The organism is Streptomyces antnestii, from assembly GCF_004005495.1.
GTDB lineage: Bacteria > Actinomycetota > Actinomycetes > Streptomycetales > Streptomycetaceae > Streptomyces > Streptomyces antnestii.
In genome coordinates, this window is sequence record NZ_RZYA01000021.1 from 114283 (window position 1) to 157698 (window position 43416).

33 protein-coding genes and 1 riboswitch (1 of these 34 only partly in view) are annotated in these 43416 nt (G+C 71.8%); of the genes, 10 read left to right on the forward strand and 23 right to left on the reverse strand.

Going from position 1 to position 43416, the window contains the following annotated elements:
• On the reverse strand, positions 1 to 537 hold the start of the coding sequence (gene pdxR, locus EOT10_RS32545) for a MocR-like pyridoxine biosynthesis transcription factor PdxR (RefSeq protein WP_127831981.1). The gene continues 888 nt to the left of window position 1, outside the view; 537 of the gene's 1425 nt are visible here — the first part of the coding sequence; it begins with the start codon at positions 535 to 537; its stop codon lies beyond the left edge, outside the window.
• Between the two features lie 47 nt (positions 538 to 584).
• Here pdxR and EOT10_RS32550 point away from each other — a divergent pair, with 47 nt between their 5' ends.
• Positions 585 to 1109 carry a carboxymuconolactone decarboxylase family protein gene (locus tag EOT10_RS32550; RefSeq protein ID WP_127831982.1) on the forward strand — a complete coding sequence of 175 codons (525 nt, stop codon included), beginning with the start codon at positions 585 to 587 and terminating at the stop codon, positions 1107 to 1109.
• 68 nt (positions 1110 to 1177) lie between these two features.
• Here EOT10_RS32550 and EOT10_RS32555 read toward each other — a convergent pair whose 3' ends face one another.
• From EOT10_RS32555 to EOT10_RS32595, 9 genes are all read right to left on the reverse strand, one after another.
• Positions 1178 to 2146 carry an ABC transporter substrate-binding protein gene (locus tag EOT10_RS32555; protein WP_127832015.1) on the reverse strand — a complete coding sequence of 323 codons (969 nt, stop codon included), beginning with the start codon at positions 2144 to 2146 and terminating at the stop codon, positions 1178 to 1180.
• Between the two features lie 20 nt (positions 2147 to 2166).
• Positions 2167 to 4140, reverse strand: coding sequence for an ABC transporter permease subunit (locus EOT10_RS32560; RefSeq protein WP_223281336.1), 1974 nt, complete (start codon positions 4138 to 4140; stop codon positions 2167 to 2169).
• Complete coding sequence (locus EOT10_RS32565; protein ID WP_189492363.1) at positions 4140 to 5369, reverse strand: quaternary amine ABC transporter ATP-binding protein; 1230 nt, start codon at positions 5367 to 5369, stop codon at positions 4140 to 4142. Before EOT10_RS32565 ends, EOT10_RS32560 begins: the two co-directional genes overlap by 1 nt.
• Positions 5369 to 6913, reverse strand: a complete 1545-nt coding sequence (locus tag EOT10_RS32570) for a GMC family oxidoreductase (RefSeq protein ID WP_127831983.1) — start codon at positions 6911 to 6913, stop codon at positions 5369 to 5371. The genes EOT10_RS32565 and EOT10_RS32570 overlap by 1 nt, the downstream gene beginning before the upstream one ends.
• A gap of 58 nt (positions 6914 to 6971) precedes the next feature.
• Complete coding sequence (locus EOT10_RS32575; protein WP_127831984.1) at positions 6972 to 8474, reverse strand: aldehyde dehydrogenase family protein; 1503 nt, start codon at positions 8472 to 8474, stop codon at positions 6972 to 6974.
• A gap of 284 nt (positions 8475 to 8758) precedes the next feature.
• Positions 8759 to 9751, reverse strand: coding sequence for a malate dehydrogenase (locus EOT10_RS32580; protein WP_127831985.1), 993 nt, complete (start codon positions 9749 to 9751; stop codon positions 8759 to 8761).
• 327 nt (positions 9752 to 10078) lie between these two features.
• Positions 10079 to 11068: a helix-turn-helix domain-containing protein gene (locus tag EOT10_RS32585; RefSeq protein WP_127831986.1), complete on the reverse strand. Its 990-nt coding sequence runs from the start codon at positions 11066 to 11068 to the stop codon at positions 10079 to 10081.
• A gap of 319 nt (positions 11069 to 11387) precedes the next feature.
• Entirely contained in the window at positions 11388 to 11807 is a 420-nt protein-coding gene (locus EOT10_RS32590) for a DUF3017 domain-containing protein (RefSeq protein ID WP_127832017.1), read from the reverse strand.
• Positions 11808 to 11850: 43 nt separating this feature from the next.
• Positions 11851 to 12714, reverse strand: a complete 864-nt coding sequence (locus EOT10_RS32595; RefSeq protein WP_127831987.1) for a bifunctional methylenetetrahydrofolate dehydrogenase/methenyltetrahydrofolate cyclohydrolase — start codon at positions 12712 to 12714, stop codon at positions 11851 to 11853.
• Positions 12715 to 12951: 237 nt separating this feature from the next.
• Between EOT10_RS32595 and EOT10_RS32600 the strand changes: the two genes are divergently transcribed.
• A complete protein-coding gene (locus EOT10_RS32600; protein ID WP_127831988.1) occupies positions 12952 to 13599 on the forward strand; it encodes a DUF3824 domain-containing protein in 648 nt (215 codons plus the stop codon).
• 98 nt (positions 13600 to 13697) lie between these two features.
• Here the strand turns inward: EOT10_RS32600 and purH are convergent, their stop codons facing one another.
• Both purH and purN read right to left on the reverse strand, forming a co-directional pair.
• Positions 13698 to 15260, reverse strand: coding sequence for a bifunctional phosphoribosylaminoimidazolecarboxamide formyltransferase/IMP cyclohydrolase (gene purH, locus EOT10_RS32605; protein WP_127831989.1), 1563 nt, complete (start codon positions 15258 to 15260; stop codon positions 13698 to 13700).
• A complete protein-coding gene (purN, locus tag EOT10_RS32610; RefSeq protein ID WP_127832018.1) occupies positions 15257 to 15877 on the reverse strand; it encodes a phosphoribosylglycinamide formyltransferase in 621 nt (206 codons plus the stop codon). Before purN ends, purH begins: the two co-directional genes overlap by 4 nt.
• A 258-nt stretch (positions 15878 to 16135) precedes the next feature.
• Here purN and EOT10_RS32615 point away from each other — a divergent pair, with 258 nt between their 5' ends.
• Entirely contained in the window at positions 16136 to 17005 is an 870-nt protein-coding gene (locus tag EOT10_RS32615) for a hypothetical protein (RefSeq protein WP_127831990.1), read from the forward strand.
• A 6-nt stretch (positions 17006 to 17011) separates the two neighbouring features.
• On the opposite strand, the gene EOT10_RS32620 is transcribed toward EOT10_RS32615, so the two are convergent.
• Positions 17012 to 18691, reverse strand: a complete 1680-nt coding sequence (locus EOT10_RS32620) for a cell division protein PerM (protein ID WP_223281337.1) — start codon at positions 18689 to 18691, stop codon at positions 17012 to 17014.
• Positions 18692 to 18813: 122 nt separating this feature from the next.
• Here EOT10_RS32620 and EOT10_RS32625 point away from each other — a divergent pair, with 122 nt between their 5' ends.
• On the forward strand, positions 18814 to 20004 hold the full coding sequence (locus EOT10_RS32625) for a helix-turn-helix domain-containing protein (protein ID WP_127831991.1): 1191 nt from the start codon (positions 18814 to 18816) through the stop codon (positions 20002 to 20004).
• A gap of 129 nt (positions 20005 to 20133) precedes the next feature.
• Here the strand turns inward: EOT10_RS32625 and sucD are convergent, their stop codons facing one another.
• The 7 genes from sucD to EOT10_RS32660 form a co-directional block, all read right to left on the reverse strand.
• Positions 20134 to 21018 (reverse strand): succinate--CoA ligase subunit alpha, encoded by an 885-nt coding sequence (sucD, locus tag EOT10_RS32630; protein ID WP_127831992.1) that lies wholly within the window; start codon positions 21016 to 21018, stop codon positions 20134 to 20136.
• A 21-nt stretch (positions 21019 to 21039) separates the two neighbouring features.
• A complete protein-coding gene (gene sucC / locus EOT10_RS32635; protein WP_127831993.1) occupies positions 21040 to 22218 on the reverse strand; it encodes an ADP-forming succinate--CoA ligase subunit beta in 1179 nt (392 codons plus the stop codon).
• 602 nt (positions 22219 to 22820) lie between these two features.
• Positions 22821 to 24242: a hypothetical protein gene (locus EOT10_RS32640; RefSeq protein ID WP_127831994.1), complete on the reverse strand. Its 1422-nt coding sequence runs from the start codon at positions 24240 to 24242 to the stop codon at positions 22821 to 22823.
• 149 nt (positions 24243 to 24391) lie between these two features.
• On the reverse strand, positions 24392 to 25489 hold the full coding sequence (locus EOT10_RS32645; RefSeq protein WP_189492346.1) for a hypothetical protein: 1098 nt from the start codon (positions 25487 to 25489) through the stop codon (positions 24392 to 24394).
• A gap of 151 nt (positions 25490 to 25640) precedes the next feature.
• Entirely contained in the window at positions 25641 to 26843 is a 1203-nt protein-coding gene (locus EOT10_RS32650) for a VWA domain-containing protein (protein ID WP_127831996.1), read from the reverse strand.
• Positions 26843 to 29230 carry a DUF5682 family protein gene (locus tag EOT10_RS32655; RefSeq protein ID WP_127831997.1) on the reverse strand — a complete coding sequence of 796 codons (2388 nt, stop codon included), beginning with the start codon at positions 29228 to 29230 and terminating at the stop codon, positions 26843 to 26845. The genes EOT10_RS32650 and EOT10_RS32655 overlap by 1 nt, the downstream gene beginning before the upstream one ends.
• Complete coding sequence (locus tag EOT10_RS32660; RefSeq protein WP_127831998.1) at positions 29227 to 30369, reverse strand: ATP-binding protein; 1143 nt, start codon at positions 30367 to 30369, stop codon at positions 29227 to 29229. Before EOT10_RS32660 ends, EOT10_RS32655 begins: the two co-directional genes overlap by 4 nt.
• 178 nt (positions 30370 to 30547) lie before the next feature.
• On the opposite strand from EOT10_RS32660, the gene EOT10_RS32665 reads away from it, so the two are divergent.
• Positions 30548 to 31915, forward strand: a complete 1368-nt coding sequence (locus tag EOT10_RS32665) for an SWIM zinc finger family protein (protein WP_127831999.1) — start codon at positions 30548 to 30550, stop codon at positions 31913 to 31915.
• Positions 31916 to 31977: 62 nt separating this feature from the next.
• Positions 31978 to 33645 carry a DUF5691 domain-containing protein gene (locus EOT10_RS32670; protein ID WP_223281338.1) on the forward strand — a complete coding sequence of 556 codons (1668 nt, stop codon included), beginning with the start codon at positions 31978 to 31980 and terminating at the stop codon, positions 33643 to 33645.
• Positions 33646 to 33749: 104 nt separating this feature from the next.
• On the opposite strand, the gene icmB is transcribed toward EOT10_RS32670, so the two are convergent.
• Positions 33750 to 34166 (reverse strand): coenzyme B12-dependent isobutyryl CoA mutase small subunit, encoded by a 417-nt coding sequence (gene icmB / locus EOT10_RS32675; protein WP_127832000.1) that lies wholly within the window; start codon positions 34164 to 34166, stop codon positions 33750 to 33752.
• Between the two features lie 441 nt (positions 34167 to 34607).
• Here icmB and EOT10_RS42230 point away from each other — a divergent pair, with 441 nt between their 5' ends.
• Positions 34608 to 35636, forward strand: coding sequence for a lipase family alpha/beta hydrolase (locus EOT10_RS42230; RefSeq protein ID WP_223281339.1), 1029 nt, complete (start codon positions 34608 to 34610; stop codon positions 35634 to 35636).
• Between the two features lie 243 nt (positions 35637 to 35879).
• The gene (locus EOT10_RS32690; protein ID WP_127832001.1) at positions 35880 to 37598 is read left to right on the forward strand and encodes a M23 family metallopeptidase; all 1719 of its coding nucleotides are present in this window, start codon (positions 35880 to 35882) and stop codon (positions 37596 to 37598) included.
• 33 nt (positions 37599 to 37631) lie between these two features.
• Here the strand turns inward: EOT10_RS32690 and pcrA are convergent, their stop codons facing one another.
• Positions 37632 to 40208, reverse strand: a complete 2577-nt coding sequence (pcrA, locus tag EOT10_RS32695) for a DNA helicase PcrA (RefSeq protein WP_127832002.1) — start codon at positions 40206 to 40208, stop codon at positions 37632 to 37634.
• A gap of 267 nt (positions 40209 to 40475) precedes the next feature.
• A riboswitch (cyclic di-AMP (ydaO/yuaA leader) is annotated at positions 40476 to 40626 on the forward strand.
• 7 nt (positions 40627 to 40633) lie between these two features.
• Between pcrA and EOT10_RS32700 the strand changes: the two genes are divergently transcribed.
• On the forward strand, positions 40634 to 41821 hold the full coding sequence (locus tag EOT10_RS32700) for a C40 family peptidase (RefSeq protein WP_127832003.1): 1188 nt from the start codon (positions 40634 to 40636) through the stop codon (positions 41819 to 41821).
• 26 nt (positions 41822 to 41847) lie between these two features.
• Positions 41848 to 42867 (forward strand): tellurite resistance/C4-dicarboxylate transporter family protein, encoded by a 1020-nt coding sequence (locus EOT10_RS32705; RefSeq protein ID WP_223281340.1) that lies wholly within the window; start codon positions 41848 to 41850, stop codon positions 42865 to 42867.
• Here the strand turns inward: EOT10_RS32705 and EOT10_RS32710 are convergent.
• Positions 42845 to 43198 (reverse strand): hypothetical protein, encoded by a 354-nt coding sequence (locus EOT10_RS32710; protein ID WP_127832005.1) that lies wholly within the window; start codon positions 43196 to 43198, stop codon positions 42845 to 42847. The two genes, EOT10_RS32705 and EOT10_RS32710, sit on opposite strands and share 23 nt — an antisense overlap.
• Positions 43199 to 43416: the final 218 nt, after the last annotated feature.

Below are 43416 nucleotides of genomic sequence, written 5' to 3' on the forward strand. Positions count from 1 at the left end.
GATGCGGTCGGGATCGGCGTGGACGCCGCGGGCGCGGGCCAGGTAGCCGGCGAGGGCGGTGCGCAGTTCGACGCGGCCGCGCGGATCCCCGTAGCCGAGGGCGTCGTTCGGGGCGGCGGTGAGGGCGCGGCGCGCCGCCTTGAGCCATTCGGCGCGCGGGAACGAGGACAGGTCGGGGGTGCCGGGGTGCAGGTCGTGGCGGAGTCCGGCCGGGGCGCGCCGACCGCGGGCCGGGCCAGGCTCGGGCGTCTCCACCGGCCGCTCCGCCACGCGGGTTCCCGAGCCCTGGCGCGCGGTGAGCCAGCCCTCGGCGACGAGGTCCGCGTAGGCGTCGGCGACGGTGTTGCGGGCGATGCCCAGATCGGCGGCGAGGGTGCGGGAGGACGGCAGCCGGATGCCGGGGGCGAGGCGTCCGCCGCGTACGGCGTCGCGGAGCGCGTCGGTCAGGCCTTTGCGCAGGCCGGAGCCGGTCGGCTCGATGTGCAGATCGATACCGAGCGCTTGACCGGAGGGCGAAGTGGCCCAGGATTCCACCATGGGAATGGACCATACCCGTGGGCTATTCCGCTCGTAGGGTCGAGAGCATGACGACGACGAACGACGAAACGACCAGCACCGAAGCCGCCGGCAAGGAGTACGTCCACGAGCACGCGCCGCGCCTGGCGTGGGCCAAGCACGCCCCGGACGTCTACAAGGCCATGATCCGGCTCGACGCCGAGTCCCGTAAGGGCGTCGACCCGGTGACGCTCGAACTGGTCAAGATCCGCGCCTCGCAGCTCAACCACTGTGCGTTCTGCCTCGACATGCACTCCAAGGACGCGCTCGCCGCGGGCGAGAGCGTCGAGCGGATCATCCAGCTCAGCGCGTGGGAGGAGTCGCGGCACTTCTACACGGCCCGGGAGATCGCGGCGATCGAGCTGACCGAGGCGATCACCGTGCTGACCGACGGGTTCGTGCCGGACGAGACGTACGCGCGGGCGGCCGAGCTGTACGACGAGCGGGAGCTGACGCAGCTGATCGCCGCGATCACGGTGATCAACGCGTGGAACCGGTTCGGCGTCTCGACGCGGATGGTGCCCGGGCACTACACCGCGGGGGACTTCAAGTAGCGGCCATCGCACAGCACGCATGCCGGGTGCCCCGTCAGGGGAGGGCACCCGGCATACGCGTGTGACCACTACTTGGGCAGCCAGGCCCGCCATGTGGACTCGTGCTCGTCGATCCACTTCTTCGCCGCCTCGTCCGGCGACATCTTCTTGTCGGCGATGAGCAGAGAGACCTCGTTCTGGTCCTCGGTCGTCCACTTGAAGTTCTTCAGGAACTGCGCCGCCTTGCCGCCGCTCTTCGAGAAGTCCGCGTTGAGGTACTTCTGCAGCGGCGTCTTCGGGTAGGCGCAGGCGACCTTCTTCGGGTCGGCGTCGCAGCCGTCCTTGTACGCCGGCAGCTTCACCTCCGTCATCGGCACCTTCTTGAACAGCCACTGCGGCTGGTACCAGTACGTCAGGAAGGGCTTCCTGGCCTTGGCGAACTGCTTGATCTGGGTGATCTGCGCCGCCTCGGAGCCCGAGAAGACGACCTGGTACTTCAGCTTCAGGTTGTCGACAAGGGCCTTGTCGTTCGTGACGTACGACGGGGATCCGTCGAGGAGTTGGCCCTTGCCGCCGCTCTCGGCGGTGCGCAGCTGGGACGCGTACTTGTTGAGGTTCTTCCAGTTCGTGACGTCCGGGTGCTGCTCGGCGAAGTACGTGGGGACGAACCAGCCGATGTGTCCGGTGACGCCGAGGCCGCCGCCGTTCACGATCGTCTTCTTGTCCTTGACGTACCGCTGCTCCTGGTCGGGGTGGCCCCAGTCCTCCATGATCGCGTCGACGCGGCCCTGGCTGAGCGCGTCCCACGCGGGGACCTCGTCGACCTGGACGGTGTCGACGCGGTAGCCGAGCTCGTGCTTGAGCAGGTACTCGGCGACGGCGATGTTGGACTGCGCGCCCACCCAGGACTGGACGGACAGGGTCACCGTCTTGGCGCCCTTCGCGTTCGCGTACGGGGAGGACTGCTTGGTCATGTCGGCGGCGCCGCAGCCGGTGGCCACCAGGAGGGTGCCCGCGGCCGCGAGGCCGATGGTCGTGCGGCGTACCCGGATCGACATACGCATGGATATACGCATGGTCACGCTCCCTTCTTCGCGCGGCGCTCGGTCGGCTGCGTGACCCGGTCGAGCATGAGTCCGAGGCACACGATCGCGGCGCCCGCGACGAGCCCGGTCGCCAGGTCGCCCTGCGCGAGGCCGAACACGACGTCGTAGCCGAGCGCGCCGCCGCCCACCAGGCCGCCGATGATGACGACGGCGAGGACGAGGACGACTCCCTGGTTCACGGCGAGGAGCAGCGCGGGCCTGGCCAGCGGCAGCTGGACCTGGCGCAGTTGCTGCCCGCTCGTCGCGCCCATGGACCGGGCCGACTCCATGGCCGCCCCGTTCACCTGGCGCAGACCCTGCGTCGTGATGCGGATGACGGCCGGCAGCGCGTAGACCACGGCCGCGGCGACGGCGGGGGCGCGGCCGACGCCGAACAGCGCGACCACCGGGATCAGGTACACGAACTGCGGCATCGTCTGGAAGACGTCGAGGACGGGCCGCAGCAGCAGTTCGACGCGCTCGCTCCGCGCCGCCGCGATGCCGACGGCGAAGCCGATGACCAGCGTCACGGCGACGGCCGCGAGGACCTGGGACAGCGTGTCGAGCGACGGCTTCCACACACCGAGGACGCCGATCGCGGCCATGGCGAGCACGGCGGTCAGGGCGGTGCGCCAGGTGCCGATCAGCCAGGCGAGCGCGGCGACGACGAGGAGCACGGCCCACCAGGGCATGCCCTGCAGGCCGTCGCGCACCGGGTCGAGGACCCAGGTGGTGAAGTGGCCCGCCCAGTCGGCGGTTCCGCCGATGTAGGGGACACCGGAGTACAGGTGGCTGGTCATCCAGTCGACGGCGTTGTTGACCGGGTCGGCGATGTTGACGATCCACGTGTCGGGCCAGTCGATGCGGCCGGCGAAGCGGGCCGCGAGGGCGACGGCGATCGTCACAAGCGCCGCCACGCCCCAGCCGCTGAGACCGTGCAGGCGGCGGCCGTCGGGTTCGGCGGCACCGAGCCGCTCCCCCGCCGCGGCCGTCGTACGGTCCAGGATCACGGCGAGCAGCACGATCGGGATGCCGGCGGCGAGAGCCGCGCCGACGTCCACGGATGCCAGTGCCTGGTACACGCGGTCACCGAGACCGCCCGCGCCGATCACCGACGCGATGACGGCCATCGAGAGCGCCATCATGATCGTCTGGTTGAGCCCGAGGAGGAGCTGCTTACGGGCGAGCGGGAGCCGGGCCGTGAGGAGCCGCTGCCGCGCGGTCGCGCCGAGCGAGGCGACGGCCTCCATGACACCGCCGTCGGCCTCGCGCAGGCCGAGCGCGGTGAGGCGGGCCATGGGCGGGGCCGCGTAGACCACGGTCGCGAGGACGGCGGCCGGGACACCGATGCCGAACACGAGGACGACCGGCAGCAGGTACGCGAACGCGGGCAGGACCTGCATCGTGTCGAGTACGGGCCGCAGCGCCCGGTTCGTACGGTCGGACAGGCCGGCGGCGAGTCCGAGGACCGCGCCGAGCACGACCGAGGCGAGTACGGCGACGATCATGAGCGCGAGCGTCTGCATGGTGGGAACCCACATGCCGAGGAGCCCGCAGGCGAGGAACGCGGCGGTGGCGGCCGCCGCGAGCTTGAGGCCCGCCACGCGCCAGGCGATGAGCCCGGCCGCGGCGGTGACGCCGGCCCAGCCGGCGGCGAGGAGCACCAGGTAGACGCCGCGCACACAGATGACGACGGCGTTGCTGATGTGGCCGAAGAAGTAGAGGAACAGCGGGTGGCTGTCCCGGTTGTCGATGATCCAGTCACTGGTCTTGCCCAGCGGTCCGGTCAGGTCGACGGTGAGCGCGTGCGGCCAACTGCCGCTCGCCCACTTGGCGTTGACGATCGGGATGAGGACGGCCGCGACGACGGCGAGCAGCAGGAGCTTGCCGAGGGCGCGGTTGCGCACGAGCGCGCCGAGGCGCGAGGTGTCCGCCGCGGGGGCGGTGACGGTACTGGCGGCGGCCATCAGGCGACCTCCTCGCCCGGGGGCGTGACGTCGGCGACAGCGTCGCTTCCAGCGTCACCGGAACCGGCACTGGCACTGGCACTGGCACCGGCACCGGCCTCCGAAGCGGCTCCCGCCCCGGACTCCGAATCCGTCCCCGAACCCGCCTCCACCCCGGAACCGGCCCCCGTCCCCGCCACCACGCCAAGCAGCCGCGCATGGTCCACGACCCCCAGGCAGCGGCCGTCGTCCATGACCCGTACCGCGAAGCCGGTCCTGGCGACCGCCTCGATCGCCTCCGACACGGTCGCGCCGGGCGCGACGGCCGGGCCGCGCCCGACCTCGTCCGCGTCGGCGGGCCGCATCGCGCGGCGCACCGTCATGACCTGCTCGCGCGGCACGTCCCGGACGAACTCGCGTACGTAGTCGTCGGCGGGCGAGCCCACGATCTCCTCGGGCGTGCCCAGCTGCACGATCTTGCCGTCGCGCATCAGCGCGATCCGGTCGCCGAGCCGCAGCGCCTCCGTCAGGTCGTGCGTGATGAAGACCATGGTCCGGCCCTCCTCACGGTGGAGCCGGATGACCTCCTCCTGCATGTCGCGGCGGATCAGCGGGTCGAGGGCGCTGAACGGCTCGTCGAACAGCAGCACTTCGGGATCGACGGCGAGTGCGCGCGCGAGCCCGACCCGCTGCTGCTGACCGCCGGACAGCTGCCCGGGGCGCCGCTGCTCAAGACCTTCGAGGCCGACCTTCTCGACGACCGCCGCCGCCTTGGCGCGCCGCTCGGCGCGGCCCATGCCCTGGATCTCCAGGCCGTACGCGACGTTGTCGAGCACGGTGCGGTGCGGGAGGAGCCCGAAGTGCTGGAAGACCATGGCGGCGCGGTGGCGCCGCAGTGCACGCAGGCGCCCCTTGTCCATGCCGAGGACGTCCTCGCCCTCGATGGATATCCCGCCGGAGGTCGGCTCGATGAGCCGGGTCAGGCAGCGTACGAGGGTGGACTTGCCGGAGCCGGAGAGGCCCATGACGACGAAGACCTCGCCCTTGCGCACGTCGAAGCTGACGTCCCGCACGGCGGCGGTGCACCCGGTGCGGGTGCGCAGTTCGGCGGCGCTCAGGCCGGCGAGTTCCGCGTCGCCCGGCACCCGGTCGGCCTTCGGTCCGAAGACCTTCCACAGGTTGCGCACGGAGAACACGGGCGCGTCCGTGTGCGCGCCCTCTTCACGTGCCTTCTCCACAGTCGTACTCATCACGCGTCACCACCCAGCAGCTCGGCACACTTCTCCCCGACCATGAGCACCCCGATCATCGGGTTCACCGCCGGCATCGTGGGGAAGACGGACGCGTCGGCGATGCGGATCGATTCGAGACCGCGGATCCTCAACTCCGGGTCCACGACGGCGAGTTCATCATTGTTTGCGCCCATGCGACAGGTCCCGGCGGGGTGGTAGACGGTGTGCGCGACCTTGCGCGCGTACTCGGAGAGCTCCTCGTCGCTCACCACGTCGGGCCCGGGGCACACCTCGCGCCTGAGCCAGCCGGCGAGCGGCTCGGTCTTCGCGATCTCGCGGGCGATCTTGATGCCGTCGACGAGGGTGCGGCCGTCGTAGTCGTCCTCGTCCGTGAAGTAGCGGAAGTCGAGGGCGGGCTTGTCCTCGGGGTCCGCGCTGGTCAGGTAGAGGCGGCCGCGGCTGCGCGGCTTGGGGATGTTGGGCGTCATGGACACCCCGTGCTCGGGCTTCTCGTAGCCGAGGCGCTCGGGGTTGTCCGTGAACGGAATTTGATAGAAGTGGAACATCAGGTCGGGCCCGGCGGCCTCGGGGTCCCGCTGGATGAACAGACCCGCGTCGCTGTCCATGGCGGAGTTGTCGGGGATCGGCCCGTCGGTCTCCCACACGATGACGGACTCGGGGTGGTCGAGCAGGTTCTCGCCGACGCCCGGCAGGTCGTGCAGGACGGGGATGCCGAGCTTCTCCAGGTCGGCCTTCGGGCCGATACCGGAGTGCATGAGCAGCCGGGGCGTGTCGACGGCACCGGCGCACACCACGACCTCGCGCCGGGCGGATATCAGGCTCTCCACACCGTCCTTGGACCGCACGTGGACGCCGCGCGCCCGCGTGCCGTCCATCTCGAGCTTGTACGCCCAAGTCTCAAGGAGGAGCGTCAGGTTGGGCCGGTCGCCGGCCTCCATGTGGGGGTGGAGGTAGGCGACGGAGGCGCTGGAGCGCTTGTTGTTCTCCGGGTGGTACGCGAGGTCGAAGAAGCCCGCGCCGTCCTTGAACGGCGCCTTGTTGAAGCCGTCCACGCGCGGCACGCCCGTGGCAGTCAGCGCGGCCTCGACGAAGTCGCGGGCGATCGCGTTCCGGTCCTTCTCGTCGACCGCCACGATGTTGTTGCGCAGCTTGCCGAAGTACGGGTCCATCGCCTTGTGGTCCCAGCCCTCGGCGCCGGCCGCGGCCCACTCGTCCCAGTCGCCGGGCAGCGGCTTGAACGAGATGAGGGTGTTGTGCGACGAGCAGCCGCCGAGGACCTTGGCGCGGCTGTGCAGGATGTGCGAGTTGCCGCGCGGCTGCTCGGTGGTGGTGTAGCCGTAGTCGAGGTCGCCGCCGAGGAGGCCGAGCCAGCGGCGCAGGGTCAGGACGTCGTCCCGGTCGATGTCGCTCGGGCCGCCCTCGATGACGGCGACGGTGACGTCGGGGTTCTGGGTCAGCCGGGAGGCTATGACGGAACCGGCGGTACCGCCGCCGACGATGACGTAGTCGTAGTCGTACGTGTTCACGGACTTCTCAGGCATGCGTCAACTCCAAAGCTCTGCGCGTAAAGACGTGGGGGTGTGAGGCGCCGGCGGGGGGTCAGCCCGCGAACCAGCGCACGGGCTTCGGGGCCAGGTTCTGGTACACGTGCTTGGTCTCGCGGTACTCGGCGAGACCGGCCGGGCCCAGCTCGCGGCCGACGCCGCTCTTGCCGAAGCCGCCCCACTCCGCCTGCGGCAGGTAGGGGTGGAAGTCGTTGATCCACACGGTGCCGTGGCGCAGGCGTCCGGCGACGCGGCGGGCGCGCCCCGCGTCGGCGGTCCAGACGGCGCCGGCGAGCCCGTACTCGGTGTCGTTGGCCAGGGCGACGGCCTCGTCCTCGGTGCGGAACGTCTCGACGGTCAGGACCGGGCCGAAGACCTCCTCGCGGACGGCGCGCATCTCGCGGTGGCAGCGGTCGAGGACGGTCGGCTCGTAGAAGTAGCCGCCCTCGGGCCGTACGTCGCTGGGCTCGGGCCGCTTGCCGCCGCAGCGCAGGACGGCGCCCTCGGCGAGCGCGGACGCCACGTAGTACTCGGTCTTGTCGCGCTGCTGCGCGGAGACGAGGGGGCCGCACTCGACGCCGTCCTCGGTGCCGCGGCCGAGCCTGATCTTCTCGGCGCGGCGGGCGAGTTCGGCGACGAAGCGCTCGCGCACGGACTCCTCGACGATGAGCCGGCCGCCGGCGGAGCAGACCTGCCCGCTGTGGATGAAGGCGGCGTTGAGCGCCTGGTCGACGGCGGTGTCGAAGCCTTCGGCGGTGTCGCAGGCGTCGGCGAAGACGACGTTCGGGTTCTTGCCGCCGAGTTCGAGGGCGATCTTCTTCACGTCGGCGGCCGCGGCCTGCGCGACCTTCGTGCCGCTGACCAGGCCGCCGGTGAAGGAGACGAGGTCGACGTCGGGGTGCTCGGCCATGCGGGCGCCCACGGTGTGGCCAGGGCCGGTCACGATGTTGGCGACGCCCGCGGGAAGCCCCGCCTCGGCGAGGAGTTCGACGAGGATCACCGTGGTCAGCGGCGTGATCTCGCTCGGCTTGATGACGAAGGTGTTGCCGGCGGCGAGGGCCGGGGCGACCTTCCAGCTGGCCTGGAGGAGCGGATAGTTCCACGGGGTGATCAGGGAACACACACCCACGGGCTCGTGCACGACGACGCTGTGGATCTCGTCCGACCCGGCGTCGACGACGCGCCCGCCGCCCTCTCCGACGACCAGGTCCGCGAAGTACCGGAAGGCGTCGGCGACGCAGTCGACGTCGACGCGGCCTTCTTCCACGGTCTTGCCGGCGTCTCGGCTCTCGATGAGCCCGATCTTCTCCCGGTCGCGTACGAGGAGGTCGGCGACCCGGCGCAGGAGCGCGGCGCGCTCGGCGACGGGCGTGCCCGGCCATGATCCTTCGTCGAAGGCGCGGCGCGCGGCGGCCACCGCGGCGTCCACGTCCGCTTCGCCGCCCTCGGCGATGACTGCGAACGGCTTGGCATCCGCCGGGTCGAGGATCTCGCGTGTGGCTCCGGAGGCGGCGCTGCGCCATTCTCCGTCCACGAAAATGCTCTGCTGTTCAGACACGTCCCGTTTTGCCTTCCGTTCCCGATCAGTCCCCCTGAACACCGCGAAACTCTCTTTTCACGAAGAGCCCGCAACGTCGGATCCCCCTGCCCTGGGGACCGGAAAGCATGCACAATCCGTAGCCGAAAGTGCGCTGTGTCACCACCCGATCGACCTAAATCGGCCGACAAACACCACACCCCCGCTAATCCGGACTAAACCGGACGGGCGGGGGTGCGGGGCGCGCGGAGCGCGTGGCTCAGATCAAGCCGGTGATCAGGCCGGCGATCAGATGAAGCCAGTGATCAGATGAGGCCGAGCTCGCGGACCGCGGCGCGCTCCTCCTCGAGCTCCTTCACCGACGCGTCGATGCGCGCACGGGAGAACTCGTTGATGTCCAGGCCCTGGACGATCTCGTACTTGCCGTCCTTGGTGGTGACGGGGAACGAGGAGATAAGGCCCTCGGGGACGCCGTAGGAGCCGTCCGACGGGATACCCATGGAGGTCCAGTCGCCCTCGGCGGTGCCGTTGACCCAGGTGTGGACGTGGTCGATCGCGGCGTTCGCGGCCGAGGCGGCCGAGGACGCGCCACGGGCCTCGATGATCGCGGCGCCACGCTTGGCGACGGTCGGGATGAAGTCGTCGGACAGCCACTTCTCGTCGCCGCCGATGGCCTCGATGGCCGGCTTGCCGGCGACGGACGCCTGGAAGATGTCCGGGTACTGGGTGGCGGAGTGGTTGCCCCAGATGGTGAGGCGCTTGATGTCCGCGACCGTCGTGCCGGTCTTCTTCGCGAGCTGCGTGAGCGCGCGGTTGTGGTCCAGGCGGGTCATGGCCGTGAAGCGGTCGGCCGGTACGTCCGGGGCGGCGGCCTGCGCGATGAGCGCGTTCGTGTTGGCCGGGTTGCCGACGACGAGGACCTTGATGTCGTCCGCGGCGTTGTCGTTGATCGCCTTGCCCTGCGGCTTGAAGATGCCGCCGTTGGCGGAGAGCAGGTCGCCGCGCTCCATGCCCTTGGTACGGGGGCGGGCGCCGACGAGGAGGGCGACGTTCGCGCCGTCGAAGGCGACGTTCGGGTCGTCCGAGATCTCGATGTTCTGCAGCAGCGGGAAGGCGCAGTCGTCGAGCTCCATGGCGGTGCCCTCGGCGGCCTTGAGCGCGGGGGTGATCTCCAGGAGGCGCAGGTTGACCGGCACGTCCGCGCCGAGCAGCTGGCCGGAGGCGATGCGGAAGAGCAGTGCGTAGCCGATCTGGCCGGCCGCGCCGGTGACGGTGACGTTCACGGGAGTGCGGGTCATGGCGTTCTCCGTATGACAGCAGGGCTTTTTGATCGATCTCTCGGCATCAAGAGATCCGCCCGTCAGGCTATCGCGCCCCGGACCCCCCGCACCTCCGGGTACGTGTGGCCCACCCCACAGAACACCCGCTTCCCGCACACTTGCCGCACACTTCCCGCAACGGCAGACGGCCGCCTGCCGGGAGAGGTGAGCAGACGGCCGCCTGAGGGGGGTGCCACTTGCCGTGACGACTCCCGTGGGGGTACTTCTCCGCCTGCCCCGGTCCGGGGCAGGCATTCCCCCGATTCCGCACCGAATTCCGCGGTGGTCCCGCCGATGCTTCCCGCGCTACTTCGTGCAGCCCGTCCGGCCCGTCTTCAGCGTCGCGCAGGCCTTGGCCTCGCTCGCCTTCATCACGGCCACCATCGGGGTGTACGCGTCGAAGTCCGCGTCGACGGTGCCCTTCTGTACGCCGGTGCCGCCGCTGCTGTCGTTGCTGCCGCTGCCACCGGTCTGCCGGATCTGCACCGTGTCGCCCGGCGACGCCTGGGTGATACGGGCCCATGCCGCGCCGCACGTCTTGCTGTAGCGGACCTCGATCCTGGCAGCGCCGACGAGGACGGAGTCCGCGGTCCGCGCGAACTCGCCGCCGCAGCCCATCTTCTCGGGGTCCTTGCCGGAGCAGTCCTTGCCGGCGCACTCGACGCCGACGGGCAGTTCGGGGGCGCTTGTGGTCGGCGTGGCCCGCGGCTTCGCGCCGTCGTCCTTGCCGGTCATGCCGCCGCCCGTGAGGTACACGGCCCCGGCGATGGCGACGAGGGCGCCCACGACGCCCGCGAGGAACATGGTCAGGCGTCGCCCGCGCCGCTGCCGGTCCGGCGGGGAGTCCGCGCGGGGCGTCTGACCCTGCGCCGGCGCAGTCGGTGCGCCACCCGCGACGCTCTCGGGGCCCGCGACGCCGGCGGCCTCGCTGGTGCCGTTCTTCGTGGCTTTCGGCCCGAACTCCCCCGGCGCCGCGCGCGCCTGGGAGATCCGTATCGCCTCCATCGTCATGTCGTGCCGCATCTCGGAGCGGCTCCAGGCGCGCTCCGCGAGCTCCCACATGGTGGTCAGATGGACCGGATCCGTGCCCGTCACCTCGGCCAGGGCCACGATCGCGCGCTTGGGCGCGAGCAGCCGGCCGTTCAGATACCGCTCCCAGGACGTTTTGCTGTACCCGGTACGGTCCGCGACCGCGGCGATGCTCAGCCCGCCGCGGTCGACGAGCCTGCGGAGCCGGCTCGCGAACTCCCGCACCTCTGGGTCGAGTTCATCCGGTAGCTCCCTCCAACGAGGCATTGCTCCCCCCACCCCCCCACCGGCCCACTCTGGCTACCAAGTGGGATGCGCGGAGCCAGGATGTCAGTTCCGGCTAGAGCAACCGTTGCCGATCTCGCACACGATGGCGGAATGGTCACTTCCGTGCCACAGCGGCCGGATGAACCTTGAAGCAACCTGACGCGTCCATGACTCTGATGACACGCGGCCGGTCGAGGCCGCCACAGAACGGCGGCGCCCGTCCTCCCTCGGGGGAGAGGACGGGCGCCGTCTTTTGTTCAGGTTGTTCAGGTTGTTCAGGTTGTTCAGGTTGTTCAGGACGAGACGCGCGCCGCGGGCGTCAGCTGATCGTGAAGTGCAGCGTGTCGTTCAGGAACGGGATGACCAGCCAGGGCCTCGGCTGCACCATCAGCGCGAGCAGCACGATCACGACGCCCAGGAACCCGTACGTGAGCATGTCCGTGAAGCGGGAGCGCACGGCGAGCATGCCCACCGACGGGAGCGTCCAGCGCAGCACCGCGCCGCCGATCAGGGCGACGCCGATCAGCAGCGTCCCTACGCGGAACACATCGATCGCGGTGAGCAGCAGCCCGACGGCCACCAGCGAGATCACCGCGATGACCGGCCACTGCCGGGCCGGGGCCGGGGCGTCGCTCGCGGCCGCGCGGCCGCCGCCCTCGGGCCGCGCGGTGTCCTCGGTGAGGAGCGGGAAGCGCCGTGAGACACGCTTCGGCTCCCCTTCGGCGCCGGGGGTGCCCATCGCGCCCCCGGCCCCTTCCGGGGTGCCGGTGCCGGTGCCGGCGTCAGGCGACACCGTTCGCGTTCCGTTCGGCCGCCTCGACCACGTTCACGAGGAGCTGGGCGCGGGTCATCGGGCCGACGCCGCCCGGGTTCGGGGAGATCCAGCCCGCGACCTCGGTCACACCCGGGTGCACATCGCCGACGATCTTGCCGCTCTCGTCGCGCGAGACGCCGACGTCGAGCACGGCGGCGCCGGGCTTGATGTCCTCGGGCTTGATCAGGTGCGGGACGCCCGCGGCGGCCACGACGATGTCGGCGCGCTTGAGGTGGGCGGCCAGGTCGCGGGTGCCGGTGTGGCACTGGGTGACCGTCGCGTTCTCGGACTTGCGGGTGAGCAGCAGCGGCATCGGGCGGCCGATGGTGACGCCGCGGCCGACGACCACGACCTCCGCGCCGTTGATCTCCACGCCGTGCTGGCGCAGCAGCGTGATGATGCCGAACGGGGTGCAGGGCAGCGGCGCCGGCTCGTTCAGGACGAGGCGGCCGAGGTTCATCGGGTGCAGACCGTCGGCGTCCTTGGCCGGGTCCATCAGCTCCAGGATGCGGTTCTCGTCGATGCCCTTGGGGAGGGGCAGCTGGACGATGTAACCGGTGCAGGCGGGGTCGTCGTTGAGCTCGCGGACGACCGCCTCGATCTCCTCCTGCGTGGCGGTGGCGGGCAGGTGTCGCTGGATGGAGGCGATGCCGACCTGGGCGCAGTCGCGGTGCTTGCCCGCGACGTACTTCTGGCTGCCCGGGTCCTCCCCGACCAGGATGGTGCCGAGACCGGGCGTGACGCCCCTTTCCCTGAGAGCCGCCACGCGGGCGGACAGATCGGACTTGATCGCTGCTGCGGTGGCCTTGCCATCGAGAATCTGGGCAGTCATGCGCCCATCTTCGCGGATGGCACCGTCCCGGTTCCAATCCGGGCGTCCCAGCTTGATCACCGTTGTTGCACTTCCACAACGCATACGGAATGCGGCTGGACAAATAAGTGCCGCCTAAAGAACGATGAGCGGCAACAGTGCCGCGGGCAGTACCGGGGGGACGACCGCTCTGTGCAGAACTTTCCTCCGCTTGGTGTTGCGCGTTGTCCCCGCACTAAGGCAACGGAGGAAAAATCCATGAGCTTCGGCGACCCGAACAACCCCTACGGTCCGCCGCAGGGCCAGCCCCAGGGCCAGCAGCCGGGCTACCCGCCCCAGCAGCCCCCGGCGGGCCAGCCCGGATACGGCTACCCCCAGGCACCCCAGGGCGTCCCGCCGCAGCAGGGCTACGGCTACCCGCAGGGCCAGCCCGGCCAGCCCGCGTACCCCGGCTTCCCCGGCGGCAACGCGATGCCGATGGAGATGCCCGGTCTGATGAAGACCGCCCGCGTGCTCCTCTTCATCCTGGCCGGCTTCCAGCTCCTGTTCGGCATCATCGCCGGCGTCACCATCGGCGCCGTCCAGGACGTCTCCAACGGCGTCGGCTCGGGTGACGCCACGAACGGCCTCGCCGGGCTCGGCTTCCTCGTCGCCGGACTGCTCGTGGCCCTCGGCGCCCTGTCGATCTTCCTGGGCGTGAAGTTCAAGAACGGCGGCAGCGGCATCCGCGTCACGACGATCGTGTACGCGTCGCTGATGATCCTCGGCGGCATCGTGAACACCGTGAACGGCGGCGGCGGTTCGGGCACCTTCGGCGGTCTCATCTCGCTCGCCATCGCCGGCATCATCCTCGGCTCCATGGTGAACAGCGCCGCCTCCACCTGGTTCAACCGCCCGCGCTACTGAGCGAGTTCGGCAGTTGAGCATCGCTTGAACACGGCCGCGGGCCGTGCCTCCCCCGAAACCCGGGAAGGCACGGCCCGCGGCCGTACGCGTGGGACGGCTCAGTGGAAGAAGTGGCGCGTCCCCGTGAAGTACATCGTCACGCCCGCCTTCTTGGCGGCCTCGACGACCTGCTCGTCACGGATGGAACCGCCGGGCTGGACGATCGCCTTCACACCGGCGTCGATCAGGATCTGCGGCCCGTCCGGGAACGGGAAGAACGCGTCGGACGCGGCGAACGAGCCACGCGCCCGCTCCTCACCGGCCCGCTCGACGGCCAGCTTGCAGGAGTCGACGCGGTTGACCTGGCCCATGCCGACGCCGACCGAGGCGCCGTCCTTGGCGAGCAGGATGGCGTTGGACTTCACCGCGCGGCACGCCTTCCAGGCGAACGCCAGCTCGTCCAGCTCGCCCGGGGAGAGGGCGTCGCCGGTGGCAAGCGTCCAGGTCGCCGGGTTGTCGCCGTCCGCCTGGACGCGGTCGGTGACCTGGAGGAGCGCGCCGCCGTCGATCTGCTTCGTCTCGACGGCCGCCGCGGGGGCGCGGTGGGCGCGCAGCACGCGGATGTTCTTCTTCTTGGTGAGGGCCTCGAGCGCGCCGTCCTCGTACTCGGGCGCGACGATGACCTCGGTGAAGATGTCCGCGACCTGCTCGGCCATCTCCTTCGTCACCGGACGGTTCACGGCGATGACGCCGCCGAACGCGGACATCGGGTCACAGGCGTGCGCCTTGCGGTGCGCCTCGGCGACGTTCGACGCGACGGCGATGCCGCACGGGTTGGCGTGCTTGATGATCGCGACGCACGGGTCGTCGTGGTCGTACGCGGCACGGCGCGCGGCGTCCGTGTCCGTGTAGTTGTTGTACGACATCTCCTTGCCGTGCAGCTGCTCGGCCTCGGCGAGGCCGCCCGTGCCGTCTACATAGAGAGCGGCGCCCTGGTGCGGGTTCTCGCCGTAGCGCAGGACGTTCTTGCGCTCGTACGTGGCGCCCAGGAACTCCGGGAAGCCCGACTCGTCGGCGGCCGCGTAGCCGTCGGCGAACCAGGACGCCACCGCGACGTCGTACGCCGCCGTGTGCTGGAAGGCCTCGCCGGCGAGGCGCTTGCGGGCGGTCAGGTCGAACCCGCCGTCGCGGACGGCCGCGAGGACGTCGGCGTAGCGGGCCGGCCTGGTGACGACGGCGACCGACGGGTGGTTCTTGGCCGCGGCGCGCACCATCGAGGGGCCGCCGATGTCGATCTGCTCGACGCACTCGTCGGGAGTGGCGCCCGAGGCGACGGTCTCCTTGAACGGGTACAGGTTCACGACGACGAGCTGGAACGGCTCGACGCCCAGCTCGGCGAGCTGGCGCTGGTGGTCCTCCAGGCGCAGGTCGGCGAGGATGCCCGCGTGGATCTTCGGGTGGAGCGTCTTGACGCGCCCGTCGAGGCACTCGGGGAAGCCCGTGAGCTCCTCGACCCTGGTGACGGGAACCCCGGCGGCGGCGATCTTCGCAGCGGTCGAGCCGGTCGACACCAGCTCCACGCCCGCCTCGTGCAGCCCGCGCGCGAGATCTTCCAGACCGGTCTTGTCGTAGACGCTGACGAGCGCCCGGCGAATGGGCCGCTTGTTGCTCTCGGCGGTCACTGGATAACTACCTTTCGTCCCTCAATGCGATAGCCGTTGCGGGCCAGACGCCCCACGACATCGACGAGCAGCGTGCGCTCGACTTCCTTGATGCGCTCGTGCAGAGCGCTCTCGTCGTCCTCGTCCCGGATCTCGACCACGCCCTGAGCGATGATCGGGCCGGTGTCGACGCCGTCGTCGACGAAGTGGACGGTGCATCCGGTGACCTTGGCGCCGTACGCGAGCGCGTCGCGCACACCGTGGGCCCCGGGAAAACTGGGCAGCAGGGCAGGGTGTGTGTTCACGACCCGCCCGCCGAAACGGGCGAGGAACTCCTTGCCCACGATCTTCATGAACCCGGCCGAGACCACGAGGTCCGGCTCGTACGCCGCCGTGGCCTCGGTGAGCGCGCGGTCCCACTCCTCGCGGGTGGCGAAGTCCTTCACCCGGCACACGAAGGTGGGAAGCCCGGCGCGCTCGGCGCGCTCGAGACCGGCGATGTTGTCACGGTCGGCGCCGACGGCCACGATCTCGGCGCCGTAGGCCTCCGCGCCCTCGGCCGCGAGGGCGTCGAGCAGAGCCTGCAGATTCGTGCCTGATCCGGAGACCAGCACGACGAGCCGCTTGGCCACAGCCAGGGCCTTTCTCGGGAGTGCGTTTGTACGGTCGTACAAAGGCTTCGCGGTTCCCGATACGGGGAACCCTACGAAGCGGCCGACCGTCAGCAACGATACCGGCACATGGAGCGGCCCCCACGGGACGGGGGCGCGGCCGGAAGGTAGCGTCTGTGGCGGATTCGCCGACCGAAGGAACGCCGCCCGCCCGCGGGACGTTCAGCTGAGGACGGGCTCGTACGCAGCCGCGCCACGATCGACCTAGGGGAAGACGCACACCTGATGCCGGACCGAAGCCTCCGCCTGCCGCCGCTGCCGACCGGCTCGACCCTGCTGCGCGAAGGCCGTCCCACGCCTCCTCCGCCCCAGGACACACCGCCCAGGTCGTCCCCCGAATCCCCGGAATCCCCGCAGTCCTCCAAGGCCTCCAAGCCGTCCAAGTCCCCCAAGTCGTCCAAGTCCTCCAAGTCCTCGGGGTCTTCTGGCTCCTCCGGGTCGTCCTCCTCGGACGACAATCCGTTCGCGCCGCCTCCCGAGGGCACGCCCGACCGCCCGTGGCAGCCGCGTCGCCCCGAGGGCGGACAGGACGGCCAGGGCGGCGGGCACTCGCCGTGGGGCGGGCAGTGGAGCGACCGGCAGCCGGGCCGCGCCCAGGGCGGCGGCCTGTTCGGTGACCGTCCCGGACAGGGCGGCGGACAGGGTGGGCCCGAAGGACCCCAGGGGCCCGGCTCCGGGATGCGCTGGGACCCGACGGACCCGGCCCAGCGCCGCGCGCGCTACGCACTGCTCTGCGGCATGTGGGGCTTCTTCTTCGCCCTGTTCGGCTGGCCCTACGTGGCGCTGCTGCTCGGCGCGCTCGCCCTGCACTGGGGCATCAGCGCCCTGCGCGCCAAGCCCCGCACGCCGGACCCGGACACCCCGGCGCCCACCGGCCCCGGCGCCGCCGGCCCGAAGCCGCAGACCACGGCGGCCGTCAGCGGCCTGGTGACGGGCTCCCTCGCCCTGGCCCTCGTCGCCGCCATGTTCACGGCGCAGTTCGTCTACAGCGACTACTACACGTGCGTGAACGACGCGCTGACCAGCACGTCCAAGCAGGCGTGCGAGACGAAGCTCCCGAAGGAACTGCGCCCGCTTCTCGGCGCGCGCGACTAGGACGGCTCAGGACGGCTCTCGGGGGTGGGGCTCGGGGGCCGCCTGGTCGGTCCCGGCCTCCGTTTCCGTAGCCACAGGGGTGAACGGATCCTCCGCGAAGGGGTCCGCGGTGAACGGGGCCACAGTGAACGGTTCCGCCGTGTACGGGTCCGCCGTGTACGGGTCCGCCGGGAAGAAGTCGTACGGCTCGAACGCGGCGTCGTCGTCGTAGTCCGGTCGCGCCTCCTCGTCCTGCGCGGCAGCGACGCCCCGCCGCCACGGCAGCCGGGCCTTCGGGAGCGGGAGCGCGAGGGGCATCCGGGGGCGCCGCCACCACGACGTTCCCGGCTCACCATCCGCGTCCCGCACCACCTTGTCCCCCTGCTCCTCCTGCCCCTCCCGCTCCTCCTTCGCCTCGCGCGGCGCCCTCAGCCGCCAGGCCCGCAGCCCCACCGCCACCGGCACCCCCACCAGCGCCGTCCACCCCGCCGCCGCGAGCCCCGTCAGCCAGCCCGCGGGCCCGAACGTCGCCAGGCCCGCGCCGCCCATCGGCCCGCCCGCCGCCGCCGCGAGCCCCGCGAAGGCGAGCCCGCACAGCACCGCCGCGACGACCGCCGCAAGGGCCGTACTCCCCCGTGACCACGCCGCGTCCCGCTCCCCGTGCCGGGGCGCCGCCGCCCCCGTGACGAACCACGCCACCGTGAGCCCGGCCAGGACCGGCACGGCCGCCGCCGACCAGGTCAGCGGCGTTCCGGGACCCGGCTCCGGCACCGCCGCGAGGAGCGGGAACTCGGGCAGCATCGGCCCCGCCGTCACCCCGAGCGGCCCGGCCACGCTCCCCCCGCCGAGCGCGACACCGGGGCCCAGGGCGTACGCGGCGCCCCACACCACCGCGTTCGGGACCAGCGCGGCGGCCAGCAGGAGCACCGCGAGACGCCCCGACCACACGTCCGTGAGCTGCACGAACGAGTGCCGCACAAGCCCTTGGTGCCACGTCAGCGAGGCGGCCACGACCAGCGCGCCGCCCGCCACGAGCACCAGCACCCCGGCGGCGGCCGCCCGCGCGGCGACCGGCAGCAGACGCCCGGTGAGCATGTCGCGCAGGCCCCCGGGCAGCGCGTCGAGCCGGTGCCCGAGCAGTTCGGTCAGCGGGGTGCGGGGGCGGCCGTGCGCCGTCCAGATCCCGGCGCCCGCGGCGGCCACGGCCACGACCGTCAGATGGGCGGCGACGCTCGGCCAGGCGGGCCGCAGCTCACCGCCCGACGCGTAGAACGCGGCGGCGCCGCCGACCGCGAGATACCCGGCGACGACCCCGCACCACGCGCCCGGCACCCGCACCCGCGGCGCCTCCCCCTCCTCGTCGCCCTCCACCGCGTCACGCGCCGCGCGGTGCACGAGCCACACCGGAAGCACCAGAAGGAGCAGTGGCGCGACACCGATCGGCGCCGGCGTCCCGGAGAGCGTGTCCGTCCTGACGACCTCCGCGCCGTGCGCGAGCAGCCACAGCGCGGCGGCGGCGTGCAGGGCCCCGCCGGGACCGCTGTCCGGATACGGCGAGCTGATCCACAGCACCATGACGAGCACGGCGGACGAGCCGAGCCCGAGACCGGCCGCCACCGCCCCGCCGAGCAGGCAGCCGACGGGTCCCGGCGAGCGGTCACGCACGCGGGAGAGCAGGAGCGGCAACGACGGGCCACGGTCAGTCATTTGGGTCACCCGGCCATGCTCCCAACGACACGCTCTTTATTCGCGTAACAGGCGAAGACCGGATGTGTCGCTCAAGATACGTTTATGTACTTTTTCGCGCGAAAGGGCGTGTGGAGTTCCCCATGACGCAGAGCCCCACCTCCCCTCTGCCGACCCCCAAGGAGCGACGCAGACTCCGCGAGTCGAAGTCGCTGACCCAGGCTCAGGTCGCCGCGAAAGTAGGCGTCACCCGCGAAACGGTCCGCTCCTGGGAATCCGGCCGCACCACCCCGAGAGGCCGCAAGCGGGAGGTGTACGCGAAGTTCCTGGCGAGCATCGAGGCGGAGAGAGCGACGGCGCCGACGGCCGCCGCCACGGCCTCCACCCCGGCCGCCATCGCCTCCCCCACCCTGAACAGCCGTTCCGCAGGCCGTCCGGGTTCCGCCCCGAAGGTCCGGAAGCGGGAGTCCCCGGGGATGTGGGTGCGGCCGGCCGTCCGGACCGAGCCCGCCGAGAGCCCCCGTACGGACCGGTCCCCGAAGAGCGCCGCCGAGGCCTTCGACCGGCTGTACACCCACACGGCCCCCTCGCTCGTCCGCCAGACCTACCTCCTCACCGGCCGCCGCACCCTCGCCAGGGAGTCCGTCGAGCGGGCCTTCCAGCTCGCCTGGCAGCGCTGGCCCGAGGTCGCCGTGGACCGCGATCCCGCCGGCTGGGTCAGAGCCGCCGCGCACGAGTACGCCATGTCGCCCTGGCACCGGCTCCGTCCGAGCCACCGCCACCCGGACGCGCCGCCCGCCGACCCCGCGGACCGCGCGCTGCTCGACGTACTCCTGAGCCTGCCGCCCGCCTACCGGCGCACCCTGCTCCTCTACGACGGTGTCGGGCTCGACCTGCCCGAGACCGCCGCGGAGACCGAGGCCACGACGCCCGCGGCCGCGAACCGGCTGCTCCACGCGCGCGAGGCCGTCGCCGAGCAACTGCCCGCCCTCGCCGCCCCCGAGCAGCTCCACCGGCGGCTGACCGAGCTGGCGGGCGCCGAGAAACTCCAGGCCCCCAAGTCGACCCATGTCCGCACGGAGGGCGAGCGGCGCACCCGCTTCTGGACCCGTTCGGCCATCGCCTTCACGGTCCTGATCATCGGCGCGACGGCCATGACGCTGCGCACCGCGCCGACCCGTTACGAGCCGGTGCCCGCCCCCGGCGCCATGATCAGCGGGGTGCCGCCGCGCATGGGTCCGGGACCCCTCTCCCCCGCGGACGAGAAGCTGCGCGAGAAGCTGCGCGCGGCGGAGGAGAGCGGCCCGCACCGCCTGGCTCCCGAGGCGGACTGAACCGCACCACGGAGAGACGACAGTGGGCCCGCACCCCCGAAGGGATGCGGGCCCACTGATGTCGACGAGCGACATCGACAAGCGATGTCGACGGGCGACTCGACGAGCGGCCCGACGAGTCGCTGCGTGCTACTTGGTGAGCAGCTCGCGCGCCAGCTTGGCCGTCTCGGTCGGCGTCTTGCCGACCTTCACGCCGGCGGCCTCGAGGGCCTCCTTCTTGGCCTGTGCGGTGCCAGAAGAGCCGGAGACGATCGCGCCCGCGTGACCCATCGTCTTGCCCTCGGGGGCGGTGAAGCCCGCGACGTAGCCGACGACCGGCTTGGTGACGTGCTTGGCGATGTAGTCGGCCGCACGCTCCTCGGCGTCGCCGCCGATCTCACCGATCATGACGATCAGGTCGGTGTCGGGGTCGGCCTCGAACGCCTCGAGGGCGTCGATGTGCGTCGTACCGATGACCGGGTCGCCACCGATGCCGACGGCGGAGGAGAAGCCGAGGTCACGGAGCTCGTACATCATCTGGTACGTCAGCGTGCCGGACTTCGAGACCAGGCCGATGCGGCCCGGCTTCGTGATGTCGCCCGGGATGATGCCGGCGTTCGACTGGCCCGGGGTGATGAGACCGGGGCAGTTCGGGCCGATGATGCGGGTCTTGTTGCCCTTCGACTTCGCGTACGCCCAGAAGGCGGCGGAGTCGTGGACGGCGATGCCCTCGGTGATGACGACGGCGAGGGGGATCTCGGCGTCGATCGCCTCGACGACGGCGGCCTTGGAGAAGGCCGGCGGCACGAAGAGGACGGACACGTTGGCGCCCGTCGCCTCCATGGCCTCCTTGACCGTGCCGAAGACCGGGACCTCGGTGCCGTCGAAGTCGACGGACGTGCCGGCCTTGCGCGGGTTCACGCCGCCGACGATGTTCGTGCCGTCGCCCAGCATGAGCTTGGTGTGCTTCATGCCCGTGGCACCGGTCATGCCCTGGACGATGACCTTGCTGTCCTTGGTGAGGAAGATAGCCATGGTGGTGTCTGACCTCGTCCCTTACTTCGCAGCCGCGAGCTCGGCGGCCTTGTCGGCCGCGCCATCCATGGTGTCCACGCGCTGCACGAGCGGGTGGTTGGCGTCGCTGAGGATCTTGCGACCCAGCTCCGCGTTGTTGCCGTCCAGTCGCACGACCAGCGGCTTGGTGACCTCTTCGCCCTTCTCGGCGAGGAGGGCGAGGGCCTGGACGATGCCGTTGGCGACCTCGTCACAGGCGGTGATGCCGCCGAAGACGTTGACGAACACGGACTTGACGTCCGCGTCGCCGAGGATGATCTCCAGGCCGTTCGCCATCACCTGGGCGGACGCGCCGCCACCGATGTCGAGGAAGTTGGCCGGCTTCACGCCGCCGTGGTTCTCACCGGCGTACGCGACGACGTCCAGGGTCGACATGACCAGACCGGCACCGTTACCGATGATGCCGACCTCGCCGTCGAGCTTGACGTAGTTGAGGTTCTTGGCCTTGGCGGCAGCCTCGAGCGGGTTGGCTGCGTCCTTGTCCTCGAGCGCCTCGTGCTCCGGCTGGCGGAAGTCGGCGTTCTCGTCGAGGGAGACCTTGCCGTCAAGGGCGATGACCTTGCCGGAGGCGACCTTGGCGAGGGGGTTGACCTCGACGAGGAGGGCGTCCTCGGCGACGAAGGTCTTCCACAGGGTCTGAAGGATCTCGGCGATCTGGTCGGCGACCTCGGCCGGGAACTTCGCGTCCGCGACGATCTGACGGGCGACCTCGGGGGTCACGCCCTCGTTGGCGTCGATCGGGGTCTTGGCGACGGCCTCCGGACGGGTGGCCGCCACCTCCTCGATCTCCATGCCGCCCTCGACCGAGGCGATGGAGAGGAAGGTGCGGTTGGTGCGGTCCAGGAGGAAGGAGACGTAGTACTCCTCCACGATCTCCGGGGCCGTCTCGGCGATCATCACCTTGTGGACCGTGTGGCCCTTGATGTCCATGCCGAGGATGTTGGTGGCGTGCTGCACGGCCTCGTCGGTGGAGGCTGCCAGCTTGACGCCGCCGGCCTTGCCGCGGCCGCCGACCTTCACCTGCGCCTTGACGACCGACTTGCCGCCCAGCTTCTCGGTGGCCTCGCGCGCCGCCTCAGGCGTGTCGATGACTTCACCGGCCAGCACCGGTACACCGTGCTTGGCGAAGAGGTCCCTCGCCTGGTACTCGAACAGGTCCACGCGCGTCCGTCCCTTTTCCGTGATCTCGCTGCGATCTCGCTGCTTTGTGGTCAGCTGTCTGCGTGGGCGTGCCGCGGAGGGCAACGTGACTGCGCTGTCACAGGGGAGGCGTAGGACGGAGTCCGGTACGCGGCATGTCCGTCTCGCAGGTTATCGCCGCTCGCCCGGGGTCCCTAAATCGCAGATCACACCTGGGCGGTGATACCGGTCACAGATCGGGGCCTCACCGGCCTGGGGTGCGCCCGGTGAGGCCCCTTGGGAGCCCCCGGAAAGGACCCGGCGGAAGGACCTGGCGGGTCCTGCCGCCGAACCGGTGAAGGCCCGGGCGGACGATCCCCGTCCCTTGGGGACCACCCGCGGCCGTCCGCCGGGCCGGGGCCGGAGGGTTCTCCGGTCCCCGGACACCCGGCGGACGACGACTTGGCGACGGCCTCAGGTGGGCCGTCGCGCCTCGCGCCCGGCTTCGGACGGACCGTCGCGCCTTGCGCCCGATGCCGGGCACTCCTGGCGCCGGGCACTCCTGGCGCCGGGCACTCCTACGCGCCCGGCTTCGACCCGGTCTTCAGATGCCGAGACCGGCCCTCAGAAGCCGAGACCGGTTCTCAGATGCCGAGACCGTTGGTGGCCGCGTCCGTGGCGTACGACACGTAGCTGGGGGTGACCGAGGCGGCCACGCCCTGGACGCCGGTGACGGCGTTCCCGGCGAGCGGCTGGGCGTCGGCGGCGACGGTGTCCGTCAGGTCCTGCGCGAAGGGCGAGACCGCGCCCAGGACACCGGCGGCGAACGGCATCACGTCGCCGGCCACACCGCCGGCGAACGGCCGCACGTCACCCACGACGCCCTGCGCCAGGTACGACGCGCTGTCGGCGATGCCGTGCACGACCGGCTGCACCTGGTCCACGACGGCCTGCACGACGGGCTGGACCGCGCCGACGACACCGCCCGCGAACGGCTGCACGTCATGCCCGACCAGCGCCTGCGCGAACGGCTGCACCTGGCCCACGACCCCGTGCACGAGCGGCGCGACGTCACCGACGACGCCACCGGCGAACGGCGTCACGTCGTTGAGCGCACCACCCGCGAGCGTGCCGACGTCACCGACGGCGTGACCGGCGACCGGGAGCACGCCGTGCACGGCGGTCGCGACGATGGGCGGCAGCACCGCGGCCGAGGTCTCGTCGACCGCGGGACCGGCGGCCGTCGTGGCTCCGCCGACGAGGCCGGAGGCGGTGGCCGGGGCGTTCTGGGCGATGCCGGTGGCCGCGTACTGGACGTTCTGCACGTGGCCGGTGACCCCGGCGACGGCGGCCTGCGCGTAGCCCGGGAGCTGCGCGGCGGTGCCGTACGCCTGGCCGGCGATGTCCTGGACCTGGGCGCCGGTGTTCCCGACCTGGCCCTGCGCGCCGGCCAGGGTCCGCTCGACGTCGGGGGCGAAGGCCGACAGGGGGCCGAACAGGTAGTCGACCTCCTGCGCGGCGCCGCCCTGTACGGCGCCACCCTGGGCGGCGGCGTTCTGCGCGAGGGCGTCGGCCGACGGGGCGTGGACGCCCGCGGTGTGCGCGGCGGCCACGGTCCGGGCGGCGTCGGCGAACGAGGTGGCGCCCTCGACGTACTGGCGGGCCTGCTCCTTGGCGTGGGCGGCGACGGCCGCGACGCGCTCGTCGGCGAGGTGGTGGGCCTGGCCCTGGACGCCGGAGACTGCCTTGGGGGTGGCCTTGGCGGCGGTGCCCGAGACGGTGGAGGCCGCGCCGGACACGGTCGACTTCGCGTGGCCGGTCACACCGGAGACGGTGCCCTCGGCCTTGTCGGTGACGGAACCGACGGTGGCGTGGGTGACGCCGTCGAGGGTGCCCTGGACGTCGGAGACCGTGCCCTGGACGTCGGCGACGGTGTCACCGGCCACGTCGGGCACGGCCACGGAGTGCGCGGGCAGCTCGTCGGCGCTGGCGACGGCGGAACCGAGCGCCCAGGCGCCCGAGACACCGGCGGCGATCACGATGGAGCGGCGGATGTTCTTGTTCATGCTTGCTTCAGATCCTTCGAATTCTGTGGTCCGGGCGCTGCACTGGAGTGGTCCAGCGGCGCTCCGGCGGCATCCGGCCGGAGTGGTCCGGTCGGCGGGCAGACCTGATCCGCCCCCGCGCGGCAGGTCACGAGCGGGGAAGGGCTGCCCTAGCCGGGGAATTCGGGGATGTCCCGCTGTCTGTCGCGGGTGGGCGCGGCGTGGGCCGGGGCCGTGGCCCCGGACAGCAGCCGGGCCGTCGAGCCGCTGCCGAACGCGGCCGCCGCCAGATCGCAGTGCCGCGTCGAACTGCCGTCCCCCGCCGACTGGCCGACCGTGCTGCCGCTCGGGAACGCGGGCGTGGGGACCGGCGTACGGACCGCCTTCGCCACGGTGGCCCGAGCGGTCACGCAGTGGGCGGGCCCCAGGGCGAAGCCGCCGTTGGGGCCGGTCTCTTCCCGCGCGCCGTGGCGCGCGTGGTCACCACGGGCGGTGTCCGCGCGCGGCAACGTGCCGGTGGCCGGCGCCGTGTGCGCGCCGGCCCCGGACGGGCCGGGTGCGCCGCCGGGGGTGCCCGGGACGCCGGGCAGACCCGGCATCGAGGGCGGGCGGGGCAGGAACCCGGGCGGGGCGTCGGCGACGAGCCCGCTCACGATCTCCTTGGCCAACCCGCCCACGGGCCGCACCACTTCCCGCACGTCTCGCACGTCTCGCACGTCTCGCACGGCAGGGTCGAGGACCTGGTTCCGGATCGGCTGGGCCACGCGGGTCCCCACCGGTACGGCCACACGGCTGCGCACGATGTCGCGCACGCGAGCGACGTGGGGGGTGCCGGTGGTGCGGGTGGCGTGGGTGGTGCGGGTGGTGCGGGTGGTGCGGGTACCGGTAGGGGGCTCGGCCGTTGGCTTAGCGGTGAGCTCGGCCGTTGGCTTGGCGGTGGGCTCGGCCGCGGACGCGTCGGCGGGTGCCGAAATGGCGGACGCGTCGGCGGGTGCCGAGATGTCCGTGACGGCGGGTGCCGACACGTCCGTGACGGCAGGCGTCGCCGGGTCCGTGACGGCCGGTGCGTGAACGGCGCGGTCGCCCGCGCCCTCCGGCGCCGGGACGACTCCCTCCGCCGCGTGCGCCCTCCCCCCGCACAGCAGGCCGAGCGCGATGAGGCCCCCGACCAGCAGCGTCACCCGGAGCGCCAGGTCCAGCGCACGCCGACCGGCCGCTGCGCGCACGACGCGCGGAGCGGCAACAGGCAGAGCGACCGGGGAACTCAAGGTCGGGGGAACCCTCCCGTACGAGGGGTGCGTTGGGGGCATGGGCTCAGGGACACCGGACATCGGGTCCACGAAGAGCCGGGCCGATCCTTGCACGGGTCGCCCGCGGTTGCGCAAGCCCCCTGTTACCGATGGGTAGTCATGTCCGGATTTACGGCCTAGCGACCGTCGCGTTCCCTGAGTCCGGTATCGGCAGCGGTCTCTTCTCGATCGCCGCCGCCATCACGTCGGGGAACAGATCGGGTGTGCATGCGAACGCCGGTGCCCCCAGGCCCGCGAGCGCCGCCGCGTGTTCCCTGTCGTACGCGGGCGCCCCCTCGTCGGAGAGCGCGAGCAGCGTGACGAACTGCACTCCCGACGCTTTCATCGCGGCGACCCGCTTCAGCATCTCGTTCCGGATGCCCCCTTCGTAGAGGTCGCTGATGAGGACGACGACGGTCTCGGCGGGGCGGCTGATCTGGGACTGGCAGTACGCGAGCGCCCTGTTGATGTCCGTGCCGCCGCCGAGCTGGGTGCCGAACAGGACGTCGACCGGGTCGTCGAGCTGGTCGGTGAGGTCGACGACCGCGGTGTCGAACACGACGAGCCGCGTGGTGATGGACCGCATCGAGGCCAGCACGGCGCCGAACACGGAGGCGTAGACGACGGAGGCCGCCATCGATCCGGACTGGTCGATGCAGAGGATGACCTCCTTCTTCACCGACTGGGACGCGCGGCCGTATCCGATGAGCCGCTCGGGGACGACCGTGCGGTACTCCGGCAGATAGTTCTTGAGGTTGGCCGCGATCGTGCGGTTCCAGTCGATGTCGTGGTGGCGGGGCCTGCTGATCCGGGCGCTGCGGTCGAGCGCGCCGGTGAGCGTGGCGCGGGTCCGGGTGGCGAGGCGCTTCTCCAGGTCCTCGACGACCTTGCCCACGACGGCGCGCGCGGTCTCCTTCGTCGTCTCCGGCATCGCCTTGTTGAGGGAGAGGAGCGTGCCGACGAGATGCACGTCGGCGTCGACGGCCTCCAGCATCTCGGGTTCGAGCAGCAGCGCGGACAGGCCGAGCCGGTCGATGGCGTCGCGCTGCATGACCTGGACGACGGAGGACGGGAAGTACGTCCGGATGTCGCCGAGCCAGCGCGCCACGGACGGCGCGGACGCCCCAAGTCCTGCGGAACGCTCGCGCCCGCGCCCCTCCTTCTTGTCCTCTCTCCCGTAGAGCGCGGTCAGGGCGCCGTCCATGGCCGCGTCCTGAGCGCCGAGCGCGTGGCCCGTGCCGTCCGCCGTGTCCCCGCCGAGCACGAGCCGCCAGCGCCGCAGCCGCTCGTCGCGGGCCCTTGCGTCGGCTCCGTCCTTCTGTTCGACCTCCATCAGGCCACCCCCACAAGGTCGTTGTCGTCCCGGCCGCCCGCGGGCCCGCCGTCGTCCGTCCCCAGCAGCAGCCGCAGTACGGGCAGCACCGCGTCGGCCCGCCCCTGGTCGAGGCCCGGCGCGAACCCGGCCGGCGCCGCCCCCAGGGCCGCCGCCGAACCCGCCGCCGAGGGCCCTCGCCGCACCAGCTCGCCCAGGGTGCGGCGCACTCCGGGCTCATAGACGGAGAACGTGCGGCGCAGCAGGGGCAGCACGTCCGTGAACGCGTCCGCAGGGACGCCCGTCAGCCATCCGTCCACGAGCGCGAGCAGTCGCTCGTCGTGTACGAGGAGCAGCCCGCCGCCGGAACCGCCGCCCACGAACCCCTCGATCCACGCGGCCGCCTCCGCGGGCCCGGTGCCGGGCGACAGGGCGAGACCCATCAGCCGCGCGGCCTCCCCCTCGGCCAACTGCCCGTCGTCCAGGAGCAGTCGTGCGCACCGCCCCCGGATCACCCCGGCCACGCTGTCGCGTCCGGCGAGCACTCCGAGTACGGAGTGCCAGCGGCCCCGGTGGCCCGCCGGCCCGTCGCCCGCCAGGAGCCCGACCGCCGCGTGCACCGCGTCCACGTGTCCGCGCATCTCGGCGGCGGCGTCCGCGTCGAGCCCGGTACAGGCGGGCGGCAGCCCCACGAAGACCCGCTCGGCGAGCCCCGCCGCGACCTCGCCGAGCGCCCGCGTGTCCGTGCCGCGCACGTCGCCGTAGCGCAGGGAGCGCACCAGCGCGGGCAGCGCCTGGGCGAGATGGCCGACGTCCGCGTCCAGGGCGGCGCGGTCGGCGAGCACCTGCATCACGACCGGGAGCGCGTCCGGCAGTTCGGCGAGGAGGCAGCGCTCGGCGAGGGCCGTGACGTCGGCGAGGGTCTGCGCGCCGGTCGCGTCCGCCTCGGCTCTGGCGGTGGCCGCCGCGAGGACCGTCGTCCCCCAGACGCCCGCCTCGGCGACCCGCACGGACAACTCGGGTTCCCAGTGCAGCCGCCAGGTCTCCCGGAACGTCCCGGTGGTGCCGCGCGCCGAGCGTGCAGGCTCGCCCCAGCCGATGCCGAGGAGACGCAGACGGTGCAGGAGCCGGCTGCGCGCTGCGTCGGTCTCCTTGCGCAGGTCGAGCTCCAACTCCCGCTCCAGAGCCTCCGGTTTGAGCCGGAGGGAGCGCTGGAGCCGTGTGAGGTCGCGCTGCAGCGGCACGGCGGGGGCCGTGTCCGGGACCTCGCCGAGCACGTCCCCGACGACGAGCCTGTCGTGGACGAGGGACAGCGGCACGTCCGATCCCTCGCACATCACGGCCCGGATCGCGTCCGTCGTCTCCGTAAGGCCGGCCAGTGGGCGGCCCCGCATCGCGGCCAGCGTCTCGGCGAGCCGCACCGCCTCGATGACATGGGCGGAGGACACGATCCTGTCCTCGCCCCTGAACAGCCCGGCGACCTTGGTCATCCAGCGTTCGACGGGCCGGTCCGGAGCGCCGAACAGGTGCCCGTACCAGCCGGGCGAGTCGATGCCCGCCCCATAACCACTGGCCCGGGCGAGGCGCCGGTGCGTCCAGGGCACCCAGGTCATGTCGACCTTGACCTTGGGCAGCCCCTTGAGGAGGGCCCGGTCGGCGGCGACCGCGGTCTTCGCGCGGAGCGCCGGCACGTGCCAGGCTCCGCACACCACCGCGACCCCGTCCCCGAACTCGCGCTGCGCCGCCCGGACTTGAAGGCGCATATACGCCTCCCGGACGAGGTCCCGCCCGTGGCCCCCGTCTCCGTACTCCTCCCGTAGCGCGCCCATCGCCTCGCCGAGCGCCTCGAACGGGGCGAACGCGTCCCCCGAGGCGCCCCGGTGCTCGACGACGTCCTCCCACCAGCGCTCCGGGTCGTCGTATCCCGCGGTGCCGGCGAGCACGGCGAGCGGATCGACACGTAGGGCCAGCTCCCTGGCGCCGTCGCCCCCGTCGCCCCCGACATCCCCGCCGTCCCCGACATTCCCGACATTCCCGTCGCCCGTGTCCGCCTCGGGCGCGTCCTGCTCGCGCAGGGCCAGGCTGTGCGCCGCCGGCAGGTCGATGAAGCGGACCGGCACGTCCCGCTCCAGGGCCCACCGGATCGCGACCCACTCCGGAGAGAACTCGGCCAGCGGCCAGAACGCGGAGCGCCCCGGCTCGTCCACGACATGCGCGAGCAGCGCGACCGGCGGCACCATGCTTTCGTCGGCGGCGAGCGCCACCAGGGCGTCGGCCTCGGGCGGCCCCTCCACCAGGACCGCCCCTGGCCCGGACGCGTCAAGCGCGGCCCGCACCGCCCTCGCCGAACCCGGCCCGTGATGCCGCACCCCCAGCAGCAGCGGCCCCCGCCCCCGCCCGGCACTCATACGCTCACCTCCCGGCACGCGCGGTAGAAGTCCTTCCAGCCGTCCCGCTCGCGCACCACGGCCTCCAGGTACTCCTGCCAGATCACCCGGTCCGCGGCCGGGTCACGGACGACGGCGCCGAGGATCCCCGCCGCGACGTCCGACGGCCGCAGCACCCCGTCCCCGAAGTGGGCGGACAGGGCGAGCCCGCTCGTCACGACGGAGATCGCCTCGGCCGTGGACAGCGTGCCGCTCGGCGACTTGAGCTTCGTCCGCCCGTCCTCGGTGACGCCGCTGCGCAGCTCGCGGAAGACCGTGACGATGCGGCGGATCTCGTCCGTCCCCTCCGGAGCCGCGGGCAGGTCGAGGGAGCGGCCGATCTGGTCGACGCGCCGCGAGACGATGTCGACCTCGGCCTCGGCGCTCTCGGGCAGCGGCAGCACCACCGTGTTGAAACGACGGCGCAGGGCGCTCGACAGGTCGTTGACCCCACGGTCCCGGTCGTTGGCGGTCGCGATCAAGTTGAAGCCCCTGACGGCCTGCACCTCCTGGCCCAGCTCCGGTATCGGCAGGGTCTTCTCGGACAGGATCGTGATCAGCGTGTCCTGCACGTCGGCCGGGATACGGGTCAGCTCCTCGACCCGGGCCGTCATGCCCTCGGACATGGCGCGCATGACGGGGCTGGGCACGAGCGCGTCCCGACTGGGGCCGTGCGCGAGCAGACGCGCGTAGTTCCACCCGTACCGGATCGCCTCTTCGGGGGTGCCCGCGGTGCCCTGCACGAGCAGCGTCGAGTCGCCGCTGACGGCCGCCGCGAGATGCTCGGAGACCCAGGTCTTCGCGGTGCCGGGGACACCGAGCAGGAGCAGGGCGCGGTCGGTGGCGAGCGTCGTGACGGCGACCTCGACGATGCGTCGGGGCCCCACGTACTTCGGTGTGATGACGGTCCCGTCGGGCAGCTCCCCGCCGAGCAGATAAGTGGCGACGGCCCATGGCGAGAGGCGCCAGCGGGCGGGGCGCGGCCGGTCGTCCTGGGCGGCGAGCGCCGCGAGTTCGGCGGCGAAGGCGTCCTCGGCGTGCGGCCGCAGGGCCTGCGCGGCACCGCCCTGCTCCCCCGCGGGCGCGGCGCTCTTCTCGGTCGTTTCGACGGACACGGTCATGGCGATCCCCCTCGATCTCGGCCGGCTCAGCCGGCACGTCCGGCACATCCCGCGCACTCGGCCGGGCTGTGACTCCACCGTGCACCACGCCACTGACAACCACCCTCCGCACCCCTCTGACCTGCGCGAACACCGGCCTCACGGTCGATTGTCAGTGGCGGGACCTACCTTCGAGAACATGACTCAGCAGGGGGTGCGCTGGACGGCGGACCAGGTGCTGGCACTGGCGCCTGACGTCCCGTCACGCAAAGCGGGGAGCAAGCTCGGCGTCGCCGGACCGTGGTCGGGGGCGGGCAGTTCGGGCGAGGGGATGGTGTGGGGACTGTGCAAGGGCAGTGGGAGCAAGCCGTACCAGACGGTCGTGGATGTCGCGGACGCTACGGGTCCGGCCTACAAGTGCAGTTGTCCGAGCCGTAAGTTCCCGTGCAAGCACGCGCTCGGGCTACTGCTCCTGTGGGCCGGGGAGGACGGCTCGGTGCCGGACGCGCAGACGCTGCCGGACTGGGCCGAGCAATGGGCCGAAGGGCGCAGGAAGCGCGCGCTGACCCGGCGGGAAGCGGAGGCCGGCGGTGGCCCCGCCGCCGATCCCGAGGCCGCGCGCCGCAGGGCCGAGCGGCGTGCCGAGCGGGTCACCGCGGGCGCGGGAGAGCTGGAGCAGCGGCTCACGGACCTGCTCCGCGGCGGGCTCGCCGCCACCGAGCAGGCCGGGTACGGGATGTGGGAGGAGACCGCGGCGCGCATGGTGGACGCGCAGGCACCCGGACTCGCGGCACGCGTACGGGAGTTGGGGGCGATACCCGCCTCGGGGCCCGGCTGGCCGGTGCGGCTCCTGGAGGAGTGCGCCCTGTTGCACCTCCTCGACCAGGGCTGGCTGCGCCGCGACCGCCTTCCCGCGGGCCTGGCGGCGACGGTCCGCTCCCGCGTCGGGCTGCCGGCGTCGGCGGACGGACGGCCCACACGCGACCGATGGCTGGTCCTGTCCCAGTACGACACGGCCGACAGCCGGCTCACCACGCGCCGGACCTGGCTGTACGGGACAGAGTCCGACCGCACGGCGCTCCTCCTCTCTTATGGGGCGGCGGGCCGCGCCCCGGCGCTCTCGCTCCCCGTCGGCCTGGCGCTGGACGCCGAGCTCTCCGCATACGCGGGCGACGGACAGCTCCGCGCCGACCTGGGCGAACAGTTCACGGCGCCCGCCCCAAGTCCCGTACGCCCCAAGGGGGTGGGGGTCGTGGAGGCGGCCGTACGGTACGGCGACGCGCTGAGCCGCGATCCATGGCTGGAGTCGTGGCCGGTGACGCTGGGCCGGGTCACACCCGGGCCGGACGGCGAGAGCGGTGGCTGGCAACTGGCGGACGCCGAGGACGACTTGACGCGTCTGGCACTCCCGCTCACTCCCAAGGCCGCTACCGGCCCCGGCCTCTGGCGGCTGGCCGCACTGTCCGGCGGAGCGCCGGTCACCGTGTTCGGCGAGTGCGGGCACCGAGGGTTCACCCCTCTCACCGCCTGGCCCGAAGGCGCGGGGGAAGCGGTGGCGCTGTGCTGACGAACCGGGCCACAGAGCGGTCCCACACCCTGGAGCGATCCCACACCCTGGAGAGGAGCGACATGAACGGACCTTCGACCGACAGCGATGCGACGCCCCACCTCGGCAACACACCGGGTGCCGACGCTGCGGGCGACGACGCTGCGGGCGACGCGTGGGAAGAGCTGGTCACGGTGGCCCTGCTGGGGACGGACCGGCGTACGCCGCCGGGACACCCGACCGGCGCCGGCGCTCCCACCGCACTGCTCGACGCGGCCGCCGTACAGACCGTCCGACGACGCGCGGGCCTGCGCCCGGCGCCCGCCGCGGCGCTTCCCGGACGAGCGGCGGACGACACCCGACCCCCGCTCCCGGCCCCCGCGCGAAGCAGGCTCGCGATGCTGCTCACCGACCGGCCCGGTACAGCCGGCGGCCGCCGCGGCACGGCCCCCGATCTGATGGAGCTGCTGCCCCAATGGCTGGCCATGGCCAACGAACAGGGGCACGCGGCACCACCCGAGCTGCTGCCCGCACTCCTCGACGCGGCCCGCGGACGCACCGACCTGCGCCCCCAGGCCCTCACGTTCGCGGGCCCGCGCGCACTGTGGCTGGCGCGCCTCAACCCGGACTGGAAGTTCGCGCTGCGCTCCACACCCGGAGGCGGCACGGCGCTCCCGGCCCTCGAGTCCGCGGCCGACGTACAGCGCCTGTGGGAGGAGGGCCTGTTCGCCGAGCGCGTCGCCCTCCTGTCGGCCGTGCGCGCTCACAGCCCGGCCGCGGCGCGCGAACTGCTCGCCACCACCTGGTCCACCGAGCGGGCCGAGGACCGGCTGATGTTCCTCGACTCGCTGCGCATGGGCCTCGCCGACGCCGACGAGCCGTTCCTGGAACAGGCGTTGGCCGACCGCAGCCGGAACGTCAGAGCGACGGCCGCCGAGCTGCTGTCCGCGCTCCCCGGCTCGGCCCTCGCGGCCCGGATGGCGTCCCGCGCGGCCTCCTGCGTCGCGGTCGACCGCACACAGAGCGCGGCCACGATCACGGTCGAGGCACCGCACGAGTGCGACGCGGGCATGGAACGGGACGGGGTCGTCGCGAAACCGCCGACGGGGCGGGGCGAACGGTCGTGGTGGCTCGGCCAGTTGGTGGAGTCGACGCCGCTCGGCCACTGGACCGTGCGGCTCGGCGGGCGCACCCCGGAGGAGATCGTCGCGCTGCCCGTGGCCGACGACTGGCAGGGCGAACTCCACGCCGCCTGGTGCCGGGCGGCGGTGCGCCAGCGGGACGCCGTGTGGTCACGGGCCCTCCTGGGGGCACCGGCGTCGCCGGACGCCGGGGGCCCCGGCGCCGTATCGCTGTCCGAGCGGGCGAAGCTCCTCGGCGCGCTGCCCGGCGCCGAACGGGCCGAGTGGGTGGCGGGATTCATCGCGACGCACGGCCTGTCCGAGGCGTTCCAGCTGCTCGGGGTCTGCGCGCAGCCCTGGGCCGGACCGCTCGGGCGGGCCGTGGTCGACGCGCTGAACATCGCGCGCGACGCGGGCAGTTACCCCTGGAGCTTCAGCGGCGTCATGGGCCTGGCCGAACGCTGCCTCGACCCGGCGGAGGCGGCGAGACTCGAAGGCCTCACCGCCACCCCGGACGAACCGGAGGACGCGGCCCCCGGAGCCGGCGGCTACTGGTCGGAGGCGTTCCAGCGCCTCGTCAGCACGTTGCGCCTGCGGCGGGCCATGCGGGACGAGTTGAAGGGGACGTAGGCATGGGGTGGGGCCGACCGGCCCCACCACCGTGGATCACGCGGATGCCCGTTGATCACCGTGGATCACCGTGGATCACCGTCGAGAAAGACCCCTGGCAGGGATCACGCCCCGGCGGGCTGGCGGACGTTCGCGCGGACCCAGTCCACGATCGACGCCGTCGTCGCGCCCGGGGTGAAGATCGCCGCCACGCCCTTCTCCTTCAGCGGAGCGATGTCCGCCTCGGGGATGATCCCGCCGCCGAACACCTTGATGTCCTCGGCGTCGCGCTCGACGAGAAGCTCGATGACGCGCGCGAAGAGCGTGTTGTGCGCGCCGGAAAGGATCGAGAGGCCGATCGCGTCGGCGTCCTCCTGGATCGCCGTGTCGACGATCTGCTCCGGCGTCTGGTGCAGGCCCGTGTAGATGACCTCCATACCGGCGTCGCGCAGCGCCCGCGCGATCACCTTGGCCCCACGATCGTGACCGTCGAGCCCCGGCTTGGCGACCACCACGCGGATCGGACCGGCTGCCACACCCATCACTGCCTCCATGAAGCGACTTCTACCCGATACCTGACCTGATGCGTACCCGGGAAGTGAACGAACGTTATCGACAGCATCCCGCAACCGACCGTTTCGCGGTGCGGAGCGAGGGGGAAATCACACGTTGGGACACGTTCACTGCGCGCCAGGCCGCCGCAGGCGGCTCCGACGCCGCTTTTCCGGGGGCACAGGGCGCAAGGGGAGCCGCAAAGAGAACAGCCGCACCACACCGTCGCAGACCGAGCGGCGGGCGGCGGCAGGGCGCATCGGCGCCGCGGTACGCACGGAGATTCCGGGCCGCGCCGCGGTCCTCACGCACGGGCACCAACTGGTCACCGCCCGCGCACGACGAGCGCTGTCAGCCACCTCGGCGCATGCTTCCCATGAGGGCACACGGGGATACAGAGCCGTTCCCCGGGTGCCGACGGGAGGTCGGCCATGAAGGTCATCACGATCCTGCCCTTTCGCCCGCTCTGTCAGCTGATTCCCGCGAGACTGACCGGAATCTCCGTCGCCCTGCTGAAGGCGACCGCTCTCGAGGTCGCGATCCTCGCCGGGCACCTCCTCCTCTACCCGTCCGGAATCACCCAGGAGCGCAGGGGCATCCGCTCTCCCGACCCCCTGTACGCGGACGACGCGGAGGTCACCGAGCGGATGGGCACGGACGACGAAGCCTCGTACCCGACGGACGGCACCGGCCTGACAGGCATGACCGGTCCGACAGACCTGACCGGCCTGACGGGCGTACCGGAGGGCGGCGCCCTGCACCGGGGCCCCGGCACCCTCGGCGCCCGCACGACCCGCCTGCCTGGGGCCGACAGCAAACCCCCGGTCCTCCTCCTGCACGGCTTCATCGACAACCGCTCCGTCTTCGTCCTGCTGCGCCGCTCCCTCGCCCAGCACGGCAGGCACCACGTGGAGTCGCTCAACTACTCCCCGCTGACGTGCGACATCCGCACCGCCGCCGCGCTGCTCGGCCGCCATGTCGAGGAGATCTGCGAACGCACGGGCCACGACCGGGTCGACATCGTGGGGCACAGCCTCGGCGGACTCATCGCCCGTTACTACGTGCAGTGCCTAGGCGGCGATCTGCGGGTGCGCACGCTGGTGTCGCTCGGCACCCCGCATCGGGGCACCACGATCGCGCCGCTGATGGACGCGCACCCGATCGTCCGGCAGATGCGCCCCGGTTCGACCGTCATCGAGGAGCTGTCGCGGCCCGCGCCCGGCTGCCGCACCCACTTCGTGAGTTTCTGGAGCGACCTCGACCAGATCATGGTTCCGCTGGAGACGGCCTGCATCGACCACCCGGACCTGATCGCGCACAACGTCCGCGTGACCGGTGTCGGGCATCTCGCGCTTCCCGTCCACCCGGCGGTCGCCACCGGTATACGGCAGGCGCTCGACGCCGAGGGGTCACATGGAGCGCACGCCACCGACTCCGTCAGCGGCCTGACCGTGGCCTGATTCGCGCCCCCGAACCGCCCCCGAACCGCCCCCGAATTGCCCCCGAACCATCTCCGAACTGGCCAAACGTCGAACGAATCTCGAACGCAGAGCCAAAGCTCTGCCCACAGTCCGCCGAAAGACAGCCGAATGCCCCTTTCCTGCGAGCGGGAAACCTGCTGAAGATTGTCGAGCCCGCGTACCGCCGGGTACAGTCACCGCACTGCTCTGGCAGCCCCTGTTGTCGAGGCGAAAGAGAAGTTGGTGAACGACCGTCACCCGTCGGGGAATCAGACCACCCCGGCTCCGGCTCAGGACGCCGACTATGCGCCCTACGCTTCGTATGACCCGCAGAGCGCGCAGCACAGCGGCTACACCGGTTACGACGGACACGCCACCGGCGCTTTCGTGACCGATCCGCTCTTCGGCGACTATTCCGGCGCGCACGGCACGGGTTCGTACGCCGACGCCCAGTGGTCGACCGGCGCGCAGCAGACGCTGACGGCACAGGAGCCGCCGCACCACGACCCGTACGCGGCCCAGCAGCACACCTCCTCGTACGACACCGGCGGCTACGACACCACCGCCGTCTGGGGGACCGCGGCTCATCAGCAACTCGCCGATATTCCGGCGCAGTCCGGGCCGGACGCTTCCGGCCAGTGGGACACGAGCGCGTGGGCCGATCAGAGCGGGCAGTGGGACGCGAGCACCTTCGGAGCGCCGTCGCAGGGGTTCACCCCGCACGAAGCGTTCGCCACACAGGACGGCTTCGCCACACAGGATGCGTTCGGCGCGCAAGACGCGTTCGGCACGCAGACCTTCCAGGCACCGTCCGCTTTCGACAACGGGGCGACCGGGACGACCGGAACGTTCGACGCGCAGGGCTACGAGACCCAGGGCTTCGAGGCCCACGGCTACGAGAACCAGACCTACGAGACTCAGGCTTTCGACGCGCAGGCCTTTGACGCGCGGGCGTTCGAGGCCCAGCCGTTCGCGACGCAGGCCTTCGAAGCGCCGGCCTTCGCCGATCCGGCCGCCGCAGACGCCCCCAACTCCTTCGACTCCTTCGAATCCCCTGACGCCCGCCACGACTACGGCCAACCCGACGCCCCCGAGCCCGAGTTGAGCCATACCGAGGACATCGGGAACGCCGACGACGCCGACGATGTCGACGACGCGCAGGACGTCGAGGAGATCGTCGCCCGCGACGAGCGGCCCGCCCCGGTCGCGCCCGCGCAGCGCTCCCGTTCCCGCCGCCGCACCCCCGCCAAGCGTTCCGCCCTGTTCACGGTCGCGGTGCCGTCCGTGTGCGTGATCGGTGTCGCGGGAGTGGCCGCGGCCTCCGTCGGCGGTCTCGGCGGCGACGACAGCAAGGACACGACGGCGGCATCCGCGCCCGACGCGACCGCGGTGAAGCCGTCCGTCGCGAACAACAAGCTGGACACCCAGCTCGCGAACCTCTCCGCGGACGCGGGTGACTTCGCCGACCGGGCGAGCCGCACGCAGGAACGCATCGACCTCAGGGCCAAGCAGGAAGAGCAGCGCAAGCAGGCGGCGGAGGAGGCGGCCCGCAAGGAGCGGCTGCGGCCCAAGTTCGTCCTCCCCGTCACGCAGCGCGGGCTGAGCGCGTACTTCGGACAGGCCGGTATCAACTGGATGTCCATCCACACCGGCATCGACTTCCCCGTCTCCTACGGCACTCCGGTGATGGCCGCGACCGACGGCACCATCCGCAGCCAGTGGAACAACGCGTACGGGAACATGACGATCCTGACGGCGAAGGACGGCACGGAGACCTGGTACTGCCACCTCTCCAGCCGCACCGTGACGAGCGGACCGGTGAAGGCCGGGGACGTCATCGCGCACTCCGGGAACTCCGGCAACTCCACCGGCCCGCACCTGCACTTCGAGGTGCGCCCCGGCGGCGGCTCGGCCGTCGACCCGCTCCCCTGGCTCCGCAGCCACGGGCTCGACCCGACGTAGGGCCGAGCCGAGCCCCGCGAGGAACTGCCCCGCTTAAAGCTTCTCCACCGGCGCGTACCGCAGCAGCAGCCGCTTCGGCTTCGGGTCGCCGAAGTCGACCGTCGCCTCCGCGTTCGCCCCCGTGCCCTTGACGCCGACGACCGTGCCGAGGCCGAACTGATCGTGCGTGACACGGTCTCCCACGGACAGCGCGACGACCGGCTTCTCGGTCGCCCGGCGCGTGGCGAACGCCGGTGTCGTGCGCGAGCGCGAGGACGACAGGGACGCGGCGATCCCGCTCGTCGGCCCAGCCGACTTGGCCGGCGCCACCGCACCCGTCCGCTTCCACTCCAGATGTGCGTCCGGGATCTCCTCCAGGAAGCGGGACGGCGGGTTGTACGAGGGCTGGCCCCAGGCGCTGCGCAGCGTGGAGCGCGTCAGATAGAGCCGCTCACGCGCGCGTGTGATGCCCACATAGGCGAGGCGGCGCTCTTCCTCCAGCTCCTTGACCTGGCCGAGGGAACGCATGTGCGGGAAGACGCCGTCCTCCATGCCGGTCAGGAAGACGACGGGGAACTCCAGGCCCTTGGCCGTGTGCAGGGTCATCAGCGTGATGACACCGGAGCCGTCGTCCTCTTCGTCGGGGATCTGGTCGGAGTCGGCGACGAGCGCGACCCGCTCCAGGAACTCGGAGAGCGTGCCGGGGCTCGCCGCGGCGGCCTCCCCCTCGGCCCCGTCAGCCCCGTCCGTACCGGCAGCTCCTTCCGTACCGTCAGCGGCAGCCGCCGCTGCCGCCGCGTTCTCCTGCTCGAACTCCAGGGCTACGGCGGCGAGTTCCTGAAGGTTCTCGATGCGCGTCTCGTCCTGCGGGTCGGTGGAGGACTGCAACTCGGCGAGATATCCGGTGCGTTCGAGCACGGCCTCCAGGACCGTGGCCGGGCCGGCGCCGGACTCGACGATCGTGCGCAGGTCCTCCATCAGCGTGTTGAACCGCTTCACCGCGTTCGTCGAGCGGGCCGCCATCCCGTACGCCTCGTCGACGCGGCGCAGTGCCTGCGGGAAGGAGATCTTCTCGCGCTGGGAGAGGGCGTCGATCATGGCTTCGGCGCGGTCGCCGATGCCCCGCTTCGGCACGTTGAGAATGCGGCGCAGGGGGACGGAGTCCTCGGGGTTGGACAGGACGCGCAGGTAGGCCAGGACGTCCCTGACCTCCTTGCGCTCGTAGAAGCGGACTCCGCCGACGACCTTGTAGGGCAGGCCGACGCGGATGAAGATCTCTTCGAAGACACGGGACTGCGCGTTCGTCCGATAGAAGACGGCGACGTCGCCCGCCTTGGCGTCGCCCGCGTCCGTGAGCCGGTCGATCTCGTCGGCGACGAACTGTGCCTCGTCGTGCTCGGTGTCGGCGACATAGCCGGTGATCTGGGCGCCCGCGCCCGCGTTCGTCCACAGGTTCTTGGGGCGGCGGGACTCGTTCCGCTCGATGACCGCGTTCGCCGCGGAGAGGATCGTCTGCGTCGAGCGGTAGTTCTGCTCGAGCAGGATCGTCGTCGCGTCCGGATAGTCCTCCTCGAACTGGAGGATGTTCCGGATGGTGGCTCCGCGGAACGCGTAGATCGACTGGTCCGCGTCACCCACGACGCACAGCTCGGCCGGGCCGAGGTCGTCCGCGCTGGGCGGTACGTCGACACCCGCCTCCACGTCCTCGTCATGGGCGGCGGCGGTGCCGACCAGCTCGCGCACCAGCGCGTACTGCGCGTGGTTCGTGTCCTGGTACTCGTCGACCAGGACGTGACGGAAGCGGCGGTGGTAGTGCTCGGCGACGTCCGGGAACGCGCGCAGCAGGTTGACCGTCGTCATGATCAGGTCGTCGAAGTCCAGTGCGTTCGCCTCGCGCAGGCGGGACTGGTACATCGCGTAGGCCTGGGCGAGGGTCTTCTCGAATCCGTCGGCGGCGGTTGCCGCGAAGTCCTCCTCGTCGATCAGCTCGTTCTTCAGGTTCGAGATCTTGGCGCTGAAGGACTTCGGGGGGAACTTCTTCGGGTCCAGGTCGAGGTCACGGCAGACGAGGGCCATGAGGCGCTTGGAGTCGGCAGCGTCGTAGATCGAGAAGGACGAGGTGAAGCCGAGCCTCTTGCTCTCGCGGCGCAGGATGCGGACACAGGCGCTGTGGAACGTCGACACCCACATCGCGTTCGCCCGCGGGCCGACCAGGGCCTCGACGCGCTCCTTCATCTCGCCCGCGGCCTTGTTCGTGAAGGTGATCGCGAGGATCTCGCCGGGGTGCACCCCTCGCGAACCGAGCAGGTACGCGATGCGGTGCGTGAGCACGCGGGTCTTGCCGGAGCCCGCGCCGGCCACGATGAGCAGGGGGGAGCCGCCGTGGACGACGGCCGCCTTCTGGTTCTCGTTCAGCCCGTCGAGGAGCGCTGCCGGGTCGAGGGCCGGGCGGGGCGCGCCGCCGCGGTAGTACGCATCTCTGGCCGGAGGCACGTCGAACTTCCCGTCGAACAGGTCGTCCGGAACGTGCTCCGGAGCCGTGTCGTCCTCGGGCGGCGGCGGGGCATGTTCCTCACTGGCCTTCGAAGCCGTGAGGTCCGCCAGGAAGCTGTCGTCAAAGAGGCTGCTCATCGCTTTACGAGTCTAGGCCGCCCCACTGACACCCACGGCCGCCTCGCGAACTTCCTCCGACTTCACCGACGCGACCACCACGCGGAGTGCACGAATCACCCTCCGTGACGATTGCCGGAGGTCACGAACGAGATTGTCGAAGGTCACGAAAATGTATCGGGCATATCGAACATCAACCTTCACAGCAGCCACACGCGTTGGCTAGCGTGCTCCGCGGGCCGCCCGTCCCCCCGCCGGCAACCGCGCCGCGAGCGGGTCGCCCCCGCTGAGTTCAGTACGCCGAGAGGCATGGAACCGGGGACCCACGAACTTTGGGGTGAATCGGCCGACGACCCGTCAGGGCGCGGCCGTAGGGCAGCCTTCCGAATCTCCGCCCGAACCCGACAGCTAACCCGGTAGGCGGTCACTGGAAGGAGTCGCGCCCCTTGGCGTCGCACCGCAAACCGCGGACCAGGACAGCCGGTCCCCGCACGGCACCCGTCGTCGGCATCACCACGGCGGCCCTCACCTCCATCGCCCTGCTCTCGCAGAGCGCGAACGCCGCCCCCGCCCAGCCGTCGAAGCCGAGCCTGGAAGAGGTCCAGAAGAAGGTCGACAGCCTCTACCACCAGGCGGGCGTGGCCACGCAGCAGTACAACGCGGCCAAGGAGAGCACGGCCAAGCAGCAGAAGCGCGTCGGCGATCTGCTCGACGACGTGGCGCGGCGGGCCGAGAAGCTCAACAAGGCCCGCCAGGAGCTCGGCACGTTCGCCGCGGCCCAGTACCGCACGGGCGCCGTGTCCGACACGGCGACGCTTCTTCTCGCCGACAACCCGCAGGACTACTTCGACCAGGACCAGCTGATGTCGCGGCTCACGAGCCGACAGAAGAAGGCCGTCGACGACTACCAGGCCGAGCAGGCCGCCACCGCGAAGAAGCGCACCGAGGCGGCCAGGAACCTGCAGTCGCTGACCACGTCGCAGGCCACGCTCAGGAGCACCAAGAAGGACGTCCAGCAGAAGCTCGGCAACGCGCGCGAACTCCTGTCGAAGCTGACCGCCGAGGAGAAGGCGCGGCTCGCGGCGATCGAGAAGAAGAAGGAAGAGGCCGCCAGGAAGAAGGCGGAGGAGCTGGCGCGTCAGCAGGCCGCTGCGGAAGCCAAGCGCAAGGCGGCCGAAGAGGCACGGCAGAAGCAGAACCCCGGCACCGGATCGAGCACGGGGTCCGGCACGGGTACGGGTACGGGCACGGGTACGGGGTCCGGAAGCACCGGGTCCGGGTACGCCGCCAAGGCCGCGAAGGTCATCGCCTTCGCTCAGGCCCAGATGGGCAAGCCGTACGTGTGGGGTGCCACGGGACCGGACTCGTACGACTGCTCGGGGCTCACGCAGGCGGCGTGGAGGGCGGCCGGGATCTCGCTGCCGCGTACCACCTGGGACCAGGTCAAGGTCGGCACGACGGTCACCACGGCCAACGCGCAACCCGGTGACCTGGTCTTCTTCTACAACGACATCAGCCACGTCGGCATCTACATCGGCGACGGCAAGATGATCCACGCCCCGAAGCCGGGCGCGAGCGTCCGCGTCGAGTCGATCTACTACATGCCGATCCACAGCGTGGTGCGCCCGGCCTGACCGCTTCGTGGGGTTACGTTCGGGCGGTGCGCGGCCCGAACGCAACCTCACGTCCCGGACTCATCCGGTCCCAGCTCCCGCCGGCGGCCGGCGCCGCCGTCATGGCTACCGGCATCCTCTCCGTCGGACTTCACCTGACCGGTCACGCGGTGCTTTCAGGCATCCTGCTGGCGCTCGCCTCCGCCCTCTGGCTCGCCCTCGCGGCGGCCTTCGCGAGCCACCTCGTACGGGACCCGGCCCGCTGGGAGTCCGAGGCGGACACCCCGCCCGCGCTCGCCGCCGTAGCGGCCACGACGGTCCTCGGCACCCGGTTCTCGCTCTTCGGGTGGCAGACCCTGGCCGAGGCGCTGCTGGCCCTGGCCGTTCTCGTCTGGCCGGTGCTGCTGGTCGAGGCCGTGCGGCACTGGGAGCCGCGGATGCCGGGAGGCGTGTTCCTGTGCTGTGTCGCGACGGAGGGCCTGGCCGTCCAGGCGGCGACGCTCGCGTCCGCGGACGGCGCGAGCTGGCTGGGGCACACCGGGATGGTGCTCTTCTGGGGCGGGCTCGTCCTGTACGTCCTCGCGCTGTTCCACTTCGACCTGCGCCAGCTCGCGACCGGCGCGGGGGACCAGTGGATCGCGGGCGGCGCGCTCGCGATCTCGGCGCTCGCCGCGTCGGAGCTCGTCACGACGGGCCTGTGGAACGACGACGACACGGGCGCCCTGCGCAGCGCGAGCGTGCTGCTGCTCACCCTCGACGTCGCCTGGTATGTGGTCCTCGTGGTGGCCGAGGTGTGGTGGCCGCGGCCCCGCTACGACATCCGGCGCTGGTCGACGGCCTTCCCGATGGGAATGACAGCGGCGGCGGCCCTGTCCGTGGGTACCGCCGCCGACGCGCCCTGGCTCAGAGGCCCGGGGCAGGTTCTGCTGTGGATCGCGGTGGCCGTGTGGCTCGCGGTCCTGGTGGGAGCGCTCAGGTCGCTCGGGCCGCTCGGGCCGCACGGCCCCCTCGGGTCGCTCAGGTCGCTCAGGTCGCTCAGGTCGCTCAGGTCCAGAGCACCGCGATGAAGATGTTCGCGGTCGTGAGGAGACCGACCAGGCCGAACAGCCGCTTGTCGATCTTCTCGTCGTCCCGCTTCACGTAGACGAGGCCGAGGATCACGATCAGCAGCGCCAGCTTCACGCCGATCTTGATGGTGTTGACGGTGTGGTCGTCCGCCTGGTTGAGGCCGACCAGGACGACTCCGGTGACCAGCATGGTCAGCGCGCCGTGCAGCATCGCCGGGACGAACCGGGCCGTTCCCTTGCCCATCGCCTTCATCTGGGTGAGGAACCCACCGAGGAGCGAGGCGATGCCGATGATGTGCAGGCCGACGAAGAGGTGGATGAGTACGTCCATGCCGCGGAGCCTAGCCGGGGCCCCGATCGCCTCATGAAGCGGCCCGCACCGGACCGCTCCGGTCGACCGACGGTCACATACGGTCACACCCGGAACACAAGGGCCAGTTGCGGACAATCCATCACCAACCCGTGACCGCCAGGTTTAGCGTCCTTCCTCAGGTGACCGGCTCCCCACCGCCGTTCCGTCCGGGGCGGCAGTCGGGCACCTACCGCCGA

Bases quoted from the DNA above. Each gene is read 5' to 3' on its own strand.
- EOT10_RS32550 (WP_127831982.1), top strand. From the start codon at position 585: ATGACGACGACGAACGACGAAACGACCAGCACCGAAGCCGCCGGCAAG.
- EOT10_RS32555 (WP_127832015.1), bottom strand. From the start codon at position 2,146: ATGTCGATCCGGGTACGCCGCACGACCATCGGCCTCGCGGCCGCGGGC.
- EOT10_RS32560 (WP_223281336.1), bottom strand. From the start codon at position 4,140: ATGGCCGCCGCCAGTACCGTCACCGCCCCCGCGGCGGACACCTCGCGC.
- EOT10_RS32565 (WP_189492363.1), bottom strand. From the start codon at position 5,369: ATGAGTACGACTGTGGAGAAGGCACGTGAAGAGGGCGCGCACACGGAC.
- EOT10_RS32570 (WP_127831983.1), bottom strand. From the start codon at position 6,913: ATGCCTGAGAAGTCCGTGAACACGTACGACTACGACTACGTCATCGTC.
- EOT10_RS32580 (WP_127831985.1), bottom strand. From the start codon at position 9,751: ATGACCCGCACTCCCGTGAACGTCACCGTCACCGGCGCGGCCGGCCAG.
- EOT10_RS32585 (WP_127831986.1), bottom strand. From the start codon at position 11,068: ATGCCTCGTTGGAGGGAGCTACCGGATGAACTCGACCCAGAGGTGCGG.
- EOT10_RS32590 (WP_127832017.1), bottom strand. From the start codon at position 11,807: ATGGGCACCCCCGGCGCCGAAGGGGAGCCGAAGCGTGTCTCACGGCGC.
- EOT10_RS32595 (WP_127831987.1), bottom strand. From the start codon at position 12,714: ATGACTGCCCAGATTCTCGATGGCAAGGCCACCGCAGCAGCGATCAAG.
- EOT10_RS32600 (WP_127831988.1), top strand. From the start codon at position 12,952: ATGAGCTTCGGCGACCCGAACAACCCCTACGGTCCGCCGCAGGGCCAG.
- EOT10_RS32615 (WP_127831990.1), top strand. From the start codon at position 16,136: ATGCCGGACCGAAGCCTCCGCCTGCCGCCGCTGCCGACCGGCTCGACC.
- EOT10_RS32620 (WP_223281337.1), bottom strand. From the start codon at position 18,691: ATGACTGACCGTGGCCCGTCGTTGCCGCTCCTGCTCTCCCGCGTGCGT.
- EOT10_RS32625 (WP_127831991.1), top strand. From the start codon at position 18,814: ATGACGCAGAGCCCCACCTCCCCTCTGCCGACCCCCAAGGAGCGACGC.
- sucD (WP_127831992.1), bottom strand. From the start codon at position 21,018: ATGGCTATCTTCCTCACCAAGGACAGCAAGGTCATCGTCCAGGGCATG.
- EOT10_RS32640 (WP_127831994.1), bottom strand. From the start codon at position 24,242: ATGAACAAGAACATCCGCCGCTCCATCGTGATCGCCGCCGGTGTCTCG.
- EOT10_RS32650 (WP_127831996.1), bottom strand. From the start codon at position 26,843: ATGGAGGTCGAACAGAAGGACGGAGCCGACGCAAGGGCCCGCGACGAG.
- EOT10_RS32655 (WP_127831997.1), bottom strand. From the start codon at position 29,230: ATGAGTGCCGGGCGGGGGCGGGGGCCGCTGCTGCTGGGGGTGCGGCAT.
- EOT10_RS32660 (WP_127831998.1), bottom strand. From the start codon at position 30,369: ATGACCGTGTCCGTCGAAACGACCGAGAAGAGCGCCGCGCCCGCGGGG.
- EOT10_RS32665 (WP_127831999.1), top strand. From the start codon at position 30,548: ATGACTCAGCAGGGGGTGCGCTGGACGGCGGACCAGGTGCTGGCACTG.
- EOT10_RS32670 (WP_223281338.1), top strand. From the start codon at position 31,978: ATGAACGGACCTTCGACCGACAGCGATGCGACGCCCCACCTCGGCAAC.
- icmB (WP_127832000.1), bottom strand. From the start codon at position 34,166: ATGGGTGTGGCAGCCGGTCCGATCCGCGTGGTGGTCGCCAAGCCGGGG.
- EOT10_RS42230 (WP_223281339.1), top strand. From the start codon at position 34,608: ATGAAGGTCATCACGATCCTGCCCTTTCGCCCGCTCTGTCAGCTGATT.
- pcrA (WP_127832002.1), bottom strand. From the start codon at position 40,208: ATGAGCAGCCTCTTTGACGACAGCTTCCTGGCGGACCTCACGGCTTCG.
- EOT10_RS32710 (WP_127832005.1), bottom strand. From the start codon at position 43,198: ATGGACGTACTCATCCACCTCTTCGTCGGCCTGCACATCATCGGCATC.